Genomic DNA, 57,671 nt, shown 5'->3' with positions numbered 1-57,671 from the left:
GTTCGTCGGGGTTGCCGTTGACGAGCTTCCAGTAGGTGTCGTAGGTGACGTAGTTGCGCAGCGGATCGAGGATGAACTCTTCCTCGATGGCCTGCCGCATCGAGTACGTGTGGAACGGGTGGTACTTCCCGTCCTCACCCAGGGTGCCGAAGTCCAGGAGTGTCTTGTGCTTGGGGGTGGCGGTGAACGCGAAGTAGGAGAGGTTGGCGGCGCGGTGCCGCCTGCGCGCCTTGGCCTTCAGCTTGGCCTCGGTGTCGGCCGGCGCGGGAGCACTGGTTGCTCCCGGGTCGTCGGAGTCGGCGTCGAGGCCCAGGTCACGCAGCACTTCCCGGACGGAGCCGGCGGCTTCGCCGGACTGGGAGGAGTGCGCCTCGTCGATGACGATCGCGAAGCGCCTGCCCTGGATCTCGGTGGGGTTGCGCTTGAGGTAGTCCACCAGGGCTGGGAACGTGTGCAGCGTGACGGTGACGATCTTGCCCGTCGCGTGGGAGAGCACCTTGGCGAGCTGCTCGGACTTCGAGCCCTGGCTCTCGTCGATCGGCACCACCAGGCCGGCGGTCTGCTCGAAGCTGCCGACCGTCGCCCGCAGCTGGGCGTCGAGGTTCCGGCGGTCGGTGATGATGATGACCTTGTCGAAGACGGGGGAGCCCGGCTTGAGGCCGGCCTCGACCGCCGCCGGGTCCAACCCGGCCAGGTCGCTGTGGGCGTGCAGGGACGACAGGCGGTGGCTGAGCCAGGCGATGGTGTTCGACTTGCCCGACCCCGCCGAGGCCATGATCAGGTAGTTGTGCCCCGCACCGTGCCGCGCCGCGTGCGCCGTCAGCTTCTGCACGGCATGCCACTGGTGGTAGCGGGGGAAGATGAGGGACCTTCGGGTACGCCCGTCCGCACCCTTCTCCTTGTGCAGGTGGACGAAGCGCTCCAGCAGATCGAGCCAGTTGTCGCGCTGCCAGATCTCCTCCCACAGGTAGGAGGTGGCGTACTTCCCGTATTCGGTGGCCGGCGGGTTGCCCCTGCCGCCCGGCTGGCCCGGACCCGCCGAGCCGGTGTTGAACGGCAGGAACCGGGTCGGCTTGCCGCGCAGCTGGGTGGTGACGAAGACCAGGTCGGGGTCGACGGCGAAGTTGGCGATCACCCGCCGCGAGAAGATCAGCTCGGTCGGGTCCCGGTCGGTGCGGTACTGCTCCTTGGCGTGCTCGACGCCCGAGCCGGTGAGCGGGTTCTTCAGCTCCGCCGTGGCCACCGGGATGCCGTTGAGGAACAGCGTGAGGTCGAGGCGGTTGCCCCGGTCGGCCTGTTTGGTGGCGTACGCCAACTCCCGCACGACGGCGAGCCGGTTGCGCCGGTAGTCGGCGAGGATCTCGTCGGACTCCACGAAGGACGGCTTGAAGTAGGCGACCCGAATGCGCACGCCCTGGTCCTTCACGCCCTTGCGGAGCACCTCGAGCAGCCCTTCGTCGGCGATGGCCCTGTCGAGTCGCTTGACGAAGCCGCGCTGCGCGGCGGCCTGTTCGCCGCCGTAGAAGGTGACCAGGTCCTCCCATTCGGCGGCCTGTGTGGCGCCGATGAAGGTGAAGAGCTGGGCGGTGTCCAGGCCGAGTTCGGGGCGGTAGTCGGCGTTGTCGCCGCGCTCCCAGCCGTTGGCGAGGAGGGCGGCGACGATCGCATCACCGAACACGGACTCGTGGTGCACCGCCATGTCGCCTCCGCAACAGACCCGGGTGTCGGGCCGAACCCTCCGCAGGAGCCTACTGAGACCTATCGCACTATGCGGGCGTCGCCCCATACCACCGTGCGGGTCCAGCAGCCCCCTTCCGTGACGAGGAGTTTCAAGCGGAGCACGTCATCGATCGCGACGTCGAGGGACACCGGCGCGCCTGGGCGGACCGTCGCACGTTCGAGAACCGTGCCCGCTTCGTTTATGACCTGCACTTCTGCTTCAAAAGCGTCTTCGGTGTCGTCAGCGATTCCGACAACGGCCCGAAAGTATTTATACTGACGTTTGACAAGATACTCGCGGTAAAGGTCGTAACCGCACGTCGAGGTGGTCATGGCTCGCTTGTAGGCGACATCGTTGACGGTTGCTGGTGCATCGGTCCACTTGCCCCACCAGGAATACTCCTTGACCGGCTCCAAGGTCGTCAGGTGCTTCGTCTCGCGTGCCACGAATGAGGGCTGCGTCGACGGTTCCGTCTTGGCGGTCGACGGTTTCAGACTGGACGAGCCGGTCGCGGCCGGTGCTGACTCGGCAGGCGGACTGCCCTTGACTTCATCTTCTGGTGAGCGCAATCGCGCCCATCCCCATGTGCCGCAGGCGACGAGCAGCGTGATCACGGCGCAGGCACCCGACGCGACCTGCCAGAACGCCACGGACCGGTCGTCAAGCAGACGCCTGACCACGGAGGGCTTCGAAGGCGATCCACCATCCACTGTGGGCATGCACCGCATCGTAATGCACCCGTGGTAACGAAGCATGAGCAGGCGCTTCCGGTCCTGGCGACCTGACCTCATTTCCCAAAGCCTGCCTTGCCGGCTCTTCATAAGTCCAACAAATGTAGTCGCGACTCCGGGCCCCGCTCAACCGCCCAACGACTACCCAGCAGGCCTGGGGCCGAGATCAGTCTCCTCGCCGCCGCCGGTGACCTTATCGAACAGGCCATCGATCTCGACTGTCGTCGCGTCCACGAGCGGGGTGGGCTCCGCAGCGTCGTTCACCGACGTCGGCTCGATGATCCATTCCTCCCACGACAGCCCGTGCTTCTCAGCCAGATAGCGGGCCCGGTAGAGCCGCGTCGCGTCGTCGATAGCGGAATGAAGCATGTGGAAGCTGAGCCCCGCAGCAAAGATGGTGCCGGCGATCGGCACGACGTTGGCGAGCCGCGCCCTGGTGAGCCGCAGTCCGAGTAATTTGAAGATCTGCTGGATGACCTGTATGAGGGGCTCCTTGCCCAACTGGTTCCATGTTGCGCGGCGCATCATCTTCTGGGTGAGGCGGGACAGGCTCGCGAGTGCAGCCGCCTTGCTCGTGGACGATGAGGCCATGCTGTAGTTCAGGACCCCCATCAGGAACAACTCCTCTTCGGGCTCCCGAGGGTCGTAGCCATAGTGGACAGCGACATCGGCCACAGCGCGACCGAGGAGAGCCAACGAGGCCACCGTGTCTGACGCCACCGCCACGACCGCGACTGCTGCCGTGGTGCCACCACTGACAGTCGTGCTGACCGTTGCTCCGGTGACCGCGACGGAGGCGACACTGGATTCGAGTACCCCGATGAACGGGATGGTCAACGCCGGCCGTCCTTTGTCGAGGTCCTTGAGGTCAAGCGACTTGAACGGCGACTCCGTACCCAGATCCTGGTGCTTGCGACGCAGCTTCTTGACCCGCTTGTCCAACGATGCTGAACGCACCGCGGGCAAGAAGATGGCCTTGAAGCCGCCCTCGAGCGCCTTGGTGATGGTCTCATCACCAAGTTCCATGGCTTTGTCCGCGCCGGGGACCTTCCTGATCCGCTCACCGGCACGCTTGGTGACGAGTGCCACCTTGCTGGACGCGCGTGCTCTCAAGCTGCCTCGACGCTTCCGTTCGTTGTCGAGCAAGGTGGACCAGGCCCGGGTCTCGTAGTCGGACATGTCTTCCCGCATCTGCGCTCCTACATAGCCTATGGAAGCTGCCCAAGTCCACCATCGGAAACCCGCTCACGTCCATTACAGAATCGCTGAACGGAAGTGTCGGATTGCCGCGAGCCGAGGTTGCGCTGATGACCGCCATCGACCGAGTTGGTGGGGGGCTGGTCAGGGCTGTCCGGCCAGACCGACGGTGGCGGCCAGGCGGGTCACGTCGGCGGCGGGGGAGCCAGCGCGGAGCACGGCGGTCAGCGCGACGCGGGCGTCGGGGCGCAGGCGGATCTCGGCGGGGGCGATGGCGTCGGCCGTGACTAGGGCGCGGCCGGCGGCGCGCGGGTCGCCGAGGTCGAGGTGGGCGCGGGTGATGTCGATCAGGTGGGCGGCCCGGTGCTCGGCGGAGAGCAGGTGCCAGGCATCGCCGCCGGTGGCCCGGCGGTGGATGGTGACGGCCTGACGATGGTCGCCGAGGCGCATGGCGGTCAGGGCGCGGGCGAGTTCGACGGTGGTGGGGCCGAACCCGACGCCGTCGTGGTCACGATGGTGCCGCTCGTCGTGTGCGGCGGCGAGGCGGGCCGCGCGCTCGATGATCTCACCCGCGGCGGCGTCCCCGCATGCGGCGGCGGCCAGCGCGGCCTCGATCAGCAGGGTCCCCGTCAGGGCGGTCTCGTCCGCCGGGCAGTCGGGGGACCGCGCCAGGTCGAGATGGCGTACGGCGGTGAGGGCGGCGGTCATCGCCAGCCGACCCCGCCGCAGGGCCCGGAGCGCCGGCGCGAGGGAGACCGCCGCGAGGCCGGCACGTCGTGGGTCACCGGCGGCGGCGCTCATCGCCCGGTCGGCCGCCAGCCAGGCCAGGTCGGCCTCGCCGAGCTTGACCAGCACCTGGGCGGCGAGGCGGTACACCCGCACCAGCACGTCGGCGGCGGACGCGTCCCCCGACTGCGGGTGGCAGGTGTGGCGGCTGTCGCCGAGCAGGTCGGGCAGCATCCGCAACACCTGGGGGTGGTGGCCGTTGCGGTACGCAGTCCACGCGTACCCCACCTGGTCGTCGAGCTGCCGCGCCGACGGCGGCGACTGGGGGTCGCTGCCGGAGCCGGGCAGGTCGTAGCGGGCGAGCGCCGCCCGTATCCCCTCCACGGCGCCGCCGGTGTCGGCGGCCGGGGTCCGCTGGGCCTTGCCGGCGAGCAGGACGCCCGGGGCGACGCCGAGGGCCCCGGCGACTGTCTCGATCACCGAAAGGCGGTCGAGGGTACGCACCCCGCGCTCCACCTTGTCCACCCAGCTCTTCGACTTGCGGATCCGGTCGGCGAAGACCTGCTGACTCATGCCCCGACGCGCCCGCAACTGCGCCACCCGCCGCCCGATCGGCAGCTCGTTGCCGTTGCGCCGGCCCGGCCCGGTCACCGCTCCCGCTCCACCGGCCGCATGGCCTCCGTGGACTCCCCACAGCGCGGACACCACCGAGACTTCACCTTGAACGCGAGCAGCCCGAGCAGGAAGCCCGGCACCAGCCCACCAAACACGATGGACATGACTTCGGAGATCACGAGCACCTTCTTCTTCCTGGATCGATGGCCGACCTGGGCCTGTGGCGCTGCGGAGAAGTTAGCGCACTTACTCGGAAGATCGGAAGCATGGACATGCACTAACATGGGTTCGAATGAAGGCACTCGTTTGCTGCGCCCACAGCTGCATGGTCGACTTGGCGTCAGCAAGTGCGTCGGGTTGAAGGGGCCACCCATGACCAGCAAGGAACCGCCGAACTACCAGCGCGTCGTGGACGACCTGCGCTCGCGGATCCTCTCCGGTGAACTGGGTCCCGGCGACAAACTCCCCACGGAGAAGGAACTACAGAAGCGGTGGGGCTTCTCCACCACGATCATCAAGCATGCCCTCACGCTGCTTCGCAGCGAAGGGCTTATCGAGGGTCGACGCGGGTCCGGGAACTATGTCCGCAACCGGACGCGGCTTGTGCGCCGCGCCCACTCCCGGGACATGCGCAAGCGCATTGGCAGCACGTCACCGTTCGCCCGAGACAGCGAAGCCGCAGGCAAGCGACCGAGTTGGGAGGCCGACAGTCGTAAGATCCCGGCGTCGGCCCCTATTGCCGAACGACTCGGCATCCAGCCCGGCGACATGGTCATGCATACCCAATACCGGTACCTCGCCGACGACACCCCAATCCAGCTCGCCGACTCGTACGAGCCGTTGTCCATCACGGGCGGCACCCCCGTTGAGTACCCCGAGCAAGGGCCGATCATCGGCGTGGTCGCCCGCATGGACTCCCTCGGCGTGGCCATCGACCGCTTCGTCGAGGAGGTCATCACCCGGCCGGCGATGCCCGACGAGGCCGAAGCCCTCGAACTCGACAGACGCGGCGGCATGTGGGTGATCTCTATCGAGCGCACCTACTACGCTGGCCAAGCCGCCGTCGAGACCGCCGACATCGTGTTCCCAGGCGGCAGGTACCGGCTCGTCTACGAGATGCCCATCGACCCGTGGTCGCCATCCAGCGGGTAGGTGCCCCTGGTGTTCCCCTGCCGCCACGCCGGCCGCGCCCGGTCGCCACTGCCGCTCCGTCGGCCGCAGTGCGGCTGGCTCAGTCCTCGATTCCTCGTCCCCTGGCGGTGGAGACGTCAATCTGACCGGTGACAGCGGCAGCGACTAGGGCTTGGCGACGCTCGGTGAGTAGCGCAAGCTGTCGATCTAGCTCCCTCCTAGCTCGGGCGATGGAGTCGAGCCGGCTACGGGTGCTTCGCACCAGTTCACGTTGGCGACCTACTGGGGGCAGTGGGATCGGGAAGCTAAGGATCTTGCTGCTATTCGTCGAGGCCAGGTTGGTTGTTTTTGAACCGGTGCTCTCGAAGTAGCAGCGGCCATGAATTGTCTGAGTCATAAGTGCCAGATAGTCGCCATCGAGCCTATCAAGCTCGGGACGAAGTGCGAAGACATGATTCTGGTGTAGGCAGTCGGTCAGTTCGCCGTTCCAGACAGTGCCGCGGCCGAGCTTGTCCAAATCGCCGCCCTCCGTCATCAGGACGTCCCCAGCCCGCAGCGTGCACCGCTTTGCTATGTAGCGAGGTACCGTGACCTCCGTGACGGTCGACAATTCCACGTAGCCAGCCTGCACGTTCGCCACCCGCAGATACGGGCGAGTTACGACGTCACCACTCACGTCGCGATTGCCATCCACGGTCAATCCATTTTGCAATCGGCAAACGTAACCGAGACGGACCATGGGGCTGTCAGCAGAAATTTTAGGCATCCAGAGCCACGGCCAATCTCCCCTCGCATCGGTGAGCACGCCGGGTAGGAGGGCCTCGGACACCTCAGCATAAGAACGCTCTTCCAGGATGGTCTGCTGGCGTACCCGATCCGCGACAAGTGAGTCGATCAGAGCGGTCTCGGCGTCGAGAAAGTCGGCGATACGCTCCTGTTCCTTGATGCCTGGCATGGGCATCTGCAATTCACCAATTGTGGCTGCGCTTAAATTTTGGAGGCCGGTAGTAGTTGAGCTGAGGATCCTGATCTGCTGCTTTGCGTCGAGGCTGTTGAGGAAGTACCAAGCGAATCGCGAAGACGAAGTTTGCTCAAATGTCAAGCGTTGTATGAAATTTGAGAATGAGCAACCGAGTGCGTTTTTGCCAACGTAGCCAACCTTTCCCAAATGAGCGTCGCTGCCGCTCGAGCGGACAACTAGAAGGTCTCCTGGCCGAACTTGCGTCCGCTTGTATTCGCTTTCGGTTAGCTGGCGCTCTGCCGAATCCTTGATCGTGATCCTGCCGTCGATCCCGATCTCGGTTGATCGGATCACGCGAACATCGTTGGCGCCGGTTGGGTCGCTTCCCCAAGTTCCTGCATCGGATCTACTTATTGCGAATTTGACCTTGATTCGCGCAAAGCTCATTCGGTCACCTCGCCTAGCAGAGCCTGAATCTCAACCTCCAGCGCCTTTAGTTCCGCGTCGATCTCCGCCAGCGGCCTCGGGGGCTTGTAGACGTAGAAGTGGCGGGTGAAGGGGATCTCGTACCCGATCTTGGTCTTCTCGTGGTCGATCCAGGCGTCCGGGACGTGGGGGAGCACCTCGCGGCGCAGGTATTCCTCGACGTCCTCGTCCAGCGGCACGTTCTCGTAGTCGCGCAGCTCCGCGTCCGGCTCGGGGTTGCCCTTGACGAGCTGCACCTCGCCCTCGGGGTCGCGCACGCCGACGATGTCGCGCATGGCCTTCTGAAAGGGGGTGCCGGTGGGCCAGGGCACGCCGGCCTCGGCCATCGTCTTGCGCAGCGCGTCCCACGCCGCCCGCTTCGTCGTCCACACCTGCCCGACCAGCGGCTTCAACGCGGTTGCCAGCGCGTCGGCGTCCGACGCCTTCTGGATCGGCTTCGAGGCGGCCAGCGCCGTCAGCGTCTCGTCGGTGACCTCGAAGCGGAGCTTCAGCGGGCGCTCGACGGTGATCCGGCGGTAGCCGAAGTCCTCGTTGGCGAAGACCTTCACCTTGCCGTGCTGCGGGTGCTCGGGGTCGCCGGCGGCGTCGAGCGCCTCCGCGTACAGCCGGGTTATGGCCTTGATCTGGTCGCCGGTGACGAACTTGCGCTTGTCGCCGAGCGACTTGCGCATCTTGGCGAACTGGTCGCGGGCGTCGAGGAGCACGACCTTGCCCTCGCGGTCCTTGGCCTTGCGGTTGGTGAGGATCCAGAAGTACGTGGAGATGCCGGTGTTGTAGAAGAGTTGGTCGGGCAGGGCGACGATGCCTTCGAGCCAGTCGTTCTCCAGGATCCACTGCCGGATGCGCGACTCGCCCGACTCGGCCGCGCCGGTGAACAGCGGCGAGCCGTTGAAGACGATGGCGATGCGGCTGCCGCCCCTGCCGTCGAGGGTGACCGGCTTCATCTTCGAGATCATGTGCTGGAGGAAGAGCAGCGAACCGTCGTTGATCCGGGGCAGGCCGGCGCCGAACCGGCCGCTCTCGCCGAGCGTCTCGGCTTCGTTCTCGACCTCGTCCTTGACCTTCTTCCACTCCACGCCGAAGGGCGGGTTGGCCAGCAGGTAGTCGAAGTGCTTGCCGCGGTGGCCGTCGTCGCTGAACGAGTTGCCGAACTTGATGTTGTCCGGGTCCTGACCCTTGATCATCATGTCGGAGCGGCAGATCGCCCAGGACTCCGGATTCAGTTCCTGACCGAAGACGGTGACGGTGGCGGACGGGTTGAGCCGGGTGATGTGCTCCTCGGCCGCCGACAGCATGCCGCCGGTGCCGCACGCCGGGTCCAGCACCGTGCGGGAGGTGCCCGGAATGCTCAGCGCGTCGTCGTCGGGGGCGACGAGCAGGTTCACCATCAGCTCGATGACCTCGCGCGGGGTGAAGTGCTCACCGGCGGTCTCGTTGGACTGCTCGGCGAAGCGCCGGATCAGCTCCTCGAAGACGTACCCCATCTGGTGGTTCGTGACGTTCGGGACGGGCTTTCGGTCCTCGCCGAGGATCACCTCGCCGGTCTTCTTGTCGCGCTGGTAGGGGTGCAGGTCGAGGTCGGCGAAGCAGCCGACCACCCGGTAGAGCAGGCCCGCGCTGTCGAGCCGCCGCACCTGCTGGGCGAACTCGTAGCGTTCCATCACCTCCTGCGCGTTCTCGGAGAACGCGCCGATGTAGGCCAGCAGGTGCTTCGCGGCCTGGCTGGAGTCGTTGGCGATCGACTTCAACGTGTAGCCGCTCACGTTGTAGAAACTGTGCCCGGACGCGCGGCGCAGGAACCGGGAGACGTCCACGTCCTGGCCCTTGAAACGGTCGTGCTCCGCCAGGACCTTGCTCCGGGTGAGGTCCAGGACGCACTCCAGCCGGCGCAGCACGGTGAACGGCAGGATCACCTTGCCGTAGTCGGACTGCTTGTAGTCGCCGCGCAGGAGGTCGGCGACCGACCAGGCGTGACTCGCCAGCTCGGTGTGCTTACTGCTGTTCAACGTGGTCCTTCCGGTGGGAGCAGTGCACCGCCGGTGAGGCCGGCGGACAGGGTGCGGGCGGTCTCGTCGGCGAGGCGGTTGGCGATGTCCGCCGCGACGCGGAGCGCGTGGAGCTGGCGGAACGCCTTGCCGTACCGCTGCTGTTCGGCGAGGGGGAGCAGGGGGATCCGCAGGCGTCTGGGGTCGATCCGGACCACGGTGGTGCCGGACGACGCGGCGCTGAGGTTGTCCTCCGCCGCCAGGAATCCGGCCAGGAACCACGGGTCCAGGCGGGCCGGGTCGGGGCGCAGCAGGTGCAGGTGCCGGCCGAGGATGTTGCCGGCGTCGCGGGCGTCGGCGACGCGGGCGGTGCTCGCGCCTTCGTGCAGCATCTCGGGGAGGATGACGTCCCCGGCCTCGATGGAGACGTCCTCGTCCGAGGGATTCTCCTCGCCGGCCCCCGAGGCCGGCCGGCGGGACACCACGTCGCGGGCGGTGAGTGTCCGGGGCGCCTCGGAGTCCGCCAGGGCAGGACTTGAGCTGCTGCGGATCGCCGCCGGCGCGCGGAGCAGGGTGAGGGCCGCACCCCGCAGCAGGTCGGCGACGCTGGCGGTCCGCCAGGACCGTGGGCCGGCGCCGGCAGGAGACCAGGTGTGGCCCCCGCTGAGGGCCACCAGCCCGGTGGCTGCCAGCCGCAGCCGGCTCCTCAGCTCGTACGCCATCTCGGCGAGCTCGTCGGGCTTCGTGGGGACCGGGGCGGCGCGTACGTGGCGGGCCGGGCTGAGGTCGACGGCCTCGTCGAGCAGGTCGACGACCGGGACGGCCCGTGTCACGCCCGGAACGGGATCGTAGTTGCCGGGATGTCGGTCGAACTCGTGCCAGGCGTCGAGCGTCGCGCTGCGAATCGCGGGCCAGTCCGACGTGGACCGCCTGCCCGGCGCGTCGTCGGTGTCAGTGGTCGAGGTGCCGACGGTGTCGACCATCAGGACGGTCGGCGGCAGGGCCGCCTGCGGGTGCGGCCGTTCGAGCAGCCACAGTTGGAGGCCGATGTGCAGCGGTTGGGCCATCCCGGCCGGCAGGGCGACGACGGCTCGTAGTGCACCGCTGCGGACCATCTCGGCCCTGATCCGCCGCCCGGACGGCCGGAAGGCGGCCCCCGGCGGCATGAGCAGGACAGCATGGCCACCGGGGGTCAGGTGCGCGAGACAGTGCTGTAGCCACGCCAGTTCCGACTCGCCCTTCGGCGGCAGCCCGAACATCCACCGCGGGTCGTAGGCCAGATCCTCGTGGCCCCACTCGCGGTGGCCGTAGGGCGGGGCGCAGAGCACCGCGTCGGCGGCCAGCGCCGGAAATGCGTCGTCGCGCATGCTGTCACCGACCTGGACCTTTGCCTTCGCCCCGCCCGCCTGCACGGCGAGGCGGGCGGCAGCCTGTGCGGCGAACACCGCCACCGCGTCCTGGCCGTACAACTCGCGTGCCCCCCGCCCGGCGGCGGCCAGTAGCAGGCCACCCACCCCGCACGCCGGGTCAACGACCCGATCCGGGTACGGCTCACCCGGGCCGGCGAGAAGCTCCGCCATCAGGTCGGCGACGGGGGGAGGCGTGCGATAGGCGCCCCCGGTCTTGCCGTCACCGATTTCGCCCTCGGCCAACACTTCCAGCGTCTGCGCCGCGCCCACCTCGTCGACGCAACGCAGCACGGCACGAAGCACCTCGGCCTCGTCGGGCTGACCCGTGAGACTGCCGGTGCCGGGGAAGTCGACCGCGTACGACCGGCTTGTCTTCTGCACCCATGTGGACAGCTGGTCATCGGGCAGCCCGACGGCCTTCTTCAACGCGCTGTCGGTAATGCGACTCGCCGCGACGACGAGCGGTAACAGTCTGCTTCGGTGGGCGAGGTCGGTGACGCTGGTCCGCAAGGCCGTGCGCAGAACGTCGGCGGGAGAACTGGCCGGCAGTTGTCCACGCGCGGAAAGCCAGGCCCGGACGGCGTCCAGGTCGTACGCCGGGCTTGTCTCCGTACCGCCCGACGGGGCGGGAAAGTCGGGATGACGCCTACGCCAGTTGCTCACGGTGGCGCGCGTGACCCCGGCCAGCCGGGAGATCTCGGCGGCGGTCACCTGGGTGGGCTGCGGCATGGGCGTCCTGTCAGTGGTCCTGCGTCTCGCCGTCACCCTACACGAGCCCGATCGCGCCTAGGCTGTTTGACGGTGCTTTCAGCTCCGAGTGTGTTAGTGTCGCTTTCATCAAGCGGGCCGGGACTGCACGGCCGTCGCTGATCTCCCCTGCCCGCGTCCGACCCCTCGGGCCTGCCACCCCCCCCTCCAGGAGGACCCTCCGTGCCCATCGCCGTGCAGAGTTCCTACACCGCCACCAATAGCCGCCACCAGGACGTGGAGCCCGTGCAGCTCGACTTCGCCGCCGTACGCGAAGAGCTTCTTCCGCTTCCCACCGCAGCGGACGGCTACGAGACCGTGATGATGCTCGGCACGACCGGGGCAGGCAAGACGACCGTGGTGCGGCAGCTCCTCGGCACCGATCCGGAGACCGAGCGCTTTCCGTCCACGTCGACGGCGAAGACGACCGTCGCCGACACGGAGCTGATCACCAGCACGGACCGCACGTACCGCGCCGCCGTGACGTTCACGCCTCGCGGCGAGGTGATCGACTACCTGAGCGACAACGTGTCCGCCGCCGCGCTGGCCGCCTTCAACGGCAAGGGCGACGCCGAGGTCGTCCGGCAGCTCCTCGATCACGTCAACCAGCGGTTCCGTTTCAGCTACGTGTTGGGCCGCGCCACCGCGCCGGCCGCCAACGACCTCGTGGACGATGACGTCGACGATGAAGAAGAGGTCGACCCGACCGAGTACGGCCAGGTCGACATCGAGTTCACCCAGCAGGTGATCCAGAAGGCGGTGGGCTCGGTCCGGGCGATCGTACAGAGGTATGCCAGCGAAACCCGGGACGCGTTCGATCCCAGCGAGGAAGACGAACGGGTCGTCGCCGAATACATCGAGGAGAACCTCGACACCGAGTTGCGGCAGTCCGACGAGTTCCACGGCGTCGTCGACTCCCTGATCGACGAGATCGAGAAGCGTTTCTCCACGCTGGAGGTCGGCGACCTACGGCGCAACCGGCAGGACTGGCCGGTCAGCTGGTCGTGGAGCACCGACGACAGGGCGGCGTTCATCAAGAACGTCACCAGATTCTCCAGCAACTACGCCCCGCTGTTCGGTCGCCTGCTCACGCCGCTCGTCAACGGCATCCGGGTCAGTGGTCCGTTCGTACCGCAGTGGGCCGCGCAGCCTGCCAAGCTCGTCCTGGTCGACGGTGAAGGTCTCGGCCACACCCCGAAGTCGGTTGCCACCCTCTCGACCCGAGTAGCCCTGCAGCTCGAGAAAGTCGACGCTGTGCTTCTGGTCGACAACGCGGCGCAGCCGATGCAGGCGGCCCCGGTAGCGGCGCTGAAGGGCATCGCCGTTTCGGGCAACGCCATGAAGCTGCACTTCCTCTTCACCCACTTCGACCAGGTCAAGGGCGACAACCTGCCGACATTCTCCGCCCGGGAGGAACACGTCCTGGCCTCCGTGGAGAACGTGCTCAAGGCGATCGGCGACGACCTCGGCCCAGCCGCCGAGCGCATCCTGCGTCGCCGCCTCGACTGCGCACGCTTCTTCGTCGGCGGGATCCACAAGCCGCTCAACGCCAAGAAGAAGATGGGCGGACGGTCGATCCAAGAGCTCCAACGGTTGATCGATGCCCTGGCCCACCCGGAGCAGGCCGTCGAAGCCGGCCCCAGCCGGCCCGTCTACGACCGGATGCATCTCTCCCTCGCGGTGACCGAGGCGGCGAAGAACTTCCACCTGCGGTGGCGGGGACTGCTCGGGTTCGACTTCAACCCGGACGCGCGGAAGGAGCACTGGACCCGCGTCAAGGCGTTGAGCCGCCGCCTGGCGGAAGGGTGGGTGGACGAATACGACAACCTCAAGCCGGTCGCCGATCTCCGCTATGCGCTGCAAGCGCAGGTGTATCTCATGCTGCAGCGGCCGGTGCGCTGGGACAGGGGCCAGCCGAGCGACGACGAGAGGCAGACGATCATCGACGAGGTCTCGAATGCCGTGACCGGGGAGTTGATCGATCTGGCCCGGCGTAGGCTGCAGCACGAAGTGCAGCGCGGCTGGCAGACGGCCTACAACCAGAGCGGTAAGGGATCCACGGTCGTCCGCGCCCGCATCATCGCCTCCGACATCTACGGCAAGGCTGCCCCGGTGCCGACCGCCAGCGCATCGCCGGACCAGAACCGCTTCCTCAAGGACGTCGCCGAGATCGTTTCGGAGGTGGCCCAGGAATTCGACATTGTGCTGGAGTGAGGAAGCCGAGCGACGATCCGTTCCGACGCCCTGAGTCGGCGGCACGTGTCCCGATGGTCGCTTCCGCCGCCGCCCTGGTTCCGGGCCCGCGAGGCGGTCCGGATCCGAGGGACTCTGGTCCGTACCGGCAGGTACGGGGCGCATCGCGCCCCCGTACCTGCCGGAAGGGCCCGCGTCGGGTGCGCGACGCGGTCGTACGGCCGGCACAGCCGCCAGCGGCGCCGGGGTCACCCGATCAGGCCGGCCACGGTCGCCGTCACCTCGGAGAGCCGCTCGTCGGCCCGTCGGCGCTGGTGCCTGATCCACTGCTTCCCCTCGGCCGCGATCCCCTCCAGGACGTTGAGGGTGTGCAGCAGGCCCGAGGCGTCCAGCGCGACCCGGGACAGCGCCCCCGGATCCTCGCCCGGCTGGATCCCGTCGGTGCTCGACTCGGTCACCCGGACGCGGATCGGCGCGCCGTTGACCAGGGTCAGCTCGAACGTCTGCTGCTGGGTCGCCACGCCGTCGATGCGTACGGCGGCGACGGTGTCGAAGCGGTAGTTGAGCCGTTGGGTGCCGTGGGCCACGCCCTCCTCGAAGTCGAGGTCGATGTTCACCTGGCGCACCCCGTCGTCGGTCAACAGGAAGAGCAGCAGCCGGTACCTCGAGTAGCGCCACGGCCCCCGGTGCACCCGGGCCCGCTTGTACGACCCGGCGGGCGCCTCGATGAAGGCGTGCGCGATCACCTGACTGGGCCGGAGCCGGTAGTGCCGCATCGCCTCGTCGACGAGGATCCTGCGGTCGCACTCCAGCCAGGAGGCCATCTCCGCGTCGGACGGCTTGCGGGACAGCTTCTGCTGCCAGCGCTCGTACGCGGCCTGGCGCTCCGCCAACTCCTGCGCCCGCTCCGCCTCCTCGGCCGGCACGCGTCGACGCTCGGCGACGATGCGGAACCACGCCCGCGCCCCGAACACGGCGGACACCACCGCGAGCAGCACCGACGCCGTGCCGCCCAGTGGCGCGGTCAGCGCGGCGGCCGGAGCCACCCAGAGCGCCCCGGCGACGACGGCGGCCAGCCCGACCGCCCACAGGGCGATGCTCGGCCACGGGGTGCGCAGCCCGGCCCGGTGGGCCGCCAGGGTGTCGTTCTCCCACCGCTGTCGCACGTCGCCGACCAGGTGACGGACCAGCCAGGCGATCTCGCCCGCGTCGACCCGCTGCTCGCGGTAGATCTCGACGAGTTCGTCGCGCAGGTGCCTCCGGATGCCCGCGGTCTGGGCGAGCCAGTGGGACCGGCCCGTGTCCCTGGGCACGTAGCGCCCGAAGTAGGTGTCGAAGAGCCGGTCCACCTTGCGGGCGAAGCCGCCGCCCGGCGGCTTCGCCCGCCGCTGCGTCGGTGGGGCGGACGCCGCCTCCTTCAGCCGCCGCCGCTCCCGCCGGAAGTGCCGGTCCGCGCCACCCACCATGAAGGCGGCGACTCCCGCGGCGGCCACGAGGTAGGCGAGCACCGGGGCCAGCTCGCCGCGTTGCAGCAGCAGCCGCGCGACGTTGCCGGCGGCGAGGGCGAAGGCCGCCGTGGCGGCGAGGGCACGCAGCCACTCGCCCGCCGGGATCACGGCCGGCTGGACGGGACGGACCCTCGGCGGCGCGGGGGAGGGGTGGAAGAAGAGCCGGACCCGGTTCTTCCGGTCGCCGGCCTTCTGCCCCGCCCTGGCCCGATCGACCGAGCGGTGCCACAGCTGGTCCTCCACCGGGCCTTCGAGCAGCACCCCGAGGTGGTCGAGGATCTTGTCGCGCTGGCGCGGCCTGAGCTCGTCGAGTTCCTTCAGGATCAACTCGGTGTCGGCGGTGTTCAGCGAGCTGAGCAGCCGCAGGACCGACCGCAGGCCGACCGTCCACTCGCCCCGGCCGTGCACCCGGGTGATGCGGCCGCAGATGGCGGAGAGCGTGGTGAGGTCCTCGCTGCCCAACTGGCGCAGGGTGCGTCCGCTCAGCAGGGCGAGCAGCCAGTGGAAGCGCACCTCGTCGGTCTCGTACCCGCGCGCGACGGCCTCCTCGATCAGCTCGCGGGCCCTGGCCGGCATCCGGGCGTCGAGGTACTTCACGCCGGTGCGGAACCTCTCCTTCGGGGAGGCGTCCGGCGGCAGCTGGTAGTAGACGTCGCCGTGGATCGCCTGGGCCTGGACCCCGACGTGGGCGTCGCCCTGCGCGACGTTGGTCGTCGTCGGCGTCGTCACGACAGTCCCTTCGCCACGGCTATGATCGCGGCCAGCCTGGCGGCCAGCTCCGTCACGTCGGCCACCAGGCCGCGCAGCCTCCGCAGCGACACCATCAGGGCGCTGCGGCCCTGCGGTGTCTCGTCCTCGAGGCAGTCGCCGGCCGTCTCCAGCTCCGTCTCCGCCGCCGCGTGGGTGGCCTCGTCCAACTGGCCGTCGTGGTGGGCCCGTTCGATCAGGCCGCGAAGCTCGCCGATGGCCGTCGCGAGGTCGGCCGGCGGCTCCGGCTCCCGGCCCACGGTGACGTTGCCGTGGATCTGCCCGGCCTGGACGCCCACCCGGGCGTTGCCGCTGGCGACGTTCTTGTTGGTCATGCCCATCTGCGCCTGCCTGTCCCTCTCCGCCGTCTCCCGTTGACCGGCCGCGCCGTCGGCGACCAGTTCCTGCGCCAGCGCCGTCGCGAACGCGGCCGCGTGGGCCACCGCCCGTGGCTGCCAGTTCTCCCCGTCCGTGGCCGTCTTGGTGCCGTCGGCCCGGTCGCTGACACCCCGCACCACGACCACGGGCAGCGCACGGTTGAGGTGACCCGCCTGCGCGACGCCGGCGGCCTCCATCTCGATGGCCACGGCGTCGTTGTAGTGCTGCCGCACCCACCGGGCCTGCGCGGAGACCGCAGAATCCTGCACGATCTCGCCCGCCGCGATCGGCGCGAAGTGGACCCGGGGCGCGGCGTCCCCGGGCCGGCCCTGGAACCACTCGCCGCTGCGCGCCAGGTGTTGCGCGATCTGGCCCGCGCCGTGCGAGATCTCCCATGCCCTCGGCCGGGCCTTGAGGCCGTCGTCCTCACTCGTGCCGCCGTGGTAGGCGTAGACCTGGGACGCCACCACCACGTCCCCCAGCCGGATGCTCGGCCAGAGGGCCCCGGCGACGCCGACGAAGATCACTGCGGCGGGGGAGAACTCGGCCATGGCGCGCTCGGCCAGCACCGCCGCGGGGTGGTTGCCCTTGCCCACCAGGCCCAGCGCCACCCGGCAGCCGTTGCCGCCGAGCCGGCCGACCTCGAAGCGGGTGCCGGCGGGATGCCGGTGCACCCGCAGGTCGGTCAGCCTGCCGCGGACCGCGTCGTACTCCAGGTTCAGGGCCGTGAGAATAACGACGAGACTGCTGTTCATGCCTTCGCCGGCTCCTTGTCTGCCGGACCCGTCGGTCGGGTCATGGGGGGATGCAGCGCCTCGCGCGGCCCTGGCCGGAACAGCCGTGCGGGGCGACCGGTGTCCGTCCTCCTCGTCGTGCCGGCGGGCACGATGAAGCCGTCGACGCTCTGGACCTTGCGGTAGAAGTTCCGGGGATCGAGGCGGACGCCCCAGACCGCCTCGTAGACGTCCTGCAACTCGGAGATGGTGAACGTCGGAGCGCAGAACGCGGTCGCCAGCGCCGAGTGCTCCAGCTTGGCGCGGGCGCGCTCGACGCCGTCCGCGACGATCCGGCGGTGGTCGAAGGCGAGCCGGGCTCCGGCCGACAGGACCCGGTCGGTGGGGGTCCAGCACGCGCCGGAGGCGTCGGTGCCGGCGGTCGGCTCGGGCAACCGGGGCGCGACGGCCAGGTAGGCCACGGAGACGACGCGGCCGCGCGGGTCGCGCCCCGGCGTGCCGTAGACGCCCAACTGTTCGAGGTGCAGCTGCTCCGCCGACAGGCCGGCCTCCTCGGCCAGCTCCCGGTGGGCCGCCGCCGGCAGGTCCTCCTGCGCGTGGTTCAGGAAGCCGCCGGGCAGGGCCAGGTCGCCCCGGTAGGGCTCCACGCCGCGCTCCACGAGCAGCACCTGGAGCCGGGACCCGCGCAGGGTGAGGATGACGAGGTCCACCGCGAGCAGGACGGTGGGCGGCACCCAACGATCGTCCGACATGGACCCACCCTAGACTTACTGTCAATGTGACAGGAAGGGCAGTCAGGTGTGGGCTTTCGGCAGGATCCGACGCGCGACGGCGCGCAGCCCGCGCCGCCCCGCCCGCCGTCGACCGTGCCGTCAGTCGCCGGAGGGCGGGACGCTGCCGCTCCGGGCGGACCTGGGGCGGGCCCCGTCCCCGGCCGGCGGCCCGGTGATCGTCGACGCCCGCCGGCTCAGCTCGTCGACGCGGTCGACGAGCCGGCGTACGGCGTCCTCGTCGTCCGCGTCCACCGCCGCGACGCGGTCGAGCAGCGCGGCGTAGTCCGACGTCAACGCCAGGTACCTCCTGCCGAACCCCTCCTCGGCGCCGCTGACGTAGGCCTGGCGCTCCGCCCAGGCGTACCGCTGGTCCAGGTCGATGATCTGCTGGGCCAGCACCGCGGCGGCGGCGCCGAGCGCGCTGCGGGCGTCGGCGTTCTCGTCGCGGCGGCGACGACGGGCATCGGCGAGCCGGCCCGCGCGGCGGCCGCCGACGTAGAGCACCGTCGCCCCGGCGACGACGGCGACGATCGCCGCGGACGCGAGCAGGAAGCGGGGCAGCGACGGGCTGATCGTCCGCGCGCCGTCCGGAACGGTGCCGGCCTTCACCAGCAGGTCGTAGTTGACGGTGACGACCTTCAGCGCCTCCAGAGGGCGGTCGGCGAAGGTGTCGACGCCCCGGCCGACGGTCATCTCCGCCACGGCCGCCCGACCGAAGTTCTCGTCGTCGCGCCCGGGCAGCAGCGCGCACCCGTAGGTGTCGTACTCGTTCCCGTCGCGGCTCATCACCAGCACGACCGTCCCGTCGGCGGCGCGCTCGACCTGGCGGCAACCCCGCCGCAGGTCCGCGCCCGGCTCCAGCAGCAGCACGACCAGCCTGCGGTTGCCGATCACCCGTTCGGCTGCGGCCCGGTCCAGGTCGACGCCCGGTGCGGCGTACACGGACGAGGCGCGGACCTGGCGGGCGATCGGGCCGTCCAGCGCCCCGCCGGTCCACAACGCCCAGCCGGCCAGCGCCAGACAGGCCAGCACGGCGACGCCGAAGGGCGTGCCGAACAGGTCGCCGAGCCATCGTCGTCCGGACCGTCTCACGACAACCTGCCCCGAAGGTAGAGATCCGGGCGGTAGCTGGCGATCCCCAGCGTCCGCGCGCCGTCGTCCAGCTCGTCGGCCGCCTCGTTCAGCAACGTACGCACGTGGCGGTCCGGCAGCCCCTCGTCCAGCGCGGCGCGGGCGGCCTGGAGCTTGACGACGCCCCGGGTCAGCGCCGGATCGCTGCGGGCGTCGGTGAGCAGCGACATCTCGACGGCGAGGGCGGTGAGACCGGCCAACCGGGCGGGCGTGCCACCCCGCACCGGGTCGCCGCGCCGGACCCCCACGCCGTCCGGCCGGCGCAGCGACCGGACCGAGAGGATCAGGAACGCCGCCACGCAGCCCGCGAAGAGCCACGGCAGGGCGGGCAGCGCCACCCGCAGCGGGTCGGTCGGCCGGTACGGCAGCGGGCGGTCGAACAGCCCCGAGTAACGCAGGTCGGTGACCCGGTTCAGGTATGCCGTCAGCACGTTGCCCTGGGGGTAGTCGTAGCGGCTCAGCCGGCCGCCGAACTGGCCGTAGAAACTCGCCCCGGCCAGCTCCGCGAAGTCGTCCGCCGCCGGGCCGTGGTACTCGATCCAGAGGCCGTACATCACGACGATCGGCGTGCCTGGGAACAGCTCGGCCAGCGCCGGCCCGTACCGGGGCACCGGCTCGCCGAACGGCTGCGCGGGCAGCGCCACGTAGCGGGCGCCGTCTGGAAAGGCGTTGCGCGCGACGTCGCCGGGGACGCCGGTCAGCGTGGCCCCGGCCCCGAGGTGCAGGCCCGTGGCCCGCAGGTCGGCGGCGACGGCGGCCAGCTCCCGGTCGGTCGGCGCACGCCAGCGCAGCTCGTCGTGCTCCGGCGGGTCGGGCGCGTCCCGCAGCGCGGCGATCAACGTCACCAGCGGGCCCGTCACGTCGGCGGTGGCGAACTGGGCCCGCCAGCCGGGCAGGGTGTCGGGCACGGCCTGGTAGATGCCGCCGCTGACCTCGGTGCCGATCACCCGGACGGTCGCGTTCTCCACGTCCCGCACCCGGTCGCGTTCGTCCCCGTCGAGCCCGGGCGGCGCGACCAGGATGCGGACGGCGTCGTCACCGGCGGCCTCGCGGACCCGCTGCTCGTTCCAGCGCGCGGTCGCGCCGGGGAGCCGCACCACGGGATCGGCGGCCACCAGCGCCGTCATCTCGGTCACCGAGGGCACGCTCGCGTCGCTCAGCTCACCGGCCGAGCCCTCCTCGAGCTTCGCCGTGGCGGCCGGCGACCGGCCGTAGCTGACGTCGACGCTCTGCCGCTGGGCGAGCAGGAAGACCACCAGGACGACCACGGCGATGCCGAGGAGCGCCCAGCGCAGCAGGTCGCGGCCGTGGTGCCGGCGGGCGGTCACTGGTGCGTCCGCCACAACCGGTCGGCCTCGCGCGCGTGCTCCGCCGCCGCCCGGGCCGCGGACGCCCCGCCGCGCGCGGCGGCGATCGACTCGGCCCGGGCCAGCAGCCGCTCGGCCGCCGGCACCCGGGCCGCCGCCGCGTCCCGGCTGACGGCCGCGCTGTCGATGGCCGCGCGGGCGGCGGACCAGGCGGTCCGGTGCTCCAGCCCCCGCGCCCGCCACCTGGGCAGCAGGGTCGTGGCGAAGCCCGCGCCCACCAGCAGGACGCCGCCGACCAACCAGATCAGGAGGGTGTGGGACATGCGCTCCAACCATCGGACGAGGGGTACGGGGGTGCTCGGCGGCTGTCGGGCGGGCTCGGGGGTACGACCGAGTCTGGCTGATCGAGTCGAACCACTGCGGACCGCCCCTGGCCTGCCGCCCTGCCCGCCACGGCGCGTACGTCGTATGGTCTGCGCATGGCGCACCCGGTCTGGGCGGACGGCAATGCCTACGAGGCGTACGTGGGCCGGTGGAGCCGCCCCGTCGCGAGGGAGTTCCTGCACTGGCTGGCCGTGCCGCCGGGCCGGCGCTGGCTGGACGTGGGCTGCGGCACGGGCGCGCTCACGTCGACCGTGCTGGCGCTGGCCGACCCGGCGTACGTCGCGGGCGTCGACCGTTCGCCGGGCTTCGTGGCGTACGCCCGCGCGGCGGTCGGCGACGCGCGGGCGGCCTTCCAGGTCGGCGACGCCCGGGCGCTGCCGCTGCCCGACCGCTGCGTCGACGTCGTCGTCAGCGGCCTGGCGGTCAACTTCGTGCCCGAGCCGGCGCGCGCCGTCGCCGAGTTCGCCCGGGTCACCCGGCCGGGTGGGGTGGCCGCCGCCTACGTCTGGGACTACGCCGGGGGCATGGCGCTGCTGCGTCACTTCTGGGACGCCGCCGCCCTGCTCGACCCGGCCGTGGCCAAACGGAACGAGGGCCGCCGGTTCGCGGTGTGCGACCCGGAGTCCCTGCGCGGGCTGTGGACCGACGCGGGTCTGACGGCGGTGTCGGTCCGGCCCGTCGACGTGCCCACGGTGTTCGCGGGCTTCGACGACTACTGGACCCCGTTCCTGGGCGGACAGGGTCCCGCCCCGACGTACGTCGCGTCCCTGACCGCGCCGGATCGCGCCCGCCTGCGCGACCTGCTGTCGGCCCGGCTGCCCGTGGCGCCGGACGGGTCGGTCCGGCTCACCGCCCGGGCCTGGGCGGTCCGGGGCACGGCGCCGGCCTGAGAATCGGCCGGGTTCGCGCTGCCCGTCGCCAGGATGCCGGCTGGCGGCACGTCACCCGCGACCAGTGGGACCGTTGGCCCGGCTGCTCCGGACCGCGCCGGCCGACCACCTCGGCTGAGCACCCGCCGTCCCCGGTCGACCCGGGGACGGCGGGCCCGTCACCGGCGGCGCTTCGGCAGGTCGAACTGGTCGGCGGCCCGGCAGTCGCGCGGGCCGCCGATGGCGCCCGGTCCGACCCGGTCGAGCGCCGCGCGCGCCCGGACCCGGCCGAGGTTCCAGGCGTACCAGGGGTCCGGCTCCTCGAGGTCGTCCGCGATCCAGCTCAGCGTGCAGCGGCGCACCGGGTCGGGCAGGCCGGTCAGGGCCGGCGTCGCGTCCGCCGAGAGCGCCCGCAGGTACCAGGCGTCGATCTTCCCCGTCTGCTCGTACCGGGCGATGTTGCGGCGGGCGGCGTAGTCCTCCGGGTTGAGCACGGCCAGGCCCAGCAGCATCACCACGGCGAGCGCCACCGTCGTGCCGGGGATCCAGGCCCCGCGCCAGCGGAGCCCGGCCACCAGGATCATCAGGAACACGGTGCCGAGCAGCAGCTCGAACGCCATCACGAAGAGCCGCTCGCCGGTGAAGCTGTAGACCTTCTGGTACGTGTACATCCTCGACAGCGCCGACACCACGATGACGAAGCTGAGCACGCTGAGCAGGCCCAGCAGGACCCGCAGCAGGTGGCGCTCGACGGCCCGTTCCCGTCGCGCCCAGCGGGCCACCCCGCCGAGCACCGCCAGCGTCAGCATGGTGACGACGACGAGCTGCCAGAACCCGCTGCGCGCGTACTCGGCGTAGCTGAGACCGGCGGTGCGCAGCACGTGTCGCTGCCCGCCGAACAGGACGGTGAACTGCACCGCCACGAAGCCGCCGAACAGCAGCGTGAGCGCGCTGATGACCGGCGCCCACTCCACGACGCCGAAGCGGCGCGTGCCGGGCCGGTCCACGGTCGACAGGTCGGGTGGCGCGGCCAACGTGTAGACGGCGGCGACGGCGCAGAGCCCGCCCACGGCGGCGAGGAAGACCCAGCGGAACACCGTGCCGACGTTGACCTCGGGAATCACCTCGCCGAGCACCACGGAGAAGGCGCCGTCGGCCGAGGACAGGAGCGCGCCGAAGACGATCAGCGCGGCGAGGGTGGCCGCGGCCGACCCGACGACGCGACGGGCCAGACCCGGGTTCGCCGGGGCGCGCAGGTGACCGCGCACCCACGGCAGCCCGCGCAACGCCGCGAACGGGGCTGCCACCAGGCTGAACAGGATCGATCGGATGAGCCGGCCGCCCACGATCGCGAGGGTCGCGCAGCCGAGCGCGCCGAGCACGCAGAACGTCACCAGCCACCAGGCGTTGCGGAAGGCCAGGACCGCCAGCAGCGCCAGCGCCGCCGCCGCCCACCCGGCGCGGATCCGCCGCTCGGCGCGCGGCAGTTCCGCGCCCGTCCGCCGGACCGCGAGGACCACCGCGACGGTCAGGGCGAGCCAGCCGAGGAACCAGCCGATGCCGGTGCGGGTGAGCGGTACGAAGAACGCCAGCCCCAGCGCTCCGGCGAGGACCGCGGCCGGTACGGCCCGGTCCTGGGCGGGCTTCGGCCCCGGCCAACGCGTGTCGAGGAACGACGGCGGGGGCGGGGTCGGCTGGTAGCCGCGGTACGGCATCGGCGCGCCGCTCGGCACCTCGATCCGGTAGGGCGCCGGGTGTGGGGCGGCGGCCGGTGGCGGTGCGGTGGTGGTGGCCGGCGCGGTGGTCGGGCGCGGCGGCGCGCCCGGCGCCGGGCCTGCGGCCTCCGGTGCCGGCTCGACCGCAGGCGGCGGGCCCTTCGTGTCGGCGGTGGCCGTCGTGGTCTCGCCATCCCCGCCGTCCACCTGCCTCGGCACGACCGGGCGGCTGTCGGGGCCCGTGGGCGCCGGGCCGGCGACGGTCGAATGGGTGTCCGGGTCTGCCGGCGTGGGGGCGGCGACCGTCGGGTGGGTGTCCGTCACGGTTGGGGTCGGCGCGGTGGCCGGCACCAACGGGATGAACACGGCGTATCCGCGCGTGCCCGCCGGGATGCTGACCGGGATCGCCCAGGCGGGCGCGCCCTCCGTGCCGGGCCACACCATGGCGGGCGGCGCCCCGTCGACGGGTGGCATGACGAGCAGGTACGGCGTCGCGGTCCCGGGGTTCTCACCGTCGGGGTTCGCGGACGTGCCGACGGGCTCCGGGGATCCCGGCACCGGTGGCGGCTGGGTCACGAGACCCTCCTCGATCGAATGGTCCGCACACTGTACGGCCGACCCCTGTGCCTTCGCCGCCCGGTGAACGCCGAACGCGGCAGCGAAGCGGGCAGCCTCGAAAGAGCTGCGACGACGGCCGGGCGGCCGTGAGGCAGCCCGTGACACAGTTGGTTCGAATACTCGCTCAGCTTGCGGGCGTGATGGACGAGGTGGGCTGACCGAGAGGCGCCACCGTTCGGCGGAAGGAATCAGACGGTGACCGCAGACGACGCCGGACGGGCGGCCCGTGACGAGGCCGCCCGAGCCGAGTACCAACGGCTTCGGGAGCGTGGGGAGGCGTGGCGTCTGATGCGCACCGTCGATGGGGAGCTGGCCCTCTACCGGCCGGAGGAGGTCGGCTTCGTCGGGGGCGGACCAGGCGTCATGGTGCGTACCGTGGGCGGGCTGCGAGTCCTCGCCGTCGTGTTCACCGCGTTCACCGTGGTCTTGGTGCTGGCGTTGCCCATCTCGTGGGCGCAAGGCCGGCCCTTCTGGGGAGCCATCCCGCTGGCGCTGGTGTCCGCTGCGTTCACCTGGTACGCCGTGGCCATCATCCGCAAGGAGAAGCGGGCGCACGAGATGCGGCGCCAGCGCGGCGTTGCGGCCCCGGCCCGCTACCCGTACTGAGGCGGTCGAGGCATCCACACCCGGTCAGCCCGGACCTCGATGCTCCGCCCCGAACCGCTGCCCCAAAGATCCGGGTGAGATCACCCGCCACCCTGCGCCGATGCGTCAAGACGAGTACGACAACTAGGCGTCCGTGGCGGCGGCGCGGCGCCGCACCGCCGTCCGAAGGAGCCGTAGGCCGCTGCGGGCCGCGCCCCCGAGGGCGAGCGAGGCGGGCAGGAAGACGAACACCAGCGCCGCCACGCCGGACCAGCCCGCCAGGGTGGTCAGGCCGGGGTCGCGGATTGCGCCCGTGGCCATTCCGAGAATGCGCAACGTGCCGGGTATCCCGAAATACGCGAGGTATCCGAGCGCGTAGACCAGGCCGGGCACGTAGAGACAAACGAACACCTTCGCCCACCGCAGTTCGCGTGCGGTGGCATGGGCCAACGTATCGCCGTCCGCCGCGGTCTCCCGGCGTAGCCAGCGGCGTAGCAGCGCCCCTTTCAGCACCCACAGGTTCCGGCTGCTCGTGGCGGTGGTGAACAGTGCGTACAGGTCGGTGCGCATGAATATCCAGGTCTGGATGAGAATTCCGCTGATCTGCACGAGCACGAGCGTGCGGAGGATCTGCACGATGCCGGGGTCGAGCCTCGCCGCGAGGAACTCCTGCGCGATCAGGAACGCCCCCAGGGTCGCGGCGTCCAGCGCCATTCCGGCCAGCAGCGGCCCGAAGCGACGGCGGCGCGGCACGCTCCACAGCCGGGTCAGGTCAGCCTGGAACACCACGAAGTAGAGCCGCCGGGTGACCGAGAGCGAACTGCGCAGGCCGAGGCGGGCTGCGGCGGCGACGTGGCCGGCCTCGTGGACGAGTATGCAGACGACGGTGAGCAGCGAGACGAGCAGCAGGCTGGACAGCGCCGACCGGGTGGGTACCAGGTCGGTGTAGTGGGGTCGCAGTTCCGGGCGGGCGATGAGCAGCAGCACGGCGGCGATGGCCAGCGCCGCGTGGACGGCCCAGGCGACGGGGTGGAAGAGAACCCGGCCGACGAGCCGCCAGCCGGCTGCGGCCGACCCGGCGGTGTCGGTTTCGTCGTCGTCCCCGACCGTGGGCAGCAGGCCGTGCTCGACCAGCGTGTCGACGAAGTCGGCCACGTCTACCGGCTCGCCGACGAGTTCCTCGGCGCGGGCGGCGCACCGCTCGATGCTCTCGCCCGCCTGCAACCAGCCGATGATCGTCGCGCCGATCTCGGGCACGGCGAGGTACTCCGCCGTGTGCAGGCTGCCGACTATGTGGACGTCGCCGTCGGGCACCACGGTCAGCGTGGCGAAGCGCTCGGCGGTGGGCGCGGTCACCGGTCGCCGCCCGAGGCCTTGTCGCACAGCGTGCAGTCGGGGTGCCGTTCCCAGCCCGTCGCGTCGGCACGCATGCGGTCGCCGATGTCGATGCTCCGGTAGGTCGCGGCGGCGGCCGGCTCCTCCGTCCGGGCGAGGTAGCGCTGCGCCTCGAGGGCGATGAACCCGGACAGCAGTTGCGCCACCGGCCCGGTGCCGCGGTTCACCGGGTCGGCCTCCAGCAGCAGCCCGCTGCGAACCCACTCGTCGCGGCCGCGCAGGTCGTCGTCGCGGTGCAGCTCCAGGCAGAGACGGCAGGGCGTACGCCCGGGCTCGACGGACCAGTAGAACAGGCTGGAGAGCCTGAAGCCTCCGGTGACGAACGGTACGCCGAGGTCGAAGCACGCCTCGTTGGTCATGAGCTGGATGCCGGCGGGCTGGTCGGCGGCGAGCACGACGAGGTCCACGTCGGCACCGAGCGTGCGGATCGTCGCGGCGTCCGTGACCTCCTTCTCGACGGCCTCGACGACCGTCCGTGGCGAGTAGCGCCGGGCCCAGGCCGCGGCCGCAGCCGCCTTGGGCTGACCGACCTCGCCCGCACCGTAGACGAACTGGCGGGCCAGGTTCTTGGGTTCGACCGTGTCGAAGTCCACGATGCGCACCCGCCCCACCCCCAGCCCCAGCAACGACTGGAGGACCCCGCTGCCGAGGCCACCCGCGCCGAGGACGAGCACGGCGGAGTTGGCGAGACGGCGATGCAGCTCGCCGCTGGATGTGCCGAGGTCGGTGAAGAGGTCGTAGAAGCGCAGGTTGCTCTCGTGCCAGCGCAGCGTCTCCGTGTCGGGGTCCCCGTCGGCGTTCTCCAGCAGGCGCAGGTCGTCCAGTGCGGCGATGGCGTGGTGCACGTCCTCGGCGGTGCTCAGATGACCGAGGCGGGCGAGTTCCGCCGGCAGCTCGACCGCGTCGTGGGCGCCCCGCGCCAGAAGTTCGACCAGCGCCCGCACGTTGCCGCCCGGATCGTCGAGGTGGATCCGCTCGGTCGGCCGCCGGTAGATGACGACCGTGTCGTCGGTGGTGAGTGTGTTCAGGGACTTCAGTCTGGGGCGCATGCCGGTCGTGATCCTTCCTCGACGGTCGGGTGGGGAGGGCAGTGGCCCGGTCCGTTGGGACGGACCGGGCCACTGCGGCAGTCGTCAGAGGGCGCCATCCCCCGCGTCGGGGTCCGGGTGCGGGCGGGTCGCCTCGATGCGCTCGACCTTGATCACCTTGATCTTCATTTCTGTTCACCTCCACTCTTTTTCTCGCATCGGTTCCACGGTGCTCTGAATGCTGTTATCGAGCCGCCGTGACGTGCCGAAAGGATCCACCGGTCAATGGCTTCCGCGCAACAATTTGTTCAACGTGCGTTAAAGTCAAGAGAAGAACCGGCAATCGATGTAGACCATTTGATTGATTTGGGTTCATGTGAAGAGAAGAGTCGGCAGTCGATTTCGTCGAGTGCCGGGTCCGGGTTCTTGGCCAGCCAGAACGCTGCCGAAGATTCGTCGCGCGGCCGCCCACGACAGCGGCGAAGGGCGCCGGCAGCCGGCCCGGACGGGGCGGCACCCCCGACCGGTCCTCGGTAACGCGCTCGGCCATGGCCAGTGGCGTACCTCCCGGCAACCCCGTGGATCCGGGGTCGCTACGCCCCACCACCCGAAGGCGCCGCTCAGCCCGGAGGAGGTCGTCGCCAGGGCGGCTTCGGCACAGTTCCGGCCGGAGCACAGTCACCTGCCGGACACTCCGGCCGTCCGATGACGGACAGGACGCGGAACGCCTCCGCGGCGCACTGTTGTAGCAGGTCAGAGGCGTGAGGATGGCGGGCCACAACCCATTCCTAGGGCCCGGCGGGGACAGCATCGTCCCCGCCGACACCGCCATCACCGAGCCCGACCCCGCGACGGCCGCGGCGTAGCGCAGCGCCGGCCGCCCACGCACCGCGAGGTCGCACTCCGGCAGCCACCGCCCCGGGTGCCCGGGCGGAAGCCGCCTCACCGACACCGACACCGAGGTCCCCATCCCGGCACCCACCCGGAGCCGCGCGGCAACGTCGAGACAGCGCGGCCGGCGAGCCGTACCCATGACCCGTCCCGGGCCCACGCCGTCGCGTGCCCGGCGACCCGGTCGTCGCCCCGACCCCATCCTCCCCAACCGGATCCGGCCGTGGTCACGAGCCGGGGTCCGGTCACCGAGCACGAGAGGAGCCGGCAATGGCCGTTCCCACCGCCACCGCCTCCCTGAACGCCTCCACCTACTCACCCGGCGACCAGATGATCCTGACGGTCACCTACGGCGACGCCGACACCAAGCCGGTGACCGTCACGATCGTGGTGACCGACGCGCAGGGCAACAGCAGCGCGCCGGTCAAGGTCACCGCCGTCATCGACCCGCTCACCCTCGCCGTCACCGACGACTCCGGCCGCACCTGGACCAGGGCGTCGGACAACGGCTCGGTGGCCGTCTACCGGGCGGTGGCGTGATGCCCCGGGTCACCGTCACGGTGCGCGACAACGGCGGGCGCACCGCCACCGCCACCGCCGACTACACGATCGCGCCGCCGGTGCTGGGCGGCTACTACCTCTCCGGCGGCGCCGACCCGACGGCCGACATGGCCGGCGGCAACTTCCGTTCGCTGACCCAGTACCGCAGCTTCGCCGACGGCTACACCTTCCCCGGCTACCAACGGCCGTGGCTGATCACCCTCGGCAGGGCCGGGGTGCAGATGAACATGGTGCTGGAGCTGAAGCACTACGGCGCGCCCAACGCCGGGCCGCAGACCTTCACCGTGGACGGCGTCACCTACACCGTCCCGGCGCCCGCGATGACCATCCAGCAGCGCCCGGGCACGACCTGGCCCCGGGCGTACGGCTACAGCCAGGTCCTGGCCGGGCACTGCGACGGGCTGTTCGCCCGCGCCCTGTCCCAGTACCGGACCCTGGGCTTCGGGGTGAACATCCAGCTCGCCTCCGAGCTGGACACCGACCACGAGTTCGGCACCACCGAGTCCGGCGTCAGCTACCCGTGGGCGCAGTCGGACGCCCGTGCCGTGCAGGCGACGACGTACATCGTGGACTGGTTCAAGGCGCGCCAGCTGCCCGCCGGCACGACGTTCTCGGTCGGGGTGGGCGGCTTCGACCGGGCCTGCTTCCAGCGCACCCACCCGGAGGCGCTGATGGCCAAGCTCGACTTCCTCCAGTGGAACGCCTACGCCACCAGCCCCACCCACACGGCGCTGGCCCGGTTCCGCCGGACCAAGGACTGGGCGGTGGCCGACCTCGGCCCCGTCGCACTCTCCCGGCCGGTGATCATCGCCGAGTGGGGCGTACGGGTGGCGGAAGTGCCGGACCAGGCGGCCTGGATCGCCACCGTGCCGGCGGCCATCGCCCAGCTCAACGCCGAGCGGGGACCGCGGATCGCGCGGACCAACTACTTCAACTCCGGCTGGGGCACCCTGTCGCCGAAGTCGACGGGGCTGGCCGCGCTGAGGGCGGCCTACGCCACCCGGCCGTACGTGTGACCAGCCGGCCGGAGATCCGCCAGGAGGACCGGGGGAGCCGGTGGCGGACGGATAGACGTCGATCATGAAGTCCATCGATGGTGGTATAGGATCCGCCGGATCGTGCGCAGGCGCGCTCGTGCACCACCCCGGCGCGATGTCCGCCGGGCCCAGCTGCGCCAGGACAGCCATGGAGATCATGTGAAGTTCGGTCGTCTCGCCCCTGCGTTGGCCGCTCTCGTGCTCGTGGCCGGCGCCGCGTTCGCCCCGGCCAGCGCCGCGCAGGCGCATCCGGATGCGGACAGGGTCAACGTCTACCCGCCGATCCAGGGTTCGTCCACCTGGGACCGGTTCGGTCTCTCCGGGCCGGCCTCACACCACATCGTCTTCGGTCACTGGGGCTACCCGAACGACTGGGCCGTCGACATCTACCGCGGTCCGGGCGCCACGATCGTCTCGCCGTTCGGTACCAAGACAGCCTCCGGGCACCCGGTCGCCGTCAAGGTGGTCACCGTCCAGCCGGGCTGCGCGACCCGCAACCTCGCCGACGGCGGCTACCGCATCGGGCTCGAGGCCCGGGACACCACGACCGGGCAGATCCTCGGCCGGGCGGACGTGATGCACGTGAACAACAAGCCCAGTGGCATCGTCGTCGGCGCCTCGGTCGGTCCGTGGACCAGGCTCGGCGAGACGGGCCGCTTCCGCTGGTCCAGTTGCTACCAGGTCAACGGCGACAGCGGGGTCCACATCCACCTCGAAGTGATCAACCAGCATCGCTACTCGTGCTACGTGCACCGCGGTGCGAACACCGCCCTGACCGACCTGACCGTGGTGGGCAAGGTCGGCGTGCACCACACGGGGCAGCGGCAGCGCTGCTGACCCGTCGACAGACGGCGGACGGGTGCCCCGGCTCCTTCTCGGAAGCCGGGAGACCCGTCCGGGTGCCGAGCGCCCGCGTGTCGCCTCACCCGGCGTCAGTAGGCCAGCTCCACCGGCCGGCCGAGCACCCGCGCGCCGTTGTTGGCCAGCCAGCCCTCGGCCGCCGCCGCGTGCTGGCTGAACGTGTGGATGTCGCGGAACCGACGCTGGAGCGGGGACGAGTCCCGGGCCGCCCCGCCGCCGGCCGCCCGGTAGCAGGTGTCGACCGCGGCGGCGGCGCGCTCCGTCACCCAGGGCAGCGCGGCGGAGACCCGCGGGTGCAGCGCGGGAATCGCCGCCGGGTCGGTGGCGCAGGCCGCCCAGAGGTCGTCGGCCAGGTCCCGCAGCAGCGCCCGGGCCGCCCGTACGTCCAGGTCGGCGCGGCCGAGCTGGAGGCGGAAGGCCGGCGAGTCGGCGAGCGACTGCCGGGCGTAGAGCCGCTGTCGGCCGCCCTCGAGCAGCGTGACCATGTCGTCCAGCGCGCCCTGCGCGATGCCGACCGCCACCGCGCCGAGGTGCAGGACGAAGTGGACCAGCGGCGCCACGAAGCCCGGCCCCGGCACGCAGGGCACGCCGGTGAACAGGTCGAAGCTCTCCTCCGCGGGGCAGAAGGCGTCCGCCACCTCGACGTCGTGGCTGCCGGTGCCGCGCAGGCCGAGCACGTGCCAGGTGTCGTGCACGGTGACCCGGGAGGCCGGGAAGAGCATGGAGCGCACCGCCGGCGGTGCCCCCGCCGGCCCGGGCAGCGGCTCGCCGCCCTCGGTCAGCACGCAGTTGCCGAAGATCCAGTCGGCGTGCCGGGAGCCGCTGGCGAACGCCCACCGCCCGGTGACCCGGAAGCCGCCGTCGACCGGCTCGGCGCGCCCCTGCGGGGCGAACCCGCCCCCGACCACCACGTCCGGCCCGTCGGCGTAGACCTTGTCGAACCGGTCGCGGGAGAGCATCGCCACCAGGTGCGGCGTCTCGGCGCCGATCATCACCGTCCACCCGGTCGAGCCGTCGGCCCGGGCCAGCGCCTCCAGCACGCGCAGCCCGGTGCGCAGGTCCGCCTCGTAGCCGCCGTGGCTGCGGGGGACGAACATCCGGAAGCAGCCGGCCGCCCGCAGCGAGTCGAGCAGGTCGGCGGGGAGCCCCCGGGCCGCCTCGATCTCCCCGGCCCGGCGGGACACCTCCGGGAGCAGCGCGTCCACCGCCCCTTTCAGCCGGTCCCGGTGCTGGTCCTCCATGGGTTCCTCCTCGCGTCGTCGCTCGGCCTCCACTCTGGACCGCCCGACGGGGCGGGGCCAGGGACGCCGCTATCGGATGCCCGCCACTTCGGGCGGCGGGCACCCGCCCGGCGTCGCCGCCCGGGGAAGGGCCGGATCGGCGCGCCGGCCCGGCCGGCTCCCTATGCTCGGAGCATGGAACTGCGGATCTTCACCGAACCCCAGCAGGGCGCGACGTACGACGACCTGCTCGCCGTGGCCCGCTGCGCGGAGGAGGCCGGCTACGGCGCCTTCTTCCGTTCCGACCACTACCTGAAGATGGGCGCGGTGAGCGGCGACCCCGGGCCGACGGACGCGTGGACGACCCTCGCCGGCCTGGCCCGGGACACCCGGCGGATCCGGCTGGGCACGCTGATGACCGCCGCCACCTTCCGGCTGCCCGGCCCGCTGGCGATCACCGTCGCGCAGGTCGACCAGATGAGCGGCGGCCGGGTCGAGCTGGGCATCGGCACCGGCTGGTACGCCGAGGAGCACACCGCGTACGGGATCCCCTTCCCGTCGCTGGGGGAGCGCTTCGACCGGCTGGAGGAGCAGCTCGCGGTCGTCACGGGGCTCTGGGCGACGCCGCCGGGCGGGACGTTCGACTTCGCCGGGAGGTACTACCCGGTCAGCGACTCGCCGGCGCTGCCGAAGCCGGTGCAGGACCCGCGCCCGCCGATCCTGCTCGGCGGCATGGGCCCGAAGCGCACGCCCCGCCTGGCCGCCCGGTACGCCGACGAGTTCAACCTGCCGTTCGCCTCGGTCGAGGACTCCGCCGCCCAGTTCGCGCGGGTCCGGGCCGCCTGCGCGGAGGCCGGTCGGGACGCGGGCGAGCTGCGCTGGTCCAACGCCCTGGTGCTCTGCTGCGGGCGGGACGACGCCGAGGTGGCCCGGCGGGCCGCCGCGATCGGCCGGGAACCGGACGAGCTGCGCGAGAACGGCCTCGCGGGCACCCCCGCAGAGGTGGTCGACAAGATCGGCCGGTACGCCGAGATCGGCAGCGAGCGGCTCTACCTCCAGGTGCTCGACCTGGCGGACCTCGACCACCTGGAGCTGGTCGCGGCCGAGGTGAAGCCCCAGCTCTGAGCCGGCGGGCCGGAGCGGGCGTCAGGCGCGGGGGCCGACGGCGCCCACCCGGGGCGCCGGCCCCGGGTGGGGCACCGGGCGCGGCGCGGGCGGGGGCGCCGGCGTCGGCCGGGGGCCGGGCGTGGTGCCCGCCGGATACGCCCCGCCCGACGGCGCCGGTCCGGTGCCGGTCGGGTCGGTCACCTGGCCCGAGGGAAACACATCGGCCAGCGGGGCGGGATCGCGGTAGCTGCTCATCGGCGTAGGGTTCCCCGACGACGGCGGGGTAACCGTGCCCGATCGACCGGTTTCCGCCCCGCCGGCGGTCGTCGGATGATGCCTCCCGACGACCACGGTGTCGAACGGGGGTACGACGTGGAACTGCACCGCAACCGGGGGGCGTTGGTGCTGCCCCTGGCCTGCGTGGTCGGCGGCGGGGTGCTGCTGGCGCTGCCGGGTGAGCACGCGCTGCTGCGCCGGCTGGTCGCCGTCGGGGCCGTGCTGCTGGGCGGGGGCGTGCTGGTCGGCCTGCTGCGCCCGTTCCGGTTCGTCATCGACGCCGACGGCCTGACCGTCCGCCGCCCCGGGCTGCGCCGCACGATCGCGTGGGCGGAGGTCGCGGCGCTGGCGCTGACCCGGCCGCCGGCCCGGGACGGACTGTCGTCGACGCCGCGCCTGCTGCTCGTGCCCGCGCCGGGCGCGCTGGCCGACCTGCCGACCGACGCGCGCCACCCGGTCGACGGCCGGGCCGCGGTGGAGCTGCTGGACCTGGCGCGGGTCCGGGAGAAGTCCGCCGAGGTGGCGGCGGCGCTGACCCGGCACGTTGGGGACCGCTTCGTCGACGCGCTCGGCGGGGCCCCGGCCGGCGAGCGGTCCGCCGACCGCCACCGCACCCCGTGAGCGCCGCCGGGGCCGGGCCACGGCGCAACTGGGCGGGCAACGTCCACTACGCCGCCCGCCGCCACCACCGTCCCTCCTCCCTCGACGAGCTGCGCCGGCTGGTGGCGGGCAGCGACCGCCTGCGGGTGGTGGGCACCGGACACTCGTTCAACCGCCTCGGCGACACCACCGGCGACCTGGTCTCGCTGGCCGGGCTGCCCGCGACCGTCGCGCTCGACCCGGACCGCGCGACCGTCACCGTGCCGGCCGCCATGCGGTACGGGGACCTCGCGGCCTGGCTGCACGCGCGCGGGTACGCCCTGGCCAACCTCGCCTCGCTGCCGCACATCTCGGTCGCCGGGGCGGTCGCCACCGGCACCCACGGCTCGGGGGAGACGATCGGCAACCTGGCTAGCGCGGTCGCCGGGCTGGAGCTGGTCACGGCCGGCGGCGACCTGCTGACCGTGGACCGGGCGGCCGACGGGGACACCTTCGCCGGCATGGTCGTCGCGCTGGGCGCGCTGGGCGTCGTCACCCGGGTCACCCTGGACGTGGTGCCGACCTTCGAGATCCGTCAGCACGTCCGCCTCGGCCTGTCCCGCGCGGCGCTGGACGCGGCGTTCGCCTCGGCGTACAGCGTCAGCGTCTTCACCGACTGGCGGTCGCCGCGGCTGCGGGAGGTGTGGGTCAAGCAGCGTGCGGACGCGGCCCCGCTCCCGGCGGACTGGCTCGGCACCACGGCGGCCGACGCGCCACGGCATCCGGTGCCGGGCATGCCCGCGCGGAACTGCACCCCGCAGCTCGGCGAACCGGGCCCCTGGCACGAGCGGCTGCCGCACTTCCGGCTCGGGTTCACCCCCAGCAGCGGGGAGGAGTTGCAGTCGGAGTACCACGTGCCGCGCGGCGCGGCGGCGGCGGCGCTGGCCGCGCTGGACCCGGTGGCGCACCTGATCGCGCCGGTGCTCCAGGTCTGCGAGCTGCGTGCGGTGGCCGCCGACGGGCTGTGGCTCAGCCCGAACCACGAGCGGGACAGCCTCGCCATCCACTTCACCTGGACCGCGGACGCGGCGGCGGTGCTGCCGGTGGTGGCGGCCGTGGAGGAGCGGCTCGCGCCGTTCGCGCCGCGCCCGCACTGGGGGAAGGTCTTCGGCCTCGACCCGGCGGTCCTCGCCGCGGCCTGGCCCCGGTACGCCGACTTCCTCGACCTGGCGCGCCGGCTCGACCCGGCCGGCACGTTCCGCACCGACCTGCTCGACCACTACCTTCCGCGCGACTAGCGGCCGGGCCGGCTGTCGGCCAGCTGCTCGCGGAGGCTGCCGCGCTGCACCGCCCGGCTGATGTCACTCGGCGAGACGATCCCGACGAGCCGGCCGTCGGTCACCACCAGCGCCCGCCCGTCGGCGCACTCGCTGAGCCGGGGGAGCAGCTCGTTCAGCGGCTCCTCCGGCCGGGCGAGGACCAGCTCGTCGGCACGGCAGGCCACCTCGGCCAGCGTGGTGGCGGCCCGGCGGCCCGCCGGGATGCCGCGCACCCGGTCGAGGGTGACCAGGCCGACGGGCCGGTCGTCCTCGGTCAGCGGCAGCGCCGTGTGCCGGTACGCGAAGAGGTAGTGGTCCACGAAGTCGCCCACCGTCATCTGCCCCGACGCGGTCTGCGGCTGAGGCGTCATCACGTCGGCCACCCGGACGCCCTCCAGCGCGCTGCCCATCCGGGCCTGCCGCTCCTCCATGCCGGCGGCGCCGATCAGGAACCAGCCGATCAGGGCCAGCCACAGCCCGCCGAAGCCGACGCCGGCCAGGAACTGCCAGAGCCCCAGGCCGATCAGCACGGCGCCGAGCACCCAGCCGGCCCGGGCGGCGACGACCGACGCCCTCGTCCGGTCGCCGGTGGCCTTCCAGACGGCCGCGCGCAGCAACCGCCCGCCGTCGAGCGGGGCGGCCGGCAGCGCGTTGAAGACCGCCAGCAGCACGTTGATGCCGGCCAGCCAGGCCAGCGAGCCGATCAGCAGCCCCTCCACCCCGGCCAGGGCGAGCACCACCGCGATCGCGCCGAAGAAGAGCCCGATCAGCAGGCTCACCAGCGGGCCGACGCCGGCGATGCGCAGCTCCGCGCCGGGGTCGCGCGCCTCGCCGCGCAGCTCGGCCACCCCGCCGAAGAGCCAGAGGGTGATCCCGCCGACCTCCAGCCCGTTGCGCTTGGCGACGATCGCGTGCGAGACCTCGTGGGCGAGCAGGCCGAGGAAGAAGACCACCGCCGCAGCGAGCCCCGCCAGGACGTACGCGGCGACGGGCCGGTCCGGGTAGGCCCGGGGGAACTGGTTGGCCGCCAGCCCCCAGGCGATCAGCGCGAAGATGACCAGGACGCTCCAGTTGACCCCGACCGGTACGCCCGCTATCCGGCCGAGCCGGAAACTCGCCCTCATGTTCGGGTACTACCCGCGACGGTCGCGCCCATGCCAACGCGGCTCACCGGGCATGTCGGTTCGACGCCACGTCGACACCGAGCCCCGCCCGGCGAGTGCTCGCGGGGGCCCGGACGGCGGTGGGCGCGGGCTCGCGGTGGCGCCGCCGTCACGGCGACGTTGACGGCTCCCCGACGGACGTATACCTATGTAGTTACAGTCGTCAATCTCTTGGTCGCCGCCACGAGCTGGCGGCCGGGAGACGCAGAGGAGTCCATGTGAACCGACGTACCTTCCGCCGCGCCGTCCTGTCGCTCGGCCTCGCGACCACCACCCTGGTCGCGGCGGTCGCCACCCCGGCGTACGCCCGGCCCGACCACCGCGCACCGGCCCCGGCGGTCGCCAGCCCGGTGTTCGCCATCACCGACGGCGTGGCCCGTCAGGTTGCCCTCACCGGTCGGTCCGAGCTGACCCGGTTGGGCGTCTCCGCCGCGAGTGGCCCGGTCGACCTGCTCGCCGCCGGCGTCGACGCCCGGCTCGCCGGCCAACTCCGCGCCGCCAACCAGCGGCTGCTGGTCGCCAAGGGCCTGCCGGTCGGCACCGGTTCGCTGCTGCGGTTGCGGCTGGCCCACCCGGACATGCGCGCGGCGCTGGCCCGCGGCGAGGCGCCGCTGGTGGCCGCCACCCCGCCCGACGACTCGGCGGCGAGCGTGAGGGCGTACGACCGCTCCGGCGCCACGGTGGTGCTGGACGCCGCGCGGGTGCCGCAGCGGCCGGTGCTCGTGGTCGACGTGGACACGGAGCGGGCGCTCACCGCGGGGCTGGCGTTGATGCGCCAGGAGTTGGGCGCGCGGGGTATCGGCCAGGCCGTCCCGGCGCGGCCCGCGCCCCGCGCCTCGGCCGACGGGGTGACCGCCTCGGCCGGTTACTGGGCCACGAAGGTGAACAGCATCCGGCTGAGCGACGACGAGGAGCCCTGGATCAAGGGCGATGCCGAGATCTACAACCTCGTGGCCGGGTTCGGGCTGGACGGGAAGGTCAAGGTCGACCTGGTGCAGATGCCGTACCTGGACCACGACGGGACCACGTACCACCCGAACCAGCTTCTGGTGCACTTCTCGTCGTACAAGTACAACCTGGCCGACGTGGTGATGATGGAGGACGACGGGGACACCAACTACTCGGCGCTGGTCAAGGCGATCGCCGGCGCGTTGCTGGTGATCGTGGACGGTGGCGCGTACACCCCGCTGGTCAACGCGATCCTCGACGCCATCCCCACCTCCTGGTACACCGACGACCCGGACTTCGTGGACGCCTGGTACACCCTGAGCACCGCCAGCAGCGGCCGGAAGGACGGCGCGGGCGCCAACGGCTGGATGGACGTCGCCCCGTACTGGGTCGAGCAGTTCTGACCGGACCGCCCGTGACGGGCGGCGGAGGCCCTGTGCGGGTGCGCCGGTCGGGGCACCCGCACAGGGGCCGCCGGCCCGGTCAGACGCCCGGGGGCGTGGGACCGGGGAAGTTGCGCTGCGGGCAGGTGTACGGGCGGGCGGGGTCGTAACGGTGCAGGGCGACCGCCGTCCCGCCCGGCGGGGTGGTCGTCACCGGCGCGGTGTCCGCGACCATCAACAGGCCGTGGACGCCGCTGTGGTTCGCGCGGTAGAGCGTGCAGCCCTGTGCGGTGCGGACCACCCCGGCCGTGGCGTGCTGCTGCCGGCTGCGCAGCCGGGTCGAGCTGTCGTACGGGTTGCTCTCCAGCAGGAAGAACAGCGTGTCGGGGGCGACGTCGACCCAGAACGCCTCGCCGGCCTTGAGGTGGATGTCCGAGACGCTGACCACCTGGGTGCTGCCCAGCGCGGCGAAGGCCAGATCCGGATCGGACGGGCCGGTCACCCCGTCGTTGGCCGGGTACGGCAGCGTCGTCGTCGTGTGGGACTGCCGCCACTGCGTGTGCGCGACGGCGGGTCCGTAGCTCGTGCTGGTGCGGGCCTCGTACGACGCCAGGGGCGACAGGTGCGAGTTGACGGCGACGAACTCCGCCCGGTTGAAGCCGTAGCCGTAACTGGAGGTCAGCCAGCCACCCCCCTGGCCGAAGAGGCTGATGTTGTAGTTCGAGGTCGAGTGGACGGCCGCTGCCGCCCAGGCGGGCCGGTCGGCGGTGACCAGGTGGTCGGTGCCGGTGGTGGACTGCAGCACGACGCCGTCGTCGAGGACGACCGCGGCGACGGCCGCCTGCGGCATCAGCGTGACCATGGCCGTGGCGGCGGCTGCGCTCGCGCCGAGGCGTCTGAGAAGGCGGGACGGGTGACGGGGCACGGTGCCTCCTGGGTGACGGGCGCCCCAGTCTGGCCTGTCGCCGCAAGGCCGGCCGCGCCGACGACGCGGAGGCGGCCCTTGGTGGCCCCGGGGCCCGGTACGCCGGCCGTCGCGGACCGGCCGGGAGCCGTCCTGGCGTCGCCTGCTGGAGGTGCGATCCGAATGCCGACACTGGGACCCGGATGCGCGCCTCCCGTCGGGCATAGTGGCGGGGTGGCGAGGGTGAGCGTGGAGAGCGACGACCCGTACCTCTGGCTGGAGGACCTCGACGGTGCGGACGCCGCCCGGTGGGTGCGCGACCGCAACGCGGAGACCGCCGCCGCGTTCACCGGTGGCGAGGCGTTCGCCGGCCTGCGGAGCGAGCTCCGGCGGGTGCTCGACGCCGACGACCGGATCGCCCTGCCGCGACGGCGCGGGGAGCACCTCTACGAGTTCTGGACCGACGCCGCGCATCCGCGTGGGCTCTGGCGCCGGACGACGATCGAGGAGTACCGCCGGCCCGAGCCGGAGTGGGACGTGCTGCTCGACCTGGACGCGCTGGCCGCGGCGGAGGGCGAGAACTGGGTCTGGGGCGGGGCGACCGTGCTGCGCCCCGGTCACGGGCGCTGCCTGGTCAGCCTGTCCCGGGGCGGCGGCGACGCAACCGTCGTGCGCGAGTTCGACCTCGGCCGCCGCGTCTTCGTCGAGGACGGCTTCACGCTGCCCGAGGCGAAGAGCGACGTCGGCTGGATCGACGCCGACCACATTTACGTCGCCACCGACTTCGGGCCCGGCTCGCTGACCTCCTCCGGGTATCCCCGCGTGGTCAGGCGGTGGCGGCGGGGCACGCCGCTGTCCGAGGCCGAGGTGGTCCAGGAGGGGCACGCCGACGACGTCGCCGCGTGGGCCTCGCACGACCCGACGCCCGGCTTCGAGCGCGACTTCGTGGGCCGCCGGCTGGACTTCTACCGCTCGGAGCGACACCTGCTGACGGGGACGGGCGAGCGGATCCTGATCGCCGTGCCGGAGGACGCCGAGTGGGACGTGCACCGCGAGTGGCTCCTGGTCCGGCTGCGGTCGCCGTGGCCGGTCGGCGGGGTGACCCATCCGGCGGGCGCCCTGCTGGTGACCCGGTTCGACGCGTTCCTCGCCGGCGAGCGGGAGATGACGGTGCTCTTCCGGCCCGACGACCGCACTTCGCTGAGCGGGCACTTCTGGACCCGCAACCACCTGATCCTGGCCACCCTCGTCGACGTGCGGAGCCGGCTCGAGGTCCTGACGCCCGACGGGGCGGGCTGGCGGCGGGAGCCGCTCCCGGGGGTGCCGGAGTTCGACCACAGCCGCGTCGTGGACACCGATCCGGACGACGGCGACTCCTACCTGCTCGTCTCGGAGGGGTTCCTCCAGCCGGCGACGCTGCGGCTCGGACAGGTCGGCGGCACGGTCGAGACGCTCAGGCGGGCGCCGGCGTCCTTCGGAGCGGACGGCCTGGCGGTACGCCAGTTCTTCGCCACCTCGGCCGACGGCACGCGGGTGCCGTACTTCGTGGTGGGGGACCCGGACGCGCCCGGCGGGCCGACGCTGCTCACCGGCTACGGCGGCTACGAGATCTCCCTGACGCCTTACCACAGCGGGATCATCGGCCGGGGCTGGCTGGCCCGGGGCGGCAGCTACGTGGTGGCGAACATCCGGGGCGGCGGGGAGTACGGCCCCCGGTGGCACCGCGCCGCGCTGCGGGAGAACCGGCCCCGGGCGTACGAGGACTTCGCCGCGGTGGCGGCCGACCTCGTGACGCGCGGCATCACCTCGCCGGAGCGGCTCGGCATCTTCGGCGGCAGCAACGGCGGCCTGCTGACGGGGGTGATGCTGACCCGTTACCCGTCGCTGTTCGGGGCGGTCGTCGCGCACGTGCCGGTGCTGGACATGCGGCGCTACCACCGGCTGCTGGCCGGTGCCTCGTGGATGGCCGAGTACGGCGACCCGGACGTGGCGGCCGACTGGGAGTTCCTGCGCCGGTACTCGCCGTACCACAACGTCCGCGACAATGCGGCGTACCCGCCGGTCCTGTTGGTCACCTCGACCCGCGACGACCGGGTCCACCCCGGGCACGCCCGCAAGATGGCGGCCCGGCTGCGCGAGCACGGCCACGAGGTCGCCTACCACGAGAACGTCGAGGGCGGGCACGGCGCGGCGGCGAACAACGAGCAGCGCGCCTTCGTCTGGGCGCTGACGCTGGAGTTCCTGTGGCGCACGCTCGGGCAGGCGCGCCCGTCCCTGCCGCGCCAGTTCCCGCTGGCCGCGGCGGACGAGCGGGTCGCCCCTTGAGCTGTGCGGTGCCGGGCGGCGTCAGGCAGTCGGGGGCGGGGCGGGCAGTTCGTCGACCACCACCACCTCGGTGCCGGGACGGAGCTCGGCCAGCAGCTCCCGCTGCCCGCTCTTGGTGAGCCGGATGCAGCCGTTGGTGGTGTTCCGGCCCAGCTCGCCGTCGTGGTACCAGCTGTGCACGCCGATGTGCGCGCCGCGCAGGCCCGCCGGCACCGAGTCCGGGTCGTCGGGCACCGACCCGAGGGCGAAGATGTCGACGCCCCCGTACACGCTCTCCGGCGGCGGGGTCCGGCCGAGGACGAAGGTCCGGCCCAGCGGGGTCTCCTGGCCGCGCTGGCCGAGGCTGACCTCCCAGCTGCGGACGGCCCGGCCGGCCCGGTACCAGGTGAGCCGGTGCGGCCTGCGTTCCACCACGAGCTGGTCGCGCAGCGCCACGGTGGTGTAGCCGCCGGGCGGCAGCCAGGCGAGCGTGCGGTTGGCCGACGGGAGCAGCACCGCCACCCAGCCGGCCCGCCGCTGGGCGATCGGCATGGTCAGCTCGACGCCGCTGATGGTGGGGTCGAGGAAGGCCAGCGGCCGGCCGCCGGGGGCGGTGTAGGCGGCGATCCGGCGGGTCGGGTGCAGGCCCTCGGTCAGCGGCCTGGTGTCCAGGGTGTCCGGATCGGCGGGGAAGCCGGTGGGCGCCGGGTCGTAGTCGACCACCGGCAGGTCGTCCGGCGCGGGCGCGGCGACGGGCACCCGCTCGGGCGTCGGGGCCGCGCTGGTCGGCGCGGGCGCTCCGACGACCGGCGGCGCGGGGGGCGCGGTCCGGGGGGTGAGCGCCCAGCCCGTCGCCCCGGCGGCCAGCAGGAGCAGGGGTACGCCGACGGCAGCCAGCACGCGGACGGGCCGCCGGTTCATCCGGTCAAAACGCACAAACAAACTGTAACGGGTGGAGAACGGCGAAACCCCGCCCCTGGCCGGAATGTCGGCCGGGGGCGGGGTCCGCGCCGGTGGGAACCGCCAGCCGGGGCGGGGTCCGCGCCGGTGGGGACCGTCAGCTCAGCCGGGCGCCCGCGTGGATGGCGATCGCGTCGTGGGCGGGCACGCTCGCGGCGAACCAGCCGTTGCCGTCCACGGTGATCACCGGCCCGCTGCACGTGCCGTTGCTGAAGGTGCCGTGGATGACGTCGCAGTAGCGGCCGGCCGGCAGGCCGGTCTGGTACGACCGACCGGTGACCGCGTGGTCCTCGTCGTTGATCGTGACGTAGCCCTTGCCGGCCCGGCCGAAGGCGATGTGGTTGTTGCCGTTGTCGTACCAGTTGACGACGCCGGCGCCTTCGGTGGCGTTGCGGAAGCCGACCATGTTGGCGACGACCGGCCAGCGGTGCTCGCACTCCCAGCCGGAGTAGCACGTGACGTCCAGGGTCCTGCCGGAGGCGTCCGAGGGCGGGCCCTGGTCGCGCTGGCTGAACGTGTAGCTCGACATGACGGTCGGGGAGCCGTACGGCCAGGCGAGCATGAACGCGTTGGCCAGCGCGTAGATGCCCCGGTCGCGGTACGTCAGCACCCCGCCGACGTCGCGCTGGGTGTCGTGGTTGTCCACGAAGACGGCCGCGGAGGCGCTGGGCAGGTGCCCCCAGCCCTCGCCGAAGTTGCGCAGGTAGGCGAGCCGCTCGGAGCGGAAGACCCGGGCCAGGTCCTTGCCGTAGCGGAACTCGTGCACGTCGCCGTTGCCGGTGTACTCGCCCGGCTGGATCGGCTCCCCGGCGCCGTGGATCACCTCCTGCACGATGTACGCCGAGCGGGACAGCTTGCCCTTGATGGCGGCGATGTCGGCGGCCGGCATGTGCTTGCTGGCGTCCATCCGGAAGCCGTCGACGCCCAGCGAGAGCAGGTCGTTGAGGTAGCCGGCGATCCTCGTCCGGACGTAGTCCGACTCGGTCTTCAGGTCGGCGAGGTTGACCAGCTCGCAGTTCTGCACCTCCCACCGGTCGTTGTAGTTGGCGATGTCGTCGCCGCCGTTGCGACCGCAGTGGTGGAAGTCCTGCGTCTGGTAGATCCCCGGGTAGTCGTAGTGCCCGTACGTCGAGCCGGCCCAGCCGGTGCCGCCGTTGTCCTGCCCGGACATGTGGTTGACGACCGCGTCGACGACCACCTTCACCCCGGCCGCGTGGCAGCTGTCGACCATGGACTTGAACTGGGCGCGGGTCCCCTTGCGGGACTCGATGCGGTAGCTGACCGGCTGGTACGCCAGCCACCACTGCGAGCCCCGGACGTGCTCCTGGGGCGGCGAGACCTGCACCCAGCCGTAGCCCTTCGGGCCGAGGGTGGTGCGGCACTCGGTGGCCACCGAGGACCAGTTCCACTCGAAGAGGTTGGCGATGACCTTCCTGGTGCCCGCGGGGGCCGCGGCGGCCGGGGGCGCCGTCGTGGCGGTGGGGGCGATCAGGGCGGCGATCGCGCCGAGGGCGACGATCGCCGACAACCGTCGACGTCTCTGCATGGGAGGACTCCTGACGGGGGCGGGGGACGGGGCGGTGGCGAGGCCGGGGGGAGCCCCGGCGGTGCCGGGATCTTGCAATGCGGCTTGAAAATTTCCGAAAGGTTACAAGCGCATTGCAAGCGCTGTCAATGGATGGGCATGTGTGGATGCGTCGACCTGCCCCTGGAACGGACGAAACGCCGCGCGCCCGTGTCGAAAGAACTCGACACGGGCGCGCGGGGAAGGGACCGGGACGGTCAGCGGGGGGTCAGGCGGTCGGTGCCCAGGCGGGCCTGGAGCACCTCGGGGACCAGCACCGAGCCGTCGGGCTGCTGGAACTGCTCCAGGATGGCCGGGAAGAGCCGGCTGGTGGCCAGCGCCGACCCGTTGAGGGTGTGCACGAAGCGGGTCTGCTTGCCGCCCGGCTCTCGGTAGCGGATGGCCGCCCGGCGCGCCTGGTAGTCGCCGGCCCAGGAGACCGACGACACCTCCTTGTACTTGCCGGTGCTCGGCATCCACACCTCGATGTCGAGGGTCTTCTTCATCGACGCGCTGGCGTCGCCGGCCGAGAGCAGGGTGCGCTGGTAGTGCAGGCCCAGCTTCTCGACCAGGCTCTCCGCGTGCCGGAGCATCTCCTCCAGCGCGGCGTCGGCCTGGTCCGGCAGGCAGAACTGGAAGATCTCCACCTTGTTGAACTGGTGGCCCCGCACGGTGCCCCGCTCGTCGGAGTGCGAGCCGGCCGCCTCGCGCCGGTAGCAGGGGGTGTACGCGAACGCCTTCAGCGGCAGCTTCGCGGTCTCCAGGATCTCGTCCTGGTACGCCCCGAGGATCGCCGTCTCCGAGGTGGGCAGCAGGAACTGGCCGCGTGGGGCGGACTCCCGGTCCAGGTGGTAGACGTCGTCGTAGAACTTCGGGAACTGCCCGGCGGCGAACCCGGCGGTGTCCAGCAGCAGGTGCGGCGGGAGCAGGAACTCGTAGCCGGCGCTGATGTGCTCGTCGACGAAGAAGTTCAGCAGCGCCCACTCCAGCCGGGCGCCCATGCCGGTGTACATCCAGAAGCCGGAGCCGCCGAGCTTGACCCCGCGCTCGTGGTCGACCAGGCCCAGCATCCGGCTCAGCTCGACGTGGTCGCGGACCTTCTCGATCGCCGGCGGCTCGCCGAAGGTCCGGACGACCCGGTTGGCCTCCTTGCCGCCCGGCACCACGTCGTCGGCGGGGAGGTTGGGCAGCTCGCTCATCACGCCGCGCAGCCGGGACTGCACCTCGTCCAGCTCGGACTCCAGCTCGGCGAGCTGCTTGCGGCCCGCCTCCGGCGCGGAGACCTCCGGCTCGGTGCCGGCGCGCTTCGCCGCCGCGTAGGCGCGCGCCTCGGCCTTGCGGCGCTGCCGCTCGCCGTCGATGCCACTGATCAGGGCGCGGCGTTCCTGGTCGAGCCGCTGGATCTCGTCCAGGGCCCGGTTGACCTCGGCGGGATCCAGTCGCTTCGCCAGCGCGGTCGCCACCGCCTCGCGATCCTTCCGGATCAACTCCATGTCGAGCATGCTGCTCCGTACGCTCCGTCCGGACGTCGGGTGGACCCACCGATGCTACCGTCGCGGCCCGGTCGCGCCCCGGCCCGGGCTCGACGACCCCGCGCGGGCGGCGTCGCGCCCCCGCAGCGCCGGCCGGCGCGGCGGGTCGGGGCGGGCGTGGCGGTCAGAGCCGGATGGGCATCAGGACGGAGAACGCGTCGACGTCGTCCGGCCGGCGCACCGCCAGCGGGGCGATCGGGCCGTCCAGCTCCAGCAGCAGCTGGCCCCGGCCGGCCGCGGCCAGGGCCTGGAGCAGGTAGCCACCGTTGACCCCGACCCGGAACGCGTCCTCCTCCCCGGTCAGCTCGTCCGCCCCGAGCAGCCGTACCCCGCCCCGGCCGTCCGGGCCGAGCACGGTCACCGCGAGCGGGGCGCCGTCGTGCCGCCGGGTGACCACGGGGGCGTCGGCGCTGGCCAGGGCCGCCCGCAGGGCGTCGGCGTCGACCGTCAGCCGGTGCGCCGGCCCGTCGTCGCCCGCCGGGCGGAGCAGGCGGCGGTGGTCCGGGAAGTCGTACGGCAGGGCGGCGGCGTCGACCGTGCGGCCGGCGACGGAGATCGCGATGGAGTCGCCGGCCACCGTCAGCCGGGCCTCGCCGGTGCCGCCCGCGCCGGTGTCGAGCAGGGCCCGCACCTCGTCGACGAAGGCGACCGGGGCGAGCACCCGCACCGCCGGCCCGTCGACCCGGGCGTCCGCCCGCGCGACGGCCAGCCGGTGCCGGTCGGTCGCCACCAGCCGTACGCCGTCGGGGTCGGACTCGAACAGCACGCCGCCCAGCACCGGCAGCTCGGGATCGGCGCCGACGGCGAAGCGGACCGCGTCCACGGCGGCGGCCAGGTCGACGCGGGACAGGACGAGACTGGTGGTCACCATGGGCTCCTCGGCATCGATCAGCGTACGGATCCGGGAGAGCTCGCGGCGGGCGTCGGCGAGGCCCTCCTCCAGCCGGCGCAGGTGCGCGTCGAGCAGGCGGTGCACCTGCGCCGGCTCGGACCGCAGCGCGGCGGCGATCTCGGCGACCGGCATGCCGACCCGGCGCAGCCCGGCCACCAGCCGGGCGGGCGCCACCTGGTCGCCCGTGTACCAGCGGTAGCCGGTCGCCGGGTCGACCAGGGCCGGGGCCAGCACCCCGGCGGAGTCGTAGAACCGCAGGGCGCTGACGGTCAGCCCGCTGGCCCGGGCCAGCTCGCCGATGCTGCGCAGGTCGCTCTCCACGGCGCCGATCCTGTCGTCTCAACCTGGTCGAGGGTCAACCCGCCCGCCGGCGGGCGACGGTCAGCGCGGCGTGTCCAGCACCCGGAAGGTCATCCCCGCCCGCACCAGCCGGTCCAGCAGCGCGTCGCCCATCGCGGTCACCGGGGTGACCTGACCGGCGGTGGCCGGCAGGTCGTCGCCGGCCAGGCAGAGCGCCGACTCGGCGAGCATCTTCGCCGTCTCGTCGTAGCCGGGGTCGCCGCCGGCCACCTCGGTGAGCACCCGCCGCCCGCCGCCCGTGCCGGCGAACCGGACCCGGAACCAGGACTTCGCCCGCTGCTGCGGCGTCGGCCCCTGTCCGGTGGCGAGCCGGCCGAGCAGCCAGCGCCGGGTCGGCGGCAGCTTCACCAGGGCCACCAGCCCGCCCAGCCCGACCCCGCCCGCCAGCACCGTGGGCAGCCGCTTCACGGCGGCGAAGTGCCGGTAGCGGAAGTCGGGTCCGTACTCCGGCCGGGCGGCGGCCGAGCGGCGGACCACCTGCGGGTCGATGGTCGGCAGCGGCACGATCCACATGCCCAGCTCCTTCGAGCGGGCGAGGCGGCCGGGCACCGCGCGGACCCGCCGCCCGGTCGGTCGCGGCTCGACCTGCCGCCGCTCGCGGGCCGCCCGGGACGCCTGCGCCGTGCGGGAGAAGGCGGTGAGCGCCGAGTGGTACGTGCCGGCGGAGAACCGCCCGCCCGCCCGGACGAAGCCGTCGACGGTGATCGGCACGTCGTCCGGCAGGTGCTTGAGCGTGAACCAGACGCCCAGGTCGTGCGGGATCGAGTCGAACCCGCAGGCGTGCACCAGCCGCGCCCCGGTGCGCTCGGCCTCGGCGTGGTGGCGCACGTACATCTGGTCGACGAACTCGGGCTCGCCGGTGATGTCCAGGTAGTCGGTCCCGGCGCGCGCGCAGGCCGCGACCAGCGGCTCCCCGTGGTGCACGTACGGGCCGACGGTGGTGGCCACCACGCGGGCGCTCCCGGCGACCGCCCGCAGCGACTCCGCATCGGTGACGTCGGCGGTGAGCAGGGGCAGCCCGGCCAGCGCCGGATCGATCGCGGCCAGCCGGTCCCGGACGGCGGCCAGCTTGCCGGGGTTGCGTCCCGCGAGCGCCCACCGCAGCCCGGGCGGGGCGTTGCGGGCCAGGTACTCGGCGGTCAGCCCCCCGGTGAAGCCGGTGGCCCCGAAGAGGACGACGTCGTACGTCCGCTGCTCACGCATCCGCCGAGTCTGTCACCCGGCGGGGCAGGCCGCAGCGTTCCGCCTCAGCCACCGGCGGGCGGGAGATCGGGGCTGAGCACGGCGCGGACGCAGCCGTCGGCCCGGTCCCGGAACAGCGCGTACCCCTCCGCGCCGCGCTCCAGCGGCAGCCGGTGGGTGGCCAGGTGCTCGGTACGCAGCTCGTCGCGGGCCATCCGCTCCAGCAGCATCGGGATGTAGCGCTGCCCGTGCTGCCGTGCGCCCCGCACCGTGAGCCCCTTGTTGGTCACCGCCCCGAGCGGGAAGGTGTCGACGAAGCCGGTGAACTCGCCGAGCAGGAAGACCGAACCGCCCTTGCGACAGGCGTGCACGGCCTCGCGTACGGCGGCGGGTCGCTCGGCGCCGCCGGTGAACCGGTCGGCCAGCGACCGGGGGCCGTGCCCGTTCCAGGCCGCCCCGACCGCCTCGACGCACACGTCCGGGCCCCGGCCGCCGGAGCGCTCGCGCAGCTCGGCGGTGACGTCGGCGAGCCGGTGGTCGATCGTCTCCGCGCCGGCGTGCCGCTCGGCCATCCGCAGCCGCTCCTCCTCGGCGTCGACGACGATGACCCGCTCCGCGCCGAGCAGCCGCGCGGCCCGCGCCGCGAGCTGCCCGACGGCGCCCGCCCCCCAGACCGCCACCACGTCGCCGGGGCGCACCTGGCCGAGGTCCGCGCCCATCCAGCCGGCCGGCGCGGCGTCGGAGGCGAACAACGCGCGGTCGTCGCTGACCGGCTCCGGCACGGTGAACGCGCCGACGTCCGCGTACGGCACCCGGACGTACTCCGCGTGGCTGCCGGCGAAGCCGCCCAGCGCCCGGGGCTGGCCGAACGCGCCCCCGGTGGGGTGGCCCCAGGCCGCCTCGGCGACGGCCGGGTCGGCGCTGCCGTTGTCGCAGCAGGAGGGCAGGTCGCGCCGGCAGTACCAGCAGTTGCCGCAGGCCACCGTCGAGCAGACCACCACCCGGTCGCCGACCCGGTGCCGGCGTACCTCCGGCCCGACCTCGACCACCTCGCCGAGGAACTCGTGCCCGAGCACGTCGCCGACGGCGAGGAAGGGCACCCGCCCGGCCAGCAGCGGCAGGTCGCCGCCGCAGGTGGCGCTCTGCCGGACCCGGACGATGGCGTCGTGGCCGTTGCGCAGCTCCGGGTCGGGCACCTGCCGTACCGCCAGCTCGCCCGCCCCCACCCAGCACAGCGCCCTCATCGCGGCGGTCCCGCCGGACGGTCGGCCGGCCAGCGGTCCGCGCGGAGCACCTCGCCGGTCTCGGCGAGCTGCTTGACCTCCCGCAACGCCCGGCGGACCAGCAGGCCCGGATCGTCGCCGACCAGGTGGGCGGCGAGCCCGGCCGGGGCCGCCGCGCCGGGCAGCGGCCGGGCGGCCAGCTCCGTGCCCCGGCACCCGGGGGCCGGCCGCAGTTCGACCTGCACCGCGCCGCCGAGCCGGCGCAGGGGCTCCGGCCAGCGGCCGCCGGGCAGCACCTCGCCGGGCGCGCGGTCGACGGTCACCACCTGCCAGCGCCCGGGCCGCGGATCGGCGCCGGCCGCGCGGGGCCAGGCCGACCCGCGCCGGCGTACGCCCAGCGCCCGGCCCGCCGCCGCGAGGGCGAGCGCCGCCCCGGCCGTCCCCGCGAGGCGTCCCATCCGTCCCCGCCCGTTCACCTCGGCCCGCCTCCCGTCCCCTCCCGACGCCGCCCGCGCACCGGTGCGCGCGGCCGGTCGCCCGCGTACGACCAGGGTCGCCCGGGGCGGGGTGAAGCCGGGTCCCCCCGAAGGGGTGAACGGGGCCGCGCCGGGTAACCGCCGCCCGCGGGACCTGGGGGAGTGGACGCATCGGTGGAGGGCGGGGCCGGATGCCGGAGGACGTACGGGACAGGGGAGTCGTCACGGTCGCGCGCGAGCCGGCCGGTGCGCCGCTGCTGGCGTCCCGGCTGTGCCCCGCCCCACCGCCGCAACCGCTGGTGCTGCGGCCCCGGCTGCTGCGGGCGCTGGACGAGGGGACCGCCGGGCCGGTCACCCTGGTCCGTGCCCCGGCGGGGTGGGGAAAGACGACGCTGCTCGCCTCCTGGTTCCGGGCCGCCGGCGAGGCCGGCGCGCACCGGGGCCGGGTCGGGGAGGGGCCGGTGACCGCCGCCGCCGAGGGGCCCCGGGGCGACGGGCCGCCCGGGGCCGCTCCCGGCGACTTCGGCGCGGCGGCGGGCGCCCCGGCGGAACCAGACCGGCCCCGGGCGGCCTGGGTCTCGGTGGAGGCCGGCGACGACGGGGACCGGCTCTGGTCCTACCTGGCGGCGGCGCTGCGCGCGGCCACGGATCCCGCCGACGACGTGCCGGGCCCACCCGTGCCCGACCGGCCGCCCCGCCCCGACCAGTTGGAGGTGCTGGCCGCGGCCCTCGCCGCCCGGGAACGGCCGGTCCTGCTGGTCCTGGACGACCTGCACCGGATCACCGATCCGGAGGCGCTGACCGGGCTGGAGTTCCTGCTGCGCCACGCCGAGCAGCGGCTACGGCTGGTGGTCGGCGCCCGCGCCGGGATGCCGCTGGCCGTGCACCGGCTGCGGCTGGCCGGGGAGCTGACCGAGGTCGGCCCCGACGAGCTGGCCTTCAGCGGCGACGAGGTCGCCGACCTGCTGACCGCGCACGGGGTGGCGCTGCCGGCGGCCGGGGTGCGTCGGCTGCGGGAACGCACCGGCGGCTGGCCGGCGGCCCTCCGCTTCGCCGCGCTGGCGCTGCGCGGGCAGCCGGACCCGGCCCGCTGGGCCGAGCAGTTCGGCGGCGACCAGCCGGACGTGGCCGGCTACCTGCGCGAGGAGGTGCTCGCCGGGCTCGACCCGGACGCGCGGGACGTGCTGCGCCGCTCCGCCGTCGCCGACGCGGTCTGCGCCGGCCTCGCCGACGCACTCACCGGTCGGACCGACGCCGAGCAGGCGCTGGCCGCCCTGGCCGGCGACGGCGGGCTGCTGCGCCGCGACGACAGCCGCCCGCCCTGGTACCGGTGCCCCCCGCTCCTGGCCGACCTGCTGCACGCCGAGCTGGGCCGGCTGCCCGCCGACGAGCTGCGCGACCTGCACCTGCGCGCGGCCGGCTGGTACGCCGGCAACGGGCGACCCGCCGAGGGGCTGCGGCACGCGCTGGCCGGCGGCGACCACGACCGGGCCACCGCGCTCTTCGTGGCCCGCTGGCCGGAGCTGGTCCCGTACGACCGGGAGGCCCCCACCGGCCGGGCGCCCGCGCCCCCGCCGCCGGAGGCCGTGCGCCGCGATCCGGAACTCGGGCTGGCCTGCGCCGCCGAGCGGGCCCGCGCCGGCGACGCCACCGCCGCCGGCGAGCACCTGCGCGGCGCGGTCGAGGCCGCCCGGACGCTGCCGGCGCCGCGCCGGGACCGCTTCCGGCGGCTGGTCACCGCGCTGGAGCTCACCCTGGCCCGGCTGGCCGGCGACCCCGAAGCGGTACGCGCCGCCGCCGCCCGGCTGCTCGCCACCCGCCCCGCGCCGTCCGTAGCTGCCCCGGCGGGAGCGTCCCCCTCTCCGGCGTCGGCGGGCGCGTCCCCCGCGTCGGCGGGAGGGCCCCCGTCAGCGGCGTCGGCGGAAGCGTCCCCGTCAGCGGTGTCGTCCGCGCCGGCCCCGTCCCCGGCGATCGGCGGGCCCGCGGGGCACCCGGCGCCGCCGGGCGGCACCGTCGACGGGCTGCTCGCCGGGCCGGTGGCGGCCGAACCGCGGGGCGCCGGCGCCGAGGACGCCGACGTGCGGGCCGTGGCCGGCACCGCGCTGGGCCTGGCCGACCTGGCGGACGGGGACCTGCCCGCCGCCGGCCTCGCTCTCGCCCGGTCGCTGTCGGCGGCCCGGGAGGCCGGCCGGCCGCGTACGGAGCTGGTCTGCGCCAGCCGGGCCGCCCTGCTGCACGCCGTCCGGGGCGAGCTGCGGGCCGCCGAGGCCCTCGCCCGCGACGCCCTCGCCATGCCGCCCTGCCACGGGTGGTCCTGCCGGGAGGACTGCGCCCACGCGTACCTGGCGCTGGCCCTGGTCGCGCTGCACCGGGACCAGCCCGAGGAGGCGGAGGCGAACCTGGCGCTGGCCGCGCCGGCCACCGGTGAGCCCGTGGTGGGGGCGGTGGCGGCGCTGTGCCGGGCTTACCTGCTGCGGGACGCCGGTGACCTGCCCGAGGGGCACCGGGTGCTGGCCGCAGCGCGGGAGCGGCTGGCCGACCGGCCCCGGGCCGGCGAGCTGACGCACTGGCTGCTGGCCGCCGAGGCGGACGTGCGTGGGGCACGGGGCGACCTGGGGGCCGCCCGGGACCTGCTCGCCGACCGGGTACGCGACGGGGCCGCCCCGCCGCTGGCCGTCGCGCTCGCCCGGGTGGAGCTGCGCGCCGGCGACCCGCGCGCCGCCGGGTACGCGCTGCCGGACTGGGAGTCGCCGGAGGCGGCCGGCTGGCCGCTGCCCGTACGCCTGGACGCCGCCGTGCTGGACGCGGTGCTGACCGGGCGCGCGGGCGACGAGCGGCGGGCCGGACGGGTGCTGGAGCGGGCCCTGGACCTGGCCGGGCCGGAGGGGTTCCGGCGGGCGTTCACCCGCGCCGAGCCCGGGGTCCGCGACCTGCTCGCCGCGCACCTGGATGCCGGCACGGCGCACTGGCCGACGGTCAGCGACCTGGTCCGGGGCGCCGACGCGCCGCCCGAGCGGGCCCCGGCGGAGCGGGGCAGGGCGGAGCGGGGCAGGGCGGCGCTGGACGAGCCGCTGACCGAGCGGGAGCTGACCATCCTGCGCTACCTGCAGAGCATCCTGTCCAACGTGGAGATCGCGGCCGAGCTCTCCCTGTCGGTCAACACGGTCAAGACCCACGTGCGCAACATCTACCGCAAGCTCGACGCCACCCGCCGCCGCGAGGCCGTCCGCCGAGCCCGCGACCTCCACCTGATCTGACCCACCCTCCGCCCACACCGCCCACCCCGCCCCTCCAGCCGCGTCGATCATGCAGTTGTGGTGGGCGTTCTGCCCTCCGAAGCCCCATTTGCGGGGCACCAGAACTGCATGATCGACCGGGGCGGGGCGGGCGGGGTGCGCAGGGCAGGCAGGGCGGGCGGGCGCGGCGGGGGACGCGTGTCGTCAGGGGGTGGCGGCGTCGACGGCCGCCAGGAGGTCTGCGACGTCGTAGTCCCCGTCGTGGCGGACGCCGTTGACGAACAGCGTCGGGGTCGCCTGGACGCCGCTGCGGATGCCGCCCACGAAGTCCCGCCGCACCCGGTCGCCGTGCGCCTGCCGCTTCACCTCCGCGGCGACCTCGTCGGCCGGCAGCCCGAGCTGCTCCATGCCGAGCGACAGGTGCACGGGGTCGAGCTGGTCCTGGTGCTCGTAGAGCCAGTCGTGCATCGCCCAGAACTGTCCGCGCCGGCCGGCCGCCTCGGTCGACTCGGCGGCCTGCTCCGCGTACGGGTGCATGTTGGTGATCGGGAAGTGCCGGTACACCAGCCGCACCGTGTCGGCCCGCTGCCGCAGCAGCTCCCGCAGGTTCGCGTACGCGGCCCCGCAGAACCGGCACTGGAAGTCGGCGTACTCGACGATCGTCACCGGCGCGTCCACCGGCCCGCGGACGTGGTCGTGCCCGGTCACCGGGGTCCGCAGGCGGGCGGTGACCTGCAGTGGGGTCGTCATCGGGCGGTCACCTCAGTCATGCCTCCCAGCCTTCTCCGCGACGGGGTGAGGGTGGCTCACCCCGCCCGGGTGGTTCCGTGCCCGGCTCGGCGGGCGGTCGCGCGCCCGGCTCAGCCCAGCACCGGGGCGACCGCGATGTGGTTCTGCACCTCGCGGATGCCCGGCGCGCACCAGACGGTCCGCTCCACCTCGGCCCGCTCCGGCATCGAGTGGACCAGCCCGCCGAGCACCACCGTGTCGCCGTGCACCCGGACGGTGATCCGCTCCGCCGCGGTGGCCCGGTTGCGGGCCAGCGCGTCGACGATCCGGTCGGCCAGGGCGTGTCCGTCCGGCCGGACGTGGGGGCGGACGGTGATGCCGTTGCTGACCCCGCGTACGCCGGTGAGCCGGGCCACGGCGCGTTCGGCGGCGCGGCGCTGGTACTCCCAGTCCACCTCGCCGTGCAGTGTGACCCAGCCGTGCGAGACGGTCACGTCGAGCTGCTCCAGGGGGACGAACGCGTCCCACTCCAGCGCGTGCCCGGCCGCGGCGGCGATGTCCGGGTCGGCGCGCTCGGCGCCGGTGCCGAGGCGTACCGCCAGGTCGTTGGCGACCGCCCGGACGCGGGCCACCCGGTGCGTCGCCCGCTCGGCGGCCCACTTCTTGGCGTAGCTGTCCACCCGGCCCGTCAGGGTGACCACGCCCTCGGCGACGGTCACGCCGATCTCGTGCGGGCGCACCCGGGGTTCCCAGGCGAGCTCGTCGAGGACGGCCGACTGGATCTCCTGGTCGCTGCGGCTGATCGTCTCGATGGCCATCTGTCACTCCTCACGGGATAGCTGCCGGTGCGTACGGATCCGCCGGGACCGATCCTGGCGCGGGCCGGGGTGAGGGTCCCTCACCCGTCCCGGGTGGCTTCTGGGAGCGCTTCCATGATCCCGGTCGGATCGGCTAGGGTGAGCCCGTTCCTCGGGTGCGGGAGCCGTCGCGCCGATGACCGGAGCCAGGGCAGCTCCGGCGCGATTCCGCACGTCCCCGTTGCCGGGCGTGGCCGTCACCACGTCCGCTCCCGGCGTCTCACCCGGAAGGAACCGCAGATGCGGAGAAGTTACGTCGGCGCGGTCGTGTCCGCGCTGGTCGTCGCCGCCGCCGTCGTGGCGGCACCGTTCACCGCGGCCGGCGCGCCCACCGCCGCCGCAGCCGCCGCCGAGCCGTACACCTGGAAGAACGTCCGGATCGACGGCGGCGGCTTCGTCCCCGGCATCGTCTTCAACCCCACCGAGAAGAACCTGGTCTACGCCCGCACGGACATCGGCGGCATGTACCGGTGGGAGCAGGCCACCCAGTCCTGGACGCCGCTGCTGGACTGGGTCGGCGCCGACAAGTGGGGCTGGAACGGCGTGGTCAGCGTCGCCACGGACCCGGTGCAGACCAACCGGGTGTACGCGGCCGTCGGGATGTACACCAACGACTGGGACCCGAACAACGGCGCCATCATCCGCTCGACCGACAAGGGCGCCACCTGGCAGGTCACCGAGCTGCCGTTCAAGAACGGCGGGAACATGCCCGGCCGGGGCATGGGCGAGCGGCTCGCCGTCGACCCCAACAAGAACAGCATCCTGTACTACGGCGCCGAGGGCGGCAACGGCCTGTGGCGCAGCACCGACTTCGGGGCGACCTGGGCCAAGGTGGCCAACTTCCCCAACGTCGGCAACTACCGGGCCGACCCCAGCGACCCGAACGGCTACAACGGCCAGAACCAGGGCCTGACCTGGGTCAGCTTCGACAAGAGCACGGGTACGGCCGGCAACGCCACGCAGACCGTCTACGTCGGCGTGGCCGACAAGGAGAACCCGGTCTACCGCAGCACGAACGGCGGGGCCAGCTGGGAGCGGATCGCAGGGCAGCCGACCGGCTACCTGGCGCATAAGGGCGTCGTCGACCCGGTGGGCGGCTTCCTCTACATCGCCACCAGCGACACCGGCGGCCCGTACGACGGCGGCAAGGGCGACGTCTGGAAGTTCCATCGCGCCACCGGCGCGTGGACGCGGATCAGCCCGGTCCCCTCCACCAGCACCGACGCGTACTTCGGCTACAGCGGCCTCACCATCGACCGGCAGCAGCCGAACACCCTGATGGTGGCCACCCAGATCTCGTGGTGGCCGGACGCGATCTTCTGGCGCAGCACCGACGGCGGCGCCACCTGGACCCGGATCTGGGAGTTCAGCAGCTATCCGAACAAGACCAGGCGCTACACCATGGACGTCAGCTCGGTGCCGTGGCTGACCTTCGGCAGCAACCCCGCCCCGCCGGAGGAGACCCCGAAGCTCGGCTGGATGAACGAGTCGGTCGAGATCGACCCGCACGACAGCAACCGCTTCATGTACGGCACCGGCGCCACCATCTACGGCAGCACCGACCTCACCAAGTGGGACACCGGCGGCCAGTTCACCATCAGGCCGATGGTGAAGGGCCTGGAGGAGACCGCGGTGCTCGACCTGGTCAGCCCGCCCTCCGGGGCGCCGCTGGTCAGCGCGCTCGGCGACATCGGCGGCTTCCGGCACACCGACCTGGGCGCCGTGCCGCCGATGATGTTCACCCAACCGAACTTCACCAGCACGACCAGCCTGGACTACGCCGAGACGAAGCCGAGCGTGATGGTGCGGGCCGGCAACTTCGCCGACGCGGACCGCCCCAACGACAGCCACGTCGCGTTCTCCACCGACGGCGGGGTGAACTGGTTCCAGGGCACCGAACCGTCCGGCGTCAACAGCGGCGGCACGGTCGCCGCGTCGGCCGACGGCAGCCGGTTCGTCTGGGCGCCGGGCGACGCCGGCCAGCAGGTGGTGCACTCGGTCGGGTTCGGCACCTCGTGGGCCGCGTCGACGGGCATCCCCGCCAACGCGACGATCGAGTCCGACCGCGTCGACCCGAACAAGTTCTACGGCTTCAGTGGCGGCAAGCTCTACGTCAGCACCAACGGCGGGGCGAGCTTCACGGCCTCGGCCGCCGCCGGCCTGCCCGCCACGGGCAACGTCAAGTTCAAGGCGCTGCCCGGCAGGGATGGCGAGCTGTGGCTGGCCGGCGAGGGCGGGCTGTGGCGCTCGACCGACTCCGGGGCCACCTTCGCCAAGCTGGCGGCGGTGAGCACGGCCGGCAACGTCGGCTTCGGCAAGGCCGCGCCCGGCCGGACGTACCCGGCGCTGTACCTGTTCGGCACCGTCGACGGTCGGCCCGGCGTGCACCGCTCGGACGACACCGGCGCGACCTGGGTGCGGATCAACGACGACCAGCACCAGTACGGCAACGCGGGCGAGGCCCTGACCGGCGACCCCCGGGTCTACGGCCGGGTCTACCTCGGCACCAACGGCCGCGGCATCCTGGTGGCGGACCGGCTCGGCGGCACGCCCGACCCGACACCGACCACCTCCACCCCGCCGCCGACGACCCCGCCCCCCACGACCCCGCCGCCGACGACCCCGTCCCCCACGACCCCGCCGCCGACCACCCCGCCCCCCACGACGCCGCCGCCGACCACCCCGCCGCCGACCGGCGGCTGCACCGCGACGTACCGGGTGACCGGCTCCTGGCAGGGCGGCTTCCAGGGCGAGCTGGTGGTCCGCAACGCAGGCAGCGCGGCGATCGCCGGCTGGACGGTGGGCTGGACCTTCCCCGACGGCCAGAAGATCACCCAGCTCTGGGGCGGCACGCACACCCAGACCGGGGCGACGGTCTCCGTCCGCGACGCCGGCTGGAACGGCGCCCTCGGAGCGGGCGCCACCGCCACCGCCGGCTTCCTCGGCAGTACGACCGGGGCGAACACCGCGCCGGCCACCGTCACCTGCACCGCCCGCTGACCGCCCCGCCCCGCCGACCGCGCACCCCGTTCCGACCAGGGGCGGGACGTGCGCGGTCGGCGGGGCGGCCGGCAGCGCCCGGCACGCATCGACGGGCCTGCATCCCGACGGAGCGCGCCATAGGCTCGGGGGATCGCCCGTCGAAGGAGGGATCCTCCGTGAATCCGATCAGGACGGCCTATCTCACCGCCGCGCGTTCGGCGGTGGACCTGCTCGCCCACCCCGCCGTCGCGACCCGCTGGGACGAACCGAGCGCCCTGCCCGCGTTCGGCGTGGGGGGCCTGGCCGGCCACCTCGCCAGCCAGGTGCTCGGCGTCCCCGCCGTGCTGGCCGCGCCCGTCCCCGCCGGTGACCCCGTGGGGCTGCTCGACCACTACGCGCGCGGCACCTGGCTCGGCGCCCCGGTCGACGCCACGGTCAACGTCGCCATCCGCCGCGCCGGTGACGGCCTCGCCGCCGACGGCCCGGCCGCTCTGGTCGACCGGTGCGCCGCCACGCTGCGCGAGCTGACCGGCGTGCTGCTCTCGGAGCCACCCGAGCGGGTGGTGCACGTGGCCCGTGGCCCGTGGTCGCTCACCCTGGACGACTACCTGGTCACCCGGCTGATGGAACTCGTCGTGCACGCCGACGACCTCGCGGTCAGCGTCGGCGTGCCCACCCCGGAGCTGCCGGCCGAGGCGGTCGAGCCGGTGCTGGCGCTGCTGGTCCGCCTCGCCGCACGCCGGCACGGGCAGCCGGCGGTGCTGCGCGCGCTGAGCCGGGCGGAGCGGGCACCGGCGAGCGTCGCCGCCCTCTGAGGCGGGGCCGCGAGGTGAGGTGCCGCCTCCTGCCGGACGTCACCCCGGACAGGCGCGGGCCCCGGCCGACTCGCCGTCGGCCGGGGCCCGTTCGCCGCGAGCGTGTGCCGGGCCGGTCAGCCGTCGAGGCCGACCGGGGAGTTGGGGCGGTCGACGTCGACGAACTCGATGTCGTCCATCGCCCGGTCGCCCCGGCTGCCGGCGGCCCGCGCGGCGGTGCCGGCGGCCCAGCCGATC

General features: G+C 73.2%; 45 protein-coding genes (1 of these 45 running past the window's edge). 15 read left to right on the top strand and 30 right to left on the bottom strand.

All coding sequences use genetic code 11. From position 1 onward, the window contains the following. The 5 genes from AB0G08_RS18175 to AB0G08_RS18155 form a co-directional block, all read right to left on the bottom strand. A protein-coding gene (locus tag AB0G08_RS18175; RefSeq protein ID WP_358088984.1) for a type I restriction endonuclease crosses the window boundary here: on the bottom strand, nucleotides 1–1,699 show its 5' portion. 1,472 nt of this gene lie to the left of the window's left edge; the window shows 1,699 of its 3,171 coding nt (coding positions 1–1,699); the start codon lies at nucleotides 1,697–1,699; the stop codon falls past the left edge of the window. A 59-nt stretch (nucleotides 1,700–1,758) separates the two neighbouring features. Next, nucleotides 1,759–2,370, bottom strand: coding sequence for an NPCBM/NEW2 domain-containing protein (locus tag AB0G08_RS18170; protein ID WP_358088981.1), 612 nt, complete (start codon nucleotides 2,368–2,370; stop codon nucleotides 1,759–1,761). A 222-nt stretch (nucleotides 2,371–2,592) separates the two neighbouring features. Next, a complete protein-coding gene (locus AB0G08_RS18165; protein ID WP_358088978.1) occupies nucleotides 2,593–3,642 on the bottom strand; it encodes an EcsC family protein in 1,050 nt (349 codons plus the stop codon). A 150-nt stretch (nucleotides 3,643–3,792) separates the two neighbouring features. Further along, nucleotides 3,793–5,025: a helix-turn-helix domain-containing protein gene (locus AB0G08_RS18160; protein ID WP_358088975.1), complete on the bottom strand. Its 1,233-nt coding sequence runs from the start codon at nucleotides 5,023–5,025 to the stop codon at nucleotides 3,793–3,795. After that, nucleotides 5,022–5,168 carry a hypothetical protein gene (locus AB0G08_RS18155; protein WP_358088973.1) on the bottom strand — a complete coding sequence of 49 codons (147 nt, stop codon included), beginning with the start codon at nucleotides 5,166–5,168 and terminating at the stop codon, nucleotides 5,022–5,024. Before AB0G08_RS18155 ends, AB0G08_RS18160 begins: the two co-directional genes overlap by 4 nt. Before the next feature lie 193 nt (nucleotides 5,169–5,361). On the opposite strand from AB0G08_RS18155, the gene AB0G08_RS18150 reads away from it, so the two are divergent. Then, complete coding sequence (locus AB0G08_RS18150) at nucleotides 5,362–6,141, top strand: GntR family transcriptional regulator (protein WP_358088970.1); 780 nt, start codon at nucleotides 5,362–5,364, stop codon at nucleotides 6,139–6,141. Between the two features lie 79 nt (nucleotides 6,142–6,220). On the opposite strand, the gene AB0G08_RS18145 is transcribed toward AB0G08_RS18150, so the two are convergent. The 3 genes from AB0G08_RS18145 to AB0G08_RS18135 are packed head-to-tail and all read right to left on the bottom strand — an operon-like array spanning nucleotide 6,221 to nucleotide 11,690. Further along, nucleotides 6,221–7,528 (bottom strand): restriction endonuclease subunit S, encoded by a 1,308-nt coding sequence (locus AB0G08_RS18145; RefSeq protein WP_358088967.1) that lies wholly within the window; start codon nucleotides 7,526–7,528, stop codon nucleotides 6,221–6,223. After that, nucleotides 7,525–9,573, bottom strand: a complete 2,049-nt coding sequence (locus AB0G08_RS18140) for a class I SAM-dependent DNA methyltransferase (protein ID WP_358088964.1) — start codon at nucleotides 9,571–9,573, stop codon at nucleotides 7,525–7,527. Before AB0G08_RS18140 ends, AB0G08_RS18145 begins: the two co-directional genes overlap by 4 nt. Then, on the bottom strand, nucleotides 9,570–11,690 hold the full coding sequence (locus AB0G08_RS18135; RefSeq protein ID WP_358088961.1) for an N-6 DNA methylase: 2,121 nt from the start codon (nucleotides 11,688–11,690) through the stop codon (nucleotides 9,570–9,572). The genes AB0G08_RS18140 and AB0G08_RS18135 overlap by 4 nt, the downstream gene beginning before the upstream one ends. A 201-nt stretch (nucleotides 11,691–11,891) precedes the next feature. Here AB0G08_RS18135 and AB0G08_RS18130 point away from each other — a divergent pair, with 201 nt between their 5' ends. Beyond that, nucleotides 11,892–13,922, top strand: a complete 2,031-nt coding sequence (locus AB0G08_RS18130) for a hypothetical protein (protein ID WP_358088959.1) — start codon at nucleotides 11,892–11,894, stop codon at nucleotides 13,920–13,922. A 227-nt stretch (nucleotides 13,923–14,149) separates the two neighbouring features. On the opposite strand, the gene AB0G08_RS18125 is transcribed toward AB0G08_RS18130, so the two are convergent. From AB0G08_RS18125 to AB0G08_RS18100, 6 genes are all read right to left on the bottom strand, one after another. Beyond that, on the bottom strand, nucleotides 14,150–16,138 hold the full coding sequence (locus AB0G08_RS18125) for a hypothetical protein (RefSeq protein ID WP_358088956.1): 1,989 nt from the start codon (nucleotides 16,136–16,138) through the stop codon (nucleotides 14,150–14,152). Further along, the gene (locus AB0G08_RS18120; protein WP_358088954.1) at nucleotides 16,135–17,289 is read right to left on the bottom strand and encodes a 5'-methylthioadenosine/S-adenosylhomocysteine nucleosidase; all 1,155 of its coding nucleotides are present in this window, start codon (nucleotides 17,287–17,289) and stop codon (nucleotides 16,135–16,137) included. Before AB0G08_RS18120 ends, AB0G08_RS18125 begins: the two co-directional genes overlap by 4 nt. Further along, nucleotides 17,286–18,020 (bottom strand): NUDIX domain-containing protein, encoded by a 735-nt coding sequence (locus AB0G08_RS18115; protein ID WP_358088951.1) that lies wholly within the window; start codon nucleotides 18,018–18,020, stop codon nucleotides 17,286–17,288. Before AB0G08_RS18115 ends, AB0G08_RS18120 begins: the two co-directional genes overlap by 4 nt. A gap of 120 nt (nucleotides 18,021–18,140) precedes the next feature. Then, complete coding sequence (locus AB0G08_RS18110; protein ID WP_358088948.1) at nucleotides 18,141–19,133, bottom strand: hypothetical protein; 993 nt, start codon at nucleotides 19,131–19,133, stop codon at nucleotides 18,141–18,143. Then, the gene (locus AB0G08_RS18105) at nucleotides 19,130–20,500 is read right to left on the bottom strand and encodes a hypothetical protein (RefSeq protein WP_358088945.1); all 1,371 of its coding nucleotides are present in this window, start codon (nucleotides 20,498–20,500) and stop codon (nucleotides 19,130–19,132) included. The genes AB0G08_RS18110 and AB0G08_RS18105 overlap by 4 nt, the downstream gene beginning before the upstream one ends. Next, nucleotides 20,497–20,802, bottom strand: coding sequence for a DUF6403 family protein (locus AB0G08_RS18100; RefSeq protein WP_358088943.1), 306 nt, complete (start codon nucleotides 20,800–20,802; stop codon nucleotides 20,497–20,499). Before AB0G08_RS18100 ends, AB0G08_RS18105 begins: the two co-directional genes overlap by 4 nt. Before the next feature lie 156 nt (nucleotides 20,803–20,958). Between AB0G08_RS18100 and AB0G08_RS18095 the strand changes: the two genes are divergently transcribed. Continuing rightward, nucleotides 20,959–21,753, top strand: a complete 795-nt coding sequence (locus AB0G08_RS18095) for a class I SAM-dependent methyltransferase (RefSeq protein ID WP_358088940.1) — start codon at nucleotides 20,959–20,961, stop codon at nucleotides 21,751–21,753. 158 nt (nucleotides 21,754–21,911) lie between these two features. On the opposite strand, the gene AB0G08_RS18090 is transcribed toward AB0G08_RS18095, so the two are convergent. Beyond that, the gene (locus AB0G08_RS18090; protein ID WP_358088937.1) at nucleotides 21,912–24,023 is read right to left on the bottom strand and encodes a DUF4153 domain-containing protein; all 2,112 of its coding nucleotides are present in this window, start codon (nucleotides 24,021–24,023) and stop codon (nucleotides 21,912–21,914) included. Nucleotides 24,024–24,260: 237 nt separating this feature from the next. Here AB0G08_RS18090 and AB0G08_RS18085 point away from each other — a divergent pair, with 237 nt between their 5' ends. Further along, nucleotides 24,261–24,671, top strand: coding sequence for a hypothetical protein (locus AB0G08_RS18085; protein ID WP_358088934.1), 411 nt, complete (start codon nucleotides 24,261–24,263; stop codon nucleotides 24,669–24,671). A 123-nt stretch (nucleotides 24,672–24,794) separates the two neighbouring features. Here AB0G08_RS18085 and AB0G08_RS18080 read toward each other — a convergent pair whose 3' ends face one another. Together AB0G08_RS18080 and AB0G08_RS18075 are read right to left on the bottom strand one after the other, a co-directional pair. Next, a complete protein-coding gene (locus AB0G08_RS18080; protein ID WP_358088931.1) occupies nucleotides 24,795–26,006 on the bottom strand; it encodes a hypothetical protein in 1,212 nt (403 codons plus the stop codon). Next, nucleotides 26,003–27,094 (bottom strand): ThiF family adenylyltransferase, encoded by a 1,092-nt coding sequence (locus AB0G08_RS18075; RefSeq protein WP_358088928.1) that lies wholly within the window; start codon nucleotides 27,092–27,094, stop codon nucleotides 26,003–26,005. Before AB0G08_RS18075 ends, AB0G08_RS18080 begins: the two co-directional genes overlap by 4 nt. 1,140 nt (nucleotides 27,095–28,234) lie before the next feature. On the opposite strand from AB0G08_RS18075, the gene AB0G08_RS18070 reads away from it, so the two are divergent. The 3 genes from AB0G08_RS18070 (at nucleotide 28,235) to AB0G08_RS18060 (ending at nucleotide 30,399) form a co-directional block, all read left to right on the top strand. Continuing rightward, nucleotides 28,235–28,504: a hypothetical protein gene (locus tag AB0G08_RS18070; RefSeq protein WP_358088926.1), complete on the top strand. Its 270-nt coding sequence runs from the start codon at nucleotides 28,235–28,237 to the stop codon at nucleotides 28,502–28,504. Next, the gene (locus AB0G08_RS18065; RefSeq protein WP_358088923.1) at nucleotides 28,504–29,541 is read left to right on the top strand and encodes a hypothetical protein; all 1,038 of its coding nucleotides are present in this window, start codon (nucleotides 28,504–28,506) and stop codon (nucleotides 29,539–29,541) included. Before AB0G08_RS18070 ends, AB0G08_RS18065 begins: the two co-directional genes overlap by 1 nt. Before the next feature lie 180 nt (nucleotides 29,542–29,721). Continuing rightward, nucleotides 29,722–30,399, top strand: coding sequence for a hypothetical protein (locus tag AB0G08_RS18060; protein WP_358088920.1), 678 nt, complete (start codon nucleotides 29,722–29,724; stop codon nucleotides 30,397–30,399). Between the two features lie 95 nt (nucleotides 30,400–30,494). On the opposite strand, the gene AB0G08_RS18055 is transcribed toward AB0G08_RS18060, so the two are convergent. Further along, nucleotides 30,495–31,664 carry an acyl-CoA dehydrogenase family protein gene (locus AB0G08_RS18055; RefSeq protein WP_358088917.1) on the bottom strand — a complete coding sequence of 390 codons (1,170 nt, stop codon included), beginning with the start codon at nucleotides 31,662–31,664 and terminating at the stop codon, nucleotides 30,495–30,497. Nucleotides 31,665–31,838: 174 nt separating this feature from the next. Between AB0G08_RS18055 and AB0G08_RS18050 the strand changes: the two genes are divergently transcribed. Then, the gene (locus AB0G08_RS18050) at nucleotides 31,839–32,768 is read left to right on the top strand and encodes an LLM class F420-dependent oxidoreductase (protein WP_358088914.1); all 930 of its coding nucleotides are present in this window, start codon (nucleotides 31,839–31,841) and stop codon (nucleotides 32,766–32,768) included. 21 nt (nucleotides 32,769–32,789) lie between these two features. Here AB0G08_RS18050 and AB0G08_RS18045 read toward each other — a convergent pair whose 3' ends face one another. Next, nucleotides 32,790–33,005: a hypothetical protein gene (locus tag AB0G08_RS18045; protein ID WP_358088912.1), complete on the bottom strand. Its 216-nt coding sequence runs from the start codon at nucleotides 33,003–33,005 to the stop codon at nucleotides 32,790–32,792. Between the two features lie 75 nt (nucleotides 33,006–33,080). Here AB0G08_RS18045 and AB0G08_RS18040 point away from each other — a divergent pair, with 75 nt between their 5' ends. Together AB0G08_RS18040 and AB0G08_RS18035 are read left to right on the top strand one after the other, a co-directional pair. Further along, nucleotides 33,081–33,647, top strand: a complete 567-nt coding sequence (locus tag AB0G08_RS18040) for a hypothetical protein (RefSeq protein WP_358088910.1) — start codon at nucleotides 33,081–33,083, stop codon at nucleotides 33,645–33,647. Then, nucleotides 33,644–34,903, top strand: a complete 1,260-nt coding sequence (locus AB0G08_RS18035; RefSeq protein WP_358088907.1) for an FAD-binding protein — start codon at nucleotides 33,644–33,646, stop codon at nucleotides 34,901–34,903. Before AB0G08_RS18040 ends, AB0G08_RS18035 begins: the two co-directional genes overlap by 4 nt. Here AB0G08_RS18035 and AB0G08_RS18030 read toward each other — a convergent pair. Further along, nucleotides 34,900–36,048, bottom strand: a complete 1,149-nt coding sequence (locus AB0G08_RS18030) for a site-2 protease family protein (protein WP_358088904.1) — start codon at nucleotides 36,046–36,048, stop codon at nucleotides 34,900–34,902. The two genes, AB0G08_RS18035 and AB0G08_RS18030, sit on opposite strands and share 4 nt — an antisense overlap. A gap of 257 nt (nucleotides 36,049–36,305) precedes the next feature. On the opposite strand from AB0G08_RS18030, the gene AB0G08_RS18025 reads away from it, so the two are divergent. Next, nucleotides 36,306–37,439, top strand: coding sequence for a DUF3103 family protein (locus AB0G08_RS18025; RefSeq protein ID WP_358088901.1), 1,134 nt, complete (start codon nucleotides 36,306–36,308; stop codon nucleotides 37,437–37,439). Nucleotides 37,440–37,518: 79 nt separating this feature from the next. On the opposite strand, the gene AB0G08_RS18020 is transcribed toward AB0G08_RS18025, so the two are convergent. Further along, nucleotides 37,519–38,268, bottom strand: coding sequence for a hypothetical protein (locus AB0G08_RS18020; protein ID WP_358088898.1), 750 nt, complete (start codon nucleotides 38,266–38,268; stop codon nucleotides 37,519–37,521). A gap of 288 nt (nucleotides 38,269–38,556) precedes the next feature. Between AB0G08_RS18020 and AB0G08_RS18015 the strand changes: the two genes are divergently transcribed. Continuing rightward, a complete protein-coding gene (locus AB0G08_RS18015) occupies nucleotides 38,557–40,647 on the top strand; it encodes a prolyl oligopeptidase family serine peptidase (RefSeq protein ID WP_358088895.1) in 2,091 nt (696 codons plus the stop codon). 21 nt (nucleotides 40,648–40,668) lie between these two features. On the opposite strand, the gene AB0G08_RS18010 is transcribed toward AB0G08_RS18015, so the two are convergent. The 7 genes from AB0G08_RS18010 to AB0G08_RS17980 form a co-directional block, all read right to left on the bottom strand. Further along, the gene (locus AB0G08_RS18010) at nucleotides 40,669–41,562 is read right to left on the bottom strand and encodes a L,D-transpeptidase (RefSeq protein WP_358088892.1); all 894 of its coding nucleotides are present in this window, start codon (nucleotides 41,560–41,562) and stop codon (nucleotides 40,669–40,671) included. A gap of 121 nt (nucleotides 41,563–41,683) precedes the next feature. Continuing rightward, on the bottom strand, nucleotides 41,684–43,132 hold the full coding sequence (locus AB0G08_RS18005) for an alpha-amylase family protein (protein ID WP_358088889.1): 1,449 nt from the start codon (nucleotides 43,130–43,132) through the stop codon (nucleotides 41,684–41,686). Between the two features lie 236 nt (nucleotides 43,133–43,368). Beyond that, entirely contained in the window at nucleotides 43,369–44,652 is a 1,284-nt protein-coding gene (gene serS, locus AB0G08_RS18000) for a serine--tRNA ligase (RefSeq protein WP_358088887.1), read from the bottom strand. Nucleotides 44,653–44,806: 154 nt separating this feature from the next. After that, nucleotides 44,807–45,883, bottom strand: a complete 1,077-nt coding sequence (locus AB0G08_RS17995) for a MerR family transcriptional regulator (protein ID WP_358089029.1) — start codon at nucleotides 45,881–45,883, stop codon at nucleotides 44,807–44,809. A 72-nt stretch (nucleotides 45,884–45,955) separates the two neighbouring features. Further along, nucleotides 45,956–47,137: a saccharopine dehydrogenase NADP-binding domain-containing protein gene (locus AB0G08_RS17990; RefSeq protein WP_358088884.1), complete on the bottom strand. Its 1,182-nt coding sequence runs from the start codon at nucleotides 47,135–47,137 to the stop codon at nucleotides 45,956–45,958. Between the two features lie 44 nt (nucleotides 47,138–47,181). After that, a complete protein-coding gene (locus AB0G08_RS17985; protein WP_358088881.1) occupies nucleotides 47,182–48,360 on the bottom strand; it encodes an alcohol dehydrogenase catalytic domain-containing protein in 1,179 nt (392 codons plus the stop codon). Beyond that, nucleotides 48,357–48,797: a hypothetical protein gene (locus AB0G08_RS17980; protein WP_358088878.1), complete on the bottom strand. Its 441-nt coding sequence runs from the start codon at nucleotides 48,795–48,797 to the stop codon at nucleotides 48,357–48,359. The genes AB0G08_RS17985 and AB0G08_RS17980 overlap by 4 nt, the downstream gene beginning before the upstream one ends. Nucleotides 48,798–49,006: 209 nt before the next feature. Here AB0G08_RS17980 and AB0G08_RS17975 point away from each other — a divergent pair, with 209 nt between their 5' ends. After that, nucleotides 49,007–52,072, top strand: a complete 3,066-nt coding sequence (locus AB0G08_RS17975; protein WP_358088875.1) for a LuxR C-terminal-related transcriptional regulator — start codon at nucleotides 49,007–49,009, stop codon at nucleotides 52,070–52,072. A gap of 183 nt (nucleotides 52,073–52,255) precedes the next feature. On the opposite strand, the gene AB0G08_RS17970 is transcribed toward AB0G08_RS17975, so the two are convergent. Next, nucleotides 52,256–52,801: a DsbA family protein gene (locus tag AB0G08_RS17970; protein ID WP_358088872.1), complete on the bottom strand. Its 546-nt coding sequence runs from the start codon at nucleotides 52,799–52,801 to the stop codon at nucleotides 52,256–52,258. 110 nt (nucleotides 52,802–52,911) lie between these two features. Beyond that, the gene (locus AB0G08_RS17965) at nucleotides 52,912–53,598 is read right to left on the bottom strand and encodes a BON domain-containing protein (protein ID WP_358088869.1); all 687 of its coding nucleotides are present in this window, start codon (nucleotides 53,596–53,598) and stop codon (nucleotides 52,912–52,914) included. 279 nt (nucleotides 53,599–53,877) lie between these two features. Between AB0G08_RS17965 and AB0G08_RS17960 the strand changes: the two genes are divergently transcribed. Together AB0G08_RS17960 and AB0G08_RS17955 are read left to right on the top strand one after the other, a co-directional pair. Continuing rightward, entirely contained in the window at nucleotides 53,878–56,637 is a 2,760-nt protein-coding gene (locus AB0G08_RS17960; RefSeq protein ID WP_358088866.1) for a cellulose binding domain-containing protein, read from the top strand. A 158-nt stretch (nucleotides 56,638–56,795) separates the two neighbouring features. Further along, nucleotides 56,796–57,434 (top strand): maleylpyruvate isomerase N-terminal domain-containing protein, encoded by a 639-nt coding sequence (locus AB0G08_RS17955; RefSeq protein ID WP_358088863.1) that lies wholly within the window; start codon nucleotides 56,796–56,798, stop codon nucleotides 57,432–57,434. Nucleotides 57,435–57,671: the final 237 nt, after the last annotated feature.

Origin of the sequence: Micromonospora sp. NPDC023644, from assembly GCF_040640115.1 — a bacterium.
Taxonomy (GTDB): Bacteria; Actinomycetota; Actinomycetes; order Mycobacteriales; family Micromonosporaceae; genus Micromonospora.
This window is presented reverse-complemented; position numbering and strand designations above follow the sequence as displayed.

Coding starts and splice junctions, on each gene's coding strand:
- AB0G08_RS18050 (WP_358088914.1), top strand. CDS start 31,839: ATGGAACTGCGGATCTTCACCGAACCCCAGCAGGGCGCGACGTACGAC.
- AB0G08_RS18005 (WP_358088889.1), bottom strand. CDS start 43,132: ATGCAGAGACGTCGACGGTTGTCGGCGATCGTCGCCCTCGGCGCGATC.
- AB0G08_RS17965 (WP_358088869.1), bottom strand. CDS start 53,598: ATGGCCATCGAGACGATCAGCCGCAGCGACCAGGAGATCCAGTCGGCC.
- AB0G08_RS18055 (WP_358088917.1), bottom strand. CDS start 31,664: ATGGAGGACCAGCACCGGGACCGGCTGAAAGGGGCGGTGGACGCGCTG.
- AB0G08_RS17990 (WP_358088884.1), bottom strand. CDS start 47,137: ATGCGTGAGCAGCGGACGTACGACGTCGTCCTCTTCGGGGCCACCGGC.
- AB0G08_RS18020 (WP_358088898.1), bottom strand. CDS start 38,268: ATGCCGCAGGCGGCCGTCGCCGCGGTCGTCCTCGACGACGGCGTCGTG.
- AB0G08_RS18045 (WP_358088912.1), bottom strand. CDS start 33,005: ATGAGCAGCTACCGCGATCCCGCCCCGCTGGCCGATGTGTTTCCCTCG.
- AB0G08_RS17980 (WP_358088878.1), bottom strand. CDS start 48,797: ATGGGACGCCTCGCGGGGACGGCCGGGGCGGCGCTCGCCCTCGCGGCG.
- AB0G08_RS18135 (WP_358088961.1), bottom strand. CDS start 11,690: ATGCCGCAGCCCACCCAGGTGACCGCCGCCGAGATCTCCCGGCTGGCC.
- AB0G08_RS17975 (WP_358088875.1), top strand. CDS start 49,007: ATGCCGGAGGACGTACGGGACAGGGGAGTCGTCACGGTCGCGCGCGAG.
- AB0G08_RS18165 (WP_358088978.1), bottom strand. CDS start 3,642: ATGCGGGAAGACATGTCCGACTACGAGACCCGGGCCTGGTCCACCTTG.
- AB0G08_RS18150 (WP_358088970.1), top strand. CDS start 5,362: ATGACCAGCAAGGAACCGCCGAACTACCAGCGCGTCGTGGACGACCTG.
- AB0G08_RS18065 (WP_358088923.1), top strand. CDS start 28,504: ATGCCCCGGGTCACCGTCACGGTGCGCGACAACGGCGGGCGCACCGCC.
- AB0G08_RS17970 (WP_358088872.1), bottom strand. CDS start 52,801: ATGACGACCCCACTGCAGGTCACCGCCCGCCTGCGGACCCCGGTGACC.
- AB0G08_RS18030 (WP_358088904.1), bottom strand. CDS start 36,048: ATGAGGGCGAGTTTCCGGCTCGGCCGGATAGCGGGCGTACCGGTCGGG.
- AB0G08_RS18095 (WP_358088940.1), top strand. CDS start 20,959: ATGGCGCACCCGGTCTGGGCGGACGGCAATGCCTACGAGGCGTACGTG.
- serS (WP_358088887.1), bottom strand. CDS start 44,652: ATGCTCGACATGGAGTTGATCCGGAAGGATCGCGAGGCGGTGGCGACC.
- AB0G08_RS18040 (WP_358088910.1), top strand. CDS start 33,081: ATGATGCCTCCCGACGACCACGGTGTCGAACGGGGGTACGACGTGGAA.
- AB0G08_RS18070 (WP_358088926.1), top strand. CDS start 28,235: ATGGCCGTTCCCACCGCCACCGCCTCCCTGAACGCCTCCACCTACTCA.
- AB0G08_RS18120 (WP_358088954.1), bottom strand. CDS start 17,289: ATGAACAGCAGTCTCGTCGTTATTCTCACGGCCCTGAACCTGGAGTAC.
- AB0G08_RS17985 (WP_358088881.1), bottom strand. CDS start 48,360: ATGAGGGCGCTGTGCTGGGTGGGGGCGGGCGAGCTGGCGGTACGGCAG.
- AB0G08_RS18115 (WP_358088951.1), bottom strand. CDS start 18,020: ATGTCGGACGATCGTTGGGTGCCGCCCACCGTCCTGCTCGCGGTGGAC.
- AB0G08_RS18100 (WP_358088943.1), bottom strand. CDS start 20,802: ATGTCCCACACCCTCCTGATCTGGTTGGTCGGCGGCGTCCTGCTGGTG.
- AB0G08_RS17960 (WP_358088866.1), top strand. CDS start 53,878: ATGCGGAGAAGTTACGTCGGCGCGGTCGTGTCCGCGCTGGTCGTCGCC.
- AB0G08_RS18075 (WP_358088928.1), bottom strand. CDS start 27,094: ATGCGCCCCAGACTGAAGTCCCTGAACACACTCACCACCGACGACACG.
- AB0G08_RS18145 (WP_358088967.1), bottom strand. CDS start 7,528: ATGAGCTTTGCGCGAATCAAGGTCAAATTCGCAATAAGTAGATCCGAT.